At 72.6% G+C, this 55,473-nt stretch carries 54 protein-coding genes, 1 tRNA gene and 1 riboswitch (1 of these 56 only partly in view); of the genes, 26 read left to right on the top strand and 29 right to left on the bottom strand.

The genetic code is table 11. The features are described from left to right. Positions 1–1,689 carry the end of a ricin-type beta-trefoil lectin domain protein gene (locus AB0M16_RS27975; protein WP_365347649.1) on the top strand. Its footprint begins 3,237 nt before the window's first position, so 1,689 of the gene's 4,926 nt are visible here — the last part of the coding sequence; the start codon falls outside the window, past its left edge; its stop codon occupies positions 1,687–1,689. An 18-nt stretch (positions 1,690–1,707) separates the two neighbouring features. After that, positions 1,708–2,367: a hypothetical protein gene (locus tag AB0M16_RS27970; RefSeq protein ID WP_365347647.1), complete on the top strand. Its 660-nt coding sequence runs from the start codon at positions 1,708–1,710 to the stop codon at positions 2,365–2,367. A gap of 21 nt (positions 2,368–2,388) precedes the next feature. On the opposite strand, the gene AB0M16_RS27965 is transcribed toward AB0M16_RS27970, so the two are convergent. The 5 genes from AB0M16_RS27965 to thrC form a co-directional block, all read right to left on the bottom strand. Further along, entirely contained in the window at positions 2,389–2,871 is a 483-nt protein-coding gene (locus AB0M16_RS27965) for an SRPBCC family protein (protein ID WP_365347645.1), read from the bottom strand. Between the two features lie 184 nt (positions 2,872–3,055). Next, the gene (gene groL, locus AB0M16_RS27960; protein WP_365347643.1) at positions 3,056–4,678 is read right to left on the bottom strand and encodes a chaperonin GroEL; all 1,623 of its coding nucleotides are present in this window, start codon (positions 4,676–4,678) and stop codon (positions 3,056–3,058) included. 345 nt (positions 4,679–5,023) lie between these two features. After that, a complete protein-coding gene (locus AB0M16_RS27955; RefSeq protein WP_005315736.1) occupies positions 5,024–5,227 on the bottom strand; it encodes a cold-shock protein in 204 nt (67 codons plus the stop codon). A 414-nt stretch (positions 5,228–5,641) separates the two neighbouring features. Next, positions 5,642–5,920 carry a MoaD/ThiS family protein gene (locus AB0M16_RS27950; RefSeq protein ID WP_351843997.1) on the bottom strand — a complete coding sequence of 93 codons (279 nt, stop codon included), beginning with the start codon at positions 5,918–5,920 and terminating at the stop codon, positions 5,642–5,644. Positions 5,921–5,943: 23 nt separating this feature from the next. Next, entirely contained in the window at positions 5,944–7,254 is a 1,311-nt protein-coding gene (gene thrC / locus AB0M16_RS27945) for a threonine synthase (protein ID WP_365347641.1), read from the bottom strand. Further along, positions 7,248–7,392, bottom strand: a riboswitch (SAM riboswitch). Its footprint overlaps the gene before it by 7 nt. A gap of 121 nt (positions 7,393–7,513) precedes the next feature. Between thrC and AB0M16_RS27940 the strand changes: the two genes are divergently transcribed. The 4 genes from AB0M16_RS27940 (at position 7,514) to AB0M16_RS27925 (ending at position 13,059) form a co-directional block, all read left to right on the top strand. Next, complete coding sequence (locus AB0M16_RS27940) at positions 7,514–8,458, top strand: glucosyl-3-phosphoglycerate synthase (RefSeq protein ID WP_365347714.1); 945 nt, start codon at positions 7,514–7,516, stop codon at positions 8,456–8,458. Positions 8,459–8,496: 38 nt separating this feature from the next. Further along, positions 8,497–8,946 (top strand): hypothetical protein, encoded by a 450-nt coding sequence (locus tag AB0M16_RS27935; protein WP_365347639.1) that lies wholly within the window; start codon positions 8,497–8,499, stop codon positions 8,944–8,946. A gap of 139 nt (positions 8,947–9,085) precedes the next feature. Continuing rightward, complete coding sequence (locus AB0M16_RS27930) at positions 9,086–10,465, top strand: trehalose-6-phosphate synthase (protein ID WP_365347637.1); 1,380 nt, start codon at positions 9,086–9,088, stop codon at positions 10,463–10,465. 311 nt (positions 10,466–10,776) lie between these two features. Next, a complete protein-coding gene (locus AB0M16_RS27925; protein ID WP_365347635.1) occupies positions 10,777–13,059 on the top strand; it encodes an immune inhibitor A domain-containing protein in 2,283 nt (760 codons plus the stop codon). 100 nt (positions 13,060–13,159) lie between these two features. On the opposite strand, the gene otsB is transcribed toward AB0M16_RS27925, so the two are convergent. From otsB to AB0M16_RS27910, 3 genes are all read right to left on the bottom strand, one after another. Further along, on the bottom strand, positions 13,160–14,011 hold the full coding sequence (otsB, locus tag AB0M16_RS27920; protein WP_365347633.1) for a trehalose-phosphatase: 852 nt from the start codon (positions 14,009–14,011) through the stop codon (positions 13,160–13,162). A gap of 167 nt (positions 14,012–14,178) precedes the next feature. After that, positions 14,179–14,418 carry a DUF3263 domain-containing protein gene (locus AB0M16_RS27915; RefSeq protein WP_365347631.1) on the bottom strand — a complete coding sequence of 80 codons (240 nt, stop codon included), beginning with the start codon at positions 14,416–14,418 and terminating at the stop codon, positions 14,179–14,181. Positions 14,419–14,428: 10 nt separating this feature from the next. Beyond that, positions 14,429–15,703, bottom strand: a complete 1,275-nt coding sequence (locus tag AB0M16_RS27910) for an extracellular solute-binding protein (protein ID WP_365347629.1) — start codon at positions 15,701–15,703, stop codon at positions 14,429–14,431. A 348-nt stretch (positions 15,704–16,051) separates the two neighbouring features. Between AB0M16_RS27910 and AB0M16_RS27905 the strand changes: the two genes are divergently transcribed. The 3 genes from AB0M16_RS27905 (at position 16,052) to AB0M16_RS27895 (ending at position 19,238) form a co-directional block, all read left to right on the top strand. Continuing rightward, entirely contained in the window at positions 16,052–17,041 is a 990-nt protein-coding gene (locus AB0M16_RS27905) for an ROK family protein (RefSeq protein WP_365347627.1), read from the top strand. Beyond that, positions 17,041–18,186: an N-acetylglucosamine-6-phosphate deacetylase gene (gene nagA, locus AB0M16_RS27900; RefSeq protein WP_365347625.1), complete on the top strand. Its 1,146-nt coding sequence runs from the start codon at positions 17,041–17,043 to the stop codon at positions 18,184–18,186. The genes AB0M16_RS27905 and nagA overlap by 1 nt, the downstream gene beginning before the upstream one ends. Positions 18,187–18,299: 113 nt before the next feature. After that, entirely contained in the window at positions 18,300–19,238 is a 939-nt protein-coding gene (locus AB0M16_RS27895; protein WP_365347623.1) for a 1-phosphofructokinase family hexose kinase, read from the top strand. A gap of 125 nt (positions 19,239–19,363) precedes the next feature. Here the strand turns inward: AB0M16_RS27895 and AB0M16_RS27890 are convergent, their stop codons facing one another. Beyond that, positions 19,364–20,323 (bottom strand): CBM35 domain-containing protein, encoded by a 960-nt coding sequence (locus AB0M16_RS27890; RefSeq protein ID WP_365347621.1) that lies wholly within the window; start codon positions 20,321–20,323, stop codon positions 19,364–19,366. Between the two features lie 123 nt (positions 20,324–20,446). Continuing rightward, positions 20,447–22,153, bottom strand: coding sequence for a diguanylate cyclase CdgB (gene cdgB, locus AB0M16_RS27885; protein WP_365347619.1), 1,707 nt, complete (start codon positions 22,151–22,153; stop codon positions 20,447–20,449). A gap of 292 nt (positions 22,154–22,445) precedes the next feature. On the opposite strand from cdgB, the gene AB0M16_RS27880 reads away from it, so the two are divergent. Next, positions 22,446–23,018, top strand: a complete 573-nt coding sequence (locus AB0M16_RS27880) for a flavin reductase family protein (protein ID WP_365347712.1) — start codon at positions 22,446–22,448, stop codon at positions 23,016–23,018. Positions 23,019–23,094: 76 nt separating this feature from the next. Here AB0M16_RS27880 and arfB read toward each other — a convergent pair whose 3' ends face one another. After that, entirely contained in the window at positions 23,095–23,532 is a 438-nt protein-coding gene (gene arfB / locus AB0M16_RS27875) for an alternative ribosome rescue aminoacyl-tRNA hydrolase ArfB (RefSeq protein ID WP_365347617.1), read from the bottom strand. Between the two features lie 126 nt (positions 23,533–23,658). Between arfB and AB0M16_RS27870 the strand changes: the two genes are divergently transcribed. After that, complete coding sequence (locus AB0M16_RS27870; protein WP_365347616.1) at positions 23,659–24,234, top strand: TerD family protein; 576 nt, start codon at positions 23,659–23,661, stop codon at positions 24,232–24,234. Between the two features lie 59 nt (positions 24,235–24,293). Further along, on the top strand, positions 24,294–24,806 hold the full coding sequence (locus tag AB0M16_RS27865) for a GNAT family N-acetyltransferase (RefSeq protein WP_365347614.1): 513 nt from the start codon (positions 24,294–24,296) through the stop codon (positions 24,804–24,806). Positions 24,807–24,854: 48 nt separating this feature from the next. On the opposite strand, the gene AB0M16_RS27860 is transcribed toward AB0M16_RS27865, so the two are convergent. Further along, positions 24,855–27,653, bottom strand: coding sequence for a LuxR C-terminal-related transcriptional regulator (locus tag AB0M16_RS27860; RefSeq protein ID WP_365347612.1), 2,799 nt, complete (start codon positions 27,651–27,653; stop codon positions 24,855–24,857). 135 nt (positions 27,654–27,788) lie between these two features. Here AB0M16_RS27860 and AB0M16_RS27855 point away from each other — a divergent pair, with 135 nt between their 5' ends. From AB0M16_RS27855 to AB0M16_RS27845, 3 genes are read left to right on the top strand one after another with little or no spacing between them, the layout of a single operon-like run. Further along, a complete protein-coding gene (locus AB0M16_RS27855) occupies positions 27,789–28,145 on the top strand; it encodes a VOC family protein (protein ID WP_365347610.1) in 357 nt (118 codons plus the stop codon). Then, positions 28,142–28,606 carry a pyridoxamine 5'-phosphate oxidase family protein gene (locus AB0M16_RS27850; RefSeq protein WP_365347608.1) on the top strand — a complete coding sequence of 155 codons (465 nt, stop codon included), beginning with the start codon at positions 28,142–28,144 and terminating at the stop codon, positions 28,604–28,606. Before AB0M16_RS27855 ends, AB0M16_RS27850 begins: the two co-directional genes overlap by 4 nt. A 58-nt stretch (positions 28,607–28,664) precedes the next feature. After that, positions 28,665–29,120: a DUF1801 domain-containing protein gene (locus AB0M16_RS27845; RefSeq protein WP_365347606.1), complete on the top strand. Its 456-nt coding sequence runs from the start codon at positions 28,665–28,667 to the stop codon at positions 29,118–29,120. A gap of 119 nt (positions 29,121–29,239) precedes the next feature. Here AB0M16_RS27845 and AB0M16_RS27840 read toward each other — a convergent pair whose 3' ends face one another. Further along, a complete protein-coding gene (locus AB0M16_RS27840) occupies positions 29,240–30,649 on the bottom strand; it encodes a M1 family metallopeptidase (protein WP_365347604.1) in 1,410 nt (469 codons plus the stop codon). 111 nt (positions 30,650–30,760) lie between these two features. Continuing rightward, complete coding sequence (locus AB0M16_RS27835) at positions 30,761–31,309, bottom strand: heme-binding protein (RefSeq protein WP_365347603.1); 549 nt, start codon at positions 31,307–31,309, stop codon at positions 30,761–30,763. Positions 31,310–31,526: 217 nt separating this feature from the next. Between AB0M16_RS27835 and AB0M16_RS27830 the strand changes: the two genes are divergently transcribed. The 4 genes from AB0M16_RS27830 to AB0M16_RS27815 all read left to right on the top strand — a co-directional run bounded on the left by AB0M16_RS27830 (position 31,527) and on the right by AB0M16_RS27815 (position 35,218). Further along, a complete protein-coding gene (locus tag AB0M16_RS27830; protein WP_365347601.1) occupies positions 31,527–32,684 on the top strand; it encodes a sensor histidine kinase in 1,158 nt (385 codons plus the stop codon). After that, positions 32,681–33,319, top strand: coding sequence for a response regulator transcription factor (locus AB0M16_RS27825; RefSeq protein WP_365347599.1), 639 nt, complete (start codon positions 32,681–32,683; stop codon positions 33,317–33,319). Before AB0M16_RS27830 ends, AB0M16_RS27825 begins: the two co-directional genes overlap by 4 nt. Before the next feature lie 58 nt (positions 33,320–33,377). Then, positions 33,378–34,589, top strand: a complete 1,212-nt coding sequence (locus AB0M16_RS27820; protein WP_365347597.1) for an FAD-dependent monooxygenase — start codon at positions 33,378–33,380, stop codon at positions 34,587–34,589. A 128-nt stretch (positions 34,590–34,717) separates the two neighbouring features. Further along, positions 34,718–35,218: a hypothetical protein gene (locus AB0M16_RS27815; RefSeq protein WP_365347595.1), complete on the top strand. Its 501-nt coding sequence runs from the start codon at positions 34,718–34,720 to the stop codon at positions 35,216–35,218. A gap of 43 nt (positions 35,219–35,261) precedes the next feature. Here the strand turns inward: AB0M16_RS27815 and AB0M16_RS27810 are convergent, their stop codons facing one another. Further along, a complete protein-coding gene (locus tag AB0M16_RS27810) occupies positions 35,262–35,930 on the bottom strand; it encodes a pentapeptide repeat-containing protein (RefSeq protein ID WP_365347593.1) in 669 nt (222 codons plus the stop codon). A gap of 121 nt (positions 35,931–36,051) precedes the next feature. Here AB0M16_RS27810 and AB0M16_RS27805 point away from each other — a divergent pair, with 121 nt between their 5' ends. Beyond that, on the top strand, positions 36,052–37,230 hold the full coding sequence (locus AB0M16_RS27805) for an NAD(P)-binding protein (RefSeq protein ID WP_365347591.1): 1,179 nt from the start codon (positions 36,052–36,054) through the stop codon (positions 37,228–37,230). A 79-nt stretch (positions 37,231–37,309) separates the two neighbouring features. After that, entirely contained in the window at positions 37,310–38,308 is a 999-nt protein-coding gene (locus tag AB0M16_RS27800; RefSeq protein WP_365347589.1) for a zinc-binding dehydrogenase, read from the top strand. Positions 38,309–38,341: 33 nt separating this feature from the next. On the opposite strand, the gene AB0M16_RS27795 is transcribed toward AB0M16_RS27800, so the two are convergent. The 4 genes from AB0M16_RS27795 to AB0M16_RS27780 form a co-directional block, all read right to left on the bottom strand. Continuing rightward, a complete protein-coding gene (locus AB0M16_RS27795) occupies positions 38,342–38,677 on the bottom strand; it encodes a hypothetical protein (RefSeq protein WP_365347587.1) in 336 nt (111 codons plus the stop codon). Positions 38,678–38,739: 62 nt separating this feature from the next. Continuing rightward, a complete protein-coding gene (locus AB0M16_RS27790) occupies positions 38,740–39,216 on the bottom strand; it encodes a GNAT family N-acetyltransferase (protein WP_365347585.1) in 477 nt (158 codons plus the stop codon). Positions 39,217–39,235: 19 nt separating this feature from the next. Continuing rightward, positions 39,236–40,132 carry an aminoglycoside phosphotransferase family protein gene (locus AB0M16_RS27785; protein WP_365347583.1) on the bottom strand — a complete coding sequence of 299 codons (897 nt, stop codon included), beginning with the start codon at positions 40,130–40,132 and terminating at the stop codon, positions 39,236–39,238. A 10-nt stretch (positions 40,133–40,142) separates the two neighbouring features. Continuing rightward, positions 40,143–40,397, bottom strand: a complete 255-nt coding sequence (locus tag AB0M16_RS27780) for a hypothetical protein (RefSeq protein ID WP_365347581.1) — start codon at positions 40,395–40,397, stop codon at positions 40,143–40,145. Positions 40,398–40,651: 254 nt separating this feature from the next. Between AB0M16_RS27780 and AB0M16_RS27775 the strand changes: the two genes are divergently transcribed. After that, a complete protein-coding gene (locus AB0M16_RS27775; protein WP_365347579.1) occupies positions 40,652–42,040 on the top strand; it encodes an FAD-dependent oxidoreductase in 1,389 nt (462 codons plus the stop codon). A 76-nt stretch (positions 42,041–42,116) separates the two neighbouring features. On the opposite strand, the gene AB0M16_RS27770 is transcribed toward AB0M16_RS27775, so the two are convergent. From AB0M16_RS27770 to AB0M16_RS27760, 3 genes are all read right to left on the bottom strand, one after another. Beyond that, positions 42,117–42,563 carry a hypothetical protein gene (locus tag AB0M16_RS27770; protein WP_365347577.1) on the bottom strand — a complete coding sequence of 149 codons (447 nt, stop codon included), beginning with the start codon at positions 42,561–42,563 and terminating at the stop codon, positions 42,117–42,119. Continuing rightward, on the bottom strand, positions 42,556–44,268 hold the full coding sequence (locus tag AB0M16_RS27765) for a right-handed parallel beta-helix repeat-containing protein (protein WP_365347575.1): 1,713 nt from the start codon (positions 44,266–44,268) through the stop codon (positions 42,556–42,558). Before AB0M16_RS27765 ends, AB0M16_RS27770 begins: the two co-directional genes overlap by 8 nt. A 95-nt stretch (positions 44,269–44,363) precedes the next feature. Continuing rightward, positions 44,364–44,437: transfer RNA gene (locus AB0M16_RS27760), tRNA-Thr, on the bottom strand. Positions 44,438–44,619: 182 nt separating this feature from the next. Here AB0M16_RS27760 and ugpC point away from each other — a divergent pair. From ugpC to AB0M16_RS27745, 3 genes are all read left to right on the top strand, one after another. Then, positions 44,620–45,717, top strand: coding sequence for a sn-glycerol-3-phosphate ABC transporter ATP-binding protein UgpC (gene ugpC, locus AB0M16_RS27755; protein ID WP_365347573.1), 1,098 nt, complete (start codon positions 44,620–44,622; stop codon positions 45,715–45,717). 275 nt (positions 45,718–45,992) lie between these two features. After that, positions 45,993–46,406: a hypothetical protein gene (locus AB0M16_RS27750; RefSeq protein ID WP_365347571.1), complete on the top strand. Its 414-nt coding sequence runs from the start codon at positions 45,993–45,995 to the stop codon at positions 46,404–46,406. Between the two features lie 44 nt (positions 46,407–46,450). Beyond that, the gene (locus AB0M16_RS27745) at positions 46,451–47,164 is read left to right on the top strand and encodes a nucleotidyltransferase family protein (RefSeq protein WP_365347569.1); all 714 of its coding nucleotides are present in this window, start codon (positions 46,451–46,453) and stop codon (positions 47,162–47,164) included. Between the two features lie 105 nt (positions 47,165–47,269). Here AB0M16_RS27745 and AB0M16_RS27740 read toward each other — a convergent pair whose 3' ends face one another. The 7 genes from AB0M16_RS27740 to AB0M16_RS27710 all read right to left on the bottom strand — a co-directional run bounded on the left by AB0M16_RS27740 (position 47,270) and on the right by AB0M16_RS27710 (position 53,858). Next, positions 47,270–47,395, bottom strand: a complete 126-nt coding sequence (locus AB0M16_RS27740; protein WP_365347566.1) for a hypothetical protein — start codon at positions 47,393–47,395, stop codon at positions 47,270–47,272. Between the two features lie 228 nt (positions 47,396–47,623). Then, complete coding sequence (locus tag AB0M16_RS27735; RefSeq protein WP_365347564.1) at positions 47,624–49,183, bottom strand: DoxX family membrane protein; 1,560 nt, start codon at positions 49,181–49,183, stop codon at positions 47,624–47,626. A 118-nt stretch (positions 49,184–49,301) separates the two neighbouring features. After that, the gene (gene rlmB / locus AB0M16_RS27730; protein WP_265867366.1) at positions 49,302–50,258 is read right to left on the bottom strand and encodes a 23S rRNA (guanosine(2251)-2'-O)-methyltransferase RlmB; all 957 of its coding nucleotides are present in this window, start codon (positions 50,256–50,258) and stop codon (positions 49,302–49,304) included. A 91-nt stretch (positions 50,259–50,349) separates the two neighbouring features. Then, positions 50,350–51,750: a cysteine--tRNA ligase gene (gene cysS, locus AB0M16_RS27725; RefSeq protein ID WP_365347561.1), complete on the bottom strand. Its 1,401-nt coding sequence runs from the start codon at positions 51,748–51,750 to the stop codon at positions 50,350–50,352. A 79-nt stretch (positions 51,751–51,829) separates the two neighbouring features. Next, a complete protein-coding gene (gene ispF, locus AB0M16_RS27720; protein WP_365347559.1) occupies positions 51,830–52,351 on the bottom strand; it encodes a 2-C-methyl-D-erythritol 2,4-cyclodiphosphate synthase in 522 nt (173 codons plus the stop codon). After that, positions 52,341–53,090, bottom strand: a complete 750-nt coding sequence (ispD, locus tag AB0M16_RS27715; protein ID WP_365347557.1) for a 2-C-methyl-D-erythritol 4-phosphate cytidylyltransferase — start codon at positions 53,088–53,090, stop codon at positions 52,341–52,343. Before ispD ends, ispF begins: the two co-directional genes overlap by 11 nt. 285 nt (positions 53,091–53,375) lie before the next feature. Further along, the gene (locus AB0M16_RS27710) at positions 53,376–53,858 is read right to left on the bottom strand and encodes a CarD family transcriptional regulator (protein WP_003953493.1); all 483 of its coding nucleotides are present in this window, start codon (positions 53,856–53,858) and stop codon (positions 53,376–53,378) included. 623 nt (positions 53,859–54,481) lie between these two features. Here AB0M16_RS27710 and AB0M16_RS27705 point away from each other — a divergent pair. Beyond that, the gene (locus AB0M16_RS27705) at positions 54,482–55,132 is read left to right on the top strand and encodes a DUF461 domain-containing protein (RefSeq protein ID WP_365347555.1); all 651 of its coding nucleotides are present in this window, start codon (positions 54,482–54,484) and stop codon (positions 55,130–55,132) included. The last annotated feature ends 341 nt before the right edge of the window (positions 55,133–55,473 follow it).

Genomic DNA, 55,473 nt, shown 5'->3' with positions numbered 1-55,473 from the left:
GACCAGGCCGCCCTCGACGCCCAGGCCGCACGCCAGGCCGCTGCCGCGGCCGAACAGTCGGCCAAGGACGCCCGCGCGGCCGCCGACCGCGCCGCCACCGCCGCGACCGAGGCCGAGCAAGCGGCCAAGGACGCCCTGAAGTACGCCAAGGAGGCGGAGAAGGCAGCCGAGGAAGCGGCACGCAAGGCCGCGAACAAGCAGGTCTCGACCGGTGCGGGCACCGGCTTCGGCGGCACCTGGTACGTCGTCGACGAGGACTCCGTCGAGATCACCGACGCCAAGCAGCACGAGCCGTGCGAGATCAAGATCGGCTTCGAGGGCTGCACGGTGACGTTCACGGTCACCTTCAGCGCCGTCGTCGACTTCTTCCTCTGCACCGACGCCGACTCGGTCGCCGGTGGCGAGCGCTGCGCGCCCGAGGACACGCTGCTCATCGAGAGCAAGCGCATCCCGGGCCTGAAGCAGGACGTCACCCGCTACTTCACCAAGCTGGAGCTCATCCAGGAGACCCTGACCTACAAGATCCTCAAGGCGGTCCTGGTCCAGGACTTCGTCGACTGCTGGCACGGCAGCGTCAGCGGCTGCGCCTGGGCGGCGAGCAACTTCATCCCCGGCAAGGCCTTCGGCAAGGTCTTCGAGGCGCTCAACGCCCTCGACGCCGCGATGAAGACCGGCATCGGCGTCGCCGACGCCTTCAAGGCCCTCAAGGCCCTCGACCTGGATCCGGCGACCCTTGCCAAGATCTCGCAGCAGGTCAACATCTATGAGAACGCCTTCACCGCCTGTGTGCGCAACAGCTTCCCGGGGCACACCCAGGTGCTGATGGCGGACGGATCCCACCGGGCCATCAGCCGGGTGCGGACCGGGGACCTGGTGAAGGCCGCGGACCCCGCCACCGGGGAACTGCGGACCCAGCAGGTCACCGCCACCTTCCGGCACGACACCGAGCGCCTGATCGACATCACGGTCGCCGGCGGAGGCACCCTGGCCAGCACCGCCGGCCACAAGTTCTTCGTGGCGGACCGCGGCTGGCGCACGGTCTCCGAGCTGCGCGTCGGCGACCGCCTGCGCACCCCGGACGGCCCGGTCCGTGCGGTGACGGCGCTCCGCGACCGCGCCGGCCTGAAGCCGAACACGGTGTACGACCTCACGGTCGACGGGCCGCACACCTTCTTCGTGCGCACGACGGGCGGGCGGCCCCAGGACGTACTCGTCCACAACTGCCTGAACATCGTGGCCGACGAGGGCAAGAACGGCGCCCACACCCTGGGCGAGCACGTCAACCTCAACAATCAGGAGGCCATGGCCAAGGCCACCCGGGACGGCATCGCGACGGTGTGGAACGATCAGGACACCGCCGTGCGCTGCATCAACGAGGCCTTCCAGCAGTGGCTGGCGCGCAGCCCGAAGAACGGGAAGAAGCTCGCGGACTGGATCAAGGAACAGCGCAAGAAGCCGGGTACGGAGCGCTTCGATCCCCGCTACGACCTGTTCCCCATCGAATGGGAGCTGCGGGGCGAGGGATCGCTCGGCAAGGTCTGGCACTCGGGAGCCCGGACGCCGGTGAACGCGGGCAACAAGGTGGTCATCAACATCAAGGCGGTACGGGGCAAGGGGAACGCCCACCCCGGTGACCCGGTGACGGACGTACCGGACAACTTCGTGATCTACACCGCCTACCCGAAGTAGGAGAGGGGAGAGGGGAACATGGCGCAGCCGCACCGGCACCTCGGTGTCGACATCGGGCTCACCGGGCTGATCAAGTGGATCCAGTACCCGCCGGTCGACGGTGAGGCCGCCGGTCTGGAGGTCGTGGCGAGCAGTGCGGACCGGTTCGAAGGCCGGTTCGCCCACCAGCTGCTGAGGGACTGTCTCGTGCTCCTGGACTCACCGCTGTCCAGCCGTGACATCGAGGTCCTGTGGCTGGCGGGGACGTTCCGGGCGTTCGACCTGGAGCGGCTCGGGATCGACGGCCGGGTGTGGCTGCGCCGGATCGCGGAGGTCTGCACCGACCGGATCCACCGCGACGACCCCTCCCGTACGCCCGCCGCCGCCGCGACGGTGGTGGACGTGGCCGTGCGGGAGGCGGTCGTCGCCGAGATCGGGTCGGTCGGCCCCGCCCTGGCACAGGCCACGGCCCACCACGCCTACCACCCGCTCGACGGTGTCGTACCGGCGCTGTACCGGGCCGCCGAGGTCGATCCGGACCTCGGGTTCCGGCTGTTGCTCCGGGCGCTGAAGGGGTACTTCGTGCCGATCAGCGAGGCCCGGTACGAGCGCTACCTCGCGCTCGGGGACGAGCTCGGTCTCGGTGAGGACGTGGTGGACGACCGGGACTTCAACATCTGGTCCGACCTGGAGGACTGACGGAGACGGGGCGCGGACGGGTCATCCCGTCCGCGCCATCGTCTTCAGGTACGCCGCCAGGCGGTCGTACTGCTCCCGTACCCCCGCCTCCATCCCCGCCGCCAGGGCCTGGTCGCGGATCTCCGTCGTCGGCCAGAAGGACGTGCTGGTGAGGGCCGTGCCGCCGTCGGGGGTGGCGTCGAAGGCGAGGATCACGCGGACCGGATCGGCGCCCGGCATCTGCTCGAAGTTCTCGGTGTAGACGAGGCGCTCGGCCGGGACGATCTCCTCGTACGCGCCGGAGAAGACGATCTCCTGTCCCTCCGGGGTCCGCTGGCCCCAGCGCCAGGCGCCGCCGGGGCGCAGGTCGATGTCGCAGACCGACATGGTCAGGGAGTCGGGGCCGTACCACAAGCGCACGTGCTCGGGGCGCGTCCACGCCTCCCACACGCGTCGGACGGGGGCGTCGAAGGTGCGGGTGATGACCAGCTCGCGGTCCGCCGGTGTGGTCAGCAGGGTGATCATGACGTGCTCCGCCTCCCGCTTCCGTTCCGGGACTCCGGTCCGGGGGATTGCGTTCCGGGCTCTCCCACCAGCATCGCCCCTCCGCATGTCGCCCGCACGCCTCACGGGAAAGCCCGAGGGCGGCACCCCCGGTGGGGGTGCCGCCCTCGGTCGCGTTCAGCGATGAACGTCCGATCCCTGGGGATCAGAAGTCCATGTCACCGCCCGGCATGCCGCCGCCGGCCGGCGCGGCGGCCTTCTCCGGCTTGTCGGCGATGACGGCCTCGGTGGTGAGGAACAGGGCCGCGATGGAGGCGGCGTTCTGCAGCGCGGAGCGCGTCACCTTGGCCGGGTCGATGATGCCCTCGGCGATCATGTCGACGTACTCACCGGTCGCGGCGTTCAGGCCGTGACCGACGGGGAGGTTGCGCACCTTCTCCACGACGACGCCGCCCTCGAGACCACCGTTGACGGCGATCTGCTTCAGCGGGGCCTCCAGGGCCAGCTTGACGGCGTTGGCACCGGTGGCCTCGTCGCCGTCCAGCTCCAGCTTCTCGAAGACCGCGGAGGCCTGCAGCAGGGCCACGCCACCACCGGCGACGATGCCCTCCTCGACGGCCGCCTTCGCGTTGCGAACGGCGTCCTCGATGCGGTGCTTGCGCTCCTTGAGCTCGACCTCGGTCGCGGCACCGGCCTTGATGACGGCGACGCCACCGGCGAGCTTCGCCAGGCGCTCCTGGAGCTTCTCGCGGTCGTAGTCCGAGTCGGAGTTCTCGATCTCGGCGCGGATCTGGTTCACGCGACCGGCGACCTGCTCGCTGTCACCGGCACCGTCGACGATGGTGGTCTCGTCCTTGGTGATGACGACCTTGCGGGCGCGGCCCAGCAGGTCCAGGCCGGCGTTCTCGAGCTTGAGACCGACCTCCTCGGAGATGACCGTGCCGCCGGTGAGGATGGCGATGTCGTTCAGCATGGCCTTGCGGCGGTCGCCGAAGCCCGGGGCCTTGACGGCGACGGACTTGAAGGTGCCACGGATCTTGTTGACGACCAGGGTCGACAGGGCCTCGCCCTCGACGTCCTCGGCGATGATCAGCAGCGGCTTGCCCGACTGCATGACCTTCTCGAGGAGCGGGAGCAGGTCCTTCACCGAGGAGACCTTGGAGTTGACGATGAGGATGTACGGGTCCTCGAGCGCGGCCTCCATGCGCTCCATGTCGGTCGCGAAGTACGCCGAGATGTAGCCCTTGTCGAAGCGCATACCCTCGGTGAGCTCCAGCTCCAGACCGAAGGTCTGGGACTCCTCGACGGTGATGACGCCTTCCTTGCCGACCTTGTCCATGGCCTCGGCGATGAGCTCGCCGATCTGGGTGTCGGCGGCGGAGATGGAGGCGGTGGAGGCGATCTGCTCCTTCGTCTCGACCTCCTTCGCCTGGTCGAGCAGCGCACCGGAGACGGCCTCGACGGCCTTCTCGATGCCGCGCTTGAGGGCCATCGGGTTGGCGCCGGCGGCGACGTTGCGCAGGCCCTCACGGACCAGCGCCTGGGCGAGAACGGTGGCGGTGGTCGTACCGTCGCCGGCGACGTCGTCCGTCTTCTTGGCGACTTCCTTGACCAGCTCGGCGCCGATCTTCTCGTACGGGTCCTCGAGCTCGATCTCCTTGGCGATGGAGACACCATCGTTGGTGATCGTGGGGGCGCCCCACTTCTTCTCGAGGACGACGTTGCGACCCTTGGGGCCGAGGGTGACCTTGACGGCGTCAGCGAGCTGGTTCATGCCGCGCTCGAGACCGCGCCGGGCCTCCTCGTCGAACGCGATGATCTTGGCCATGTGAAGTGGTCCTCCCGGACATGGGGTGGATAACGCTCCAGGACCGCGCCGACGCCCGCGACGGACGGCCTCCGTGCTCCTCGTGGTTCCTTGCCCCACTCGGTCGGCGACCTCGTCTGCCCGATCCTCGTAGCACTCTCACCTTCAGAGTGCTAACGCCAATGATTAGCACTCGCCCTAGGAGAGTGCAAGCGACTCAGGGGGATCCGCCACCCTCCGGCCATCTGTCGGCGCACGCGCGCCACACGCGCGGGCGCACGCGCCCGAGCACGCGCGAGGGGCCCGCATCCCCACCGGGATGCGGGCCCCTCGACGGAAGTGCGTCGGTGGCCGATCGCGCCGCGCTCAGACGGCGAGCTTGACCATGTCCGCCTGCGGACCCTTCTGGCCCTGCGAGATCTCGAACTCGACCCGCTGACCCTCTTCGAGGGTGCGGTATCCGTCCATCTGGATCGCGCTGTAGTGGACGAAAACATCCGCACCACCGTCGACCGCGATGAAGCCGTAGCCCTTCTCCGCGTTGAACCACTTGACGGTGCCCTGAGCCATGCCTAACTCCCCTATTACTGGCCCTTGCGCGGGGCCGCACTTCGCGGACCCGGGTCAGACCCTGCGCCGGAACGCGTCGACCGCGGCTGAATGTATCTGCCCAACTGCCCTCTGCAACAGGTCAATCGGACGAGAATTCTGGGCACGGCCGAAAGGGGAATTGGGGAGAATCCCCGGAATTCCGGGGCAAGTCGGGCCCGGCAAAACGCGCAGAAGGTACACAAGGCGCGGGCACATTGGCTACTTCTTGCCGTGCGGAGACGCATTCTCATATGCGCCTGGCATGAGCAGCGGAGGGGACTTCCCCAACTCTACCGCGCTCAACCATGCAGAATTGCCCCTTCCGCTTCTTCTTGCGGAAGGGGCAATTCAGGTACTGCGGGTACTCGTGGGTACGGCTCGGCCGCGCTCGGCTCAGCAGCCGCCGGCGACGGCCGGGATGATGGAGACGCCCGCGCCGTCCGGCGTCGCGGTCTCCAGGCCCTGCTCGAAGCGCACGTCGTCGTCGTTCACGTACACGTTGACGAAGCGGCGCAGCTTGCCCTGGTCGTCGAGGACGCGGGCCGCGATGCCCGTGTGGTTCTTCTCCAGGTCGGCGATGACCTCGGCGAGGGTCGCACCCTCGGCGGGCACCTCGGACTGACCGCCGGTGTAGGTGCGGAGGATGGTGGGGATGCGGACGTTCACGGCCATGGCTGTCTTCGTACCTCTCGGATTCAGTGGGCCAGGCCCGCGTCGCGGAACGCGTCCAGGCTCGGGCGGATGGTGGCGGTCGCCTGCGAGCTCTCGGCCACGGCGTCCAGGGTCTTGAGGCCGTCGCCGGTGTTGAGGACCACCGTCGTCAGCGTGGGGTCGATGAGGCCGTTCTCGACGAGCTTCCGCGTCACGCCGACGGTCACGCCGCCCGCGGTCTCGGCGAAGATGCCCTCGGTGCGGGCGAGGACCTTGATGGCGTCGACGACCTGCTCGTCGTTCACGTCCTCCACGGCACCGCCCGTGCGGCGGGCGATGTCGAGCACGTACGGGCCGTCGGCCGGGTTGCCGATGGCCAGCGACTTGGCGATGGTGTTCGGCTTCTGCGGGCGGACCACGTCGTGACCGGCCTTGAAGGCGGCGGAGACCGGGGAGCAGCCCTCGGCCTGGGCGCCGAAGATCTTGTACGGCTTGTCCTCGACCAGGCCCAGCTTGACGAGCTCCTGCAGCCCCTTGTCGATCTTGGTGAGCTGGGAGCCGGAGGCGATCGGGATGACCAGCTGGTCCGGGATGACCCAGCCGAGCTGCTCGCAGATCTCGTACGCGAGCGTCTTCGAGCCCTCGCCGTAGTACGGGCGGAGGTTGACGTTCACGAAGCCCCAGCCCTCGCCGAGCGGGTCGCCGATGAGCTCCGAGCAGAAGCGGTTGACGTCGTCGTAGTTGCCCTCGATGGCGACCAGGTCGCCGCCGTAGACACCGGCCATGACGACCTTGCCCTGCTCCAGGTCGTGCGGGATGAACACGCAGGAGCGGAAGCCGGCCCGGGCGGCGGCGGCGCCGACGGCGCCGGCCAGGTTGCCGGTGGAGGAGCAGGAGAGGGTGGTGAAGCCGAAGGCGCGGGCGGCCTCGATGGCCTGGGCGACGACCCGGTCCTTGAAGGAGTGGGTCGGGTTGCCGGAGTCGTCCTTGACGAAGAGCTTGCCGGGCTCGACGCCGATCTCGCGGGCGAGGTTGTCGGCCTGGACGAGCTTGGTCCAGCCCGGGTTCAGGTTCGGCTTCTCGGCGACGTCGGCGGGGACGGGCAGCAGCGGGGCGTAGCGCCAGATGTTGGCGGGGCCGGCCTCGATCTGCTTGCGCAGGGCCTCGGGGTCACCGGTGGGCAGGTCGTACGCGACCTCGAGGGGGCCGAAACACAGCTCACAGGCGAAGATCGGGCCGAGCGGGAAGGATTCGCCGCATTCGCGACAGGAGAGTCCGGAAGCGGGACCGAGATCGACGGTGGTTCCGGGTGCGACGGTCTGTACAGCCATGGAGGCGAGGCCCTTTCTCCTCATCTTCCTCATGACGCATTTCGCCATGAGACGGATTTGGCACCTTCCCTAGCCGGGGGCCTCGCTGGAGGACGAGACAAACCGACTGGAGGGTTGCCGGGGCTTCAACGGGCCGTTTCCCTCTGCCCCTCTGGATGAGCGGTATTCGATTGTGGGACGCGGCCGGCACCCCGACATGCATCGGGCGTCCGCGTTGTTCAAGACTGTAACCGAAGGCCTCGACAGGGGAGACGGACGTCCGATCCGCGAGATGGAGATCACGTTGCTGGAAGAAGTGGAGCGCTGGCTGGCCCGGCGGTCCTGGTCCGTGGCCGACCGTCCGCTGGAGCGGGTCCTCGCCGCCAAGCGGGGGACGACGGTCAGCGTGGTGCTGCCCGCGCTGAACGAGGAGGCGACCGTCGGCGCGATCGTCTCCGTGATCCGCCGCGAACTGATGACGCCGGCGGTGCCGCTGGTGGACGAGCTGGTGGTGATCGACTCGGGCTCGACCGACCGTACGGCCGAGGTCGCCGCGGCCGCCGGCGCGCGGGTGGTGGCGCGCGACGCGATCCTGCCCCGGATACCGGCGGTGCCGGGCAAGGGCGAGGTCCTGTGGCGGTCACTGATGGTGACCAGCGGGGACGTCGTCTGCTTCGTCGACGCGGACCTGCGGGACTTCTCGGCGGACTTCGTCACGGGGATCGTCGGCCCGCTGCTCACCGATCCGGACGTGGACTTCGTGAAGGCGATGTACGACCGCCCGCTCGGCGACACCCCAGGTCAGGGCGGTCGTGTGACGGAGCTGGTGGCCCGGCCGCTGCTCAACCTGCACTGGCCGAGGCTCGCCGGTTTCGTCCAGCCGCTGGGCGGCGAGTACGCGGCGCGGCGCTCCCTGCTGGAGCGGCTCCCGTTCCCGGTCGGTTACGGAGTGGAGCTGGGCCTCCTCGTGGACGCGCTGCACACGGTCGGCCTGGACGCACTCGCACAGGTGGACGTGGGGGTGCGCAAGCACCGGCACCAGGACGGCCGGGCGCTCGGCCGGATGGCGGCGGCGATCTACCGGACGGCCCAGCTGCGTCTCTCGCGCGGGCACCTGGTGCGACCGCTGCTCACCCAGTTCGAGCGCGGCGAGGACGGATTCACGCCGCACACGTACGCGGTGGACACGGAGGAGCGGCCGCCGATGACGGAGATCGCGGAGTACGCGGAGCGCCGCCGCGTGGCGTGACAGCGAATAATGATCATTTCTGCCTACATTTCCGTTTCATGCGGCTCAGATTCACACGGTTCAGAACGGCAACGGGAATCCTGCTGGCCGCCCTCGGCATGGCGGCCGGGACACTGACGATCCCCTCGGCCGCCCCCGCCGCGGCCGACCGGGGCAGGGTCGCGCACGGCGCTCCGAGGACCGCGCACCCGGGTGACCTTTCTGCGGCGAGGAAGGCCGCCGGCGCCCACCCGGGGCTCGACGGGCCGGCCACGGGCCCCGAGCCGGCACCGCCGGACCGGTCCCCGTCGTCCCCCGCACCGACGACCCCGCGCCCCGCGCCGCCCTCCCCGGACCCCGGCCCGCGCGCCGGCGCCCACGGCGGCGCCCAGGGCGGCACGACGACGCGGACCGGCGAGCGCCTGTGGCTGCTCGGCGCGCTGGGCCTCGCGCTGGCGGCGACGGGCGCGGTGGCCATGGCGGCGGCCAGGGCCCGCGGGCCGCGCTGAGTCGCGGGGGCGGGCCGGGGGCAGCGGTGCGGGCCGGCTCGGCGACGGACCCTCCGGACCCGTCGAGCCCTGCCGGCCCGAATCCGTACGTCTCGAATCCGTACGTTTGAGCGTTTACCGGACGGGCTAGGTTCGCCGTATGGCTTCTGTCCTCGTGGCATCGAACCGTGGCCCGGTCTCGTACACCGTGCGGGACGACGGCGCCCTGGACACCCGGCGGGGCGGCGGCGGGCTCGTGTCGGGCCTGAGCGCCGTCTCGTCGGAGGGCGCGGCGGAGGACGGCCTCTGGGTGTGCGCGGCGCTGAGCGACGGCGACCGCGAGGCGGTGCGGCGCGGCGTGGCCGAGCCCGGGGTGCGCATGCTGGACATCGACCCGGACGTGTACGCCGACGCGTACAACGGCATCGCGAACTCGGTGCTGTGGTTCCTGCACCACCATCTGTACGACATCCCGCGCGAGCCCGTCTTCGACGCGGCCTTCCGCCGCCGCTGGGAGTCCTACCGCGCTTACAACCGCGCCTTCGCCGAGGCCCTCGCCGAGGCCGCCGACGAGGGCGCGGCGGTGCTCGTCCAGGACTACCACCTGGCGCTGGTGCCGGGGCAGCTGCGCGCGCTGCGCCCCGACCTGCGGATCGCGCACTTCACGCACACGCCGTGGGCCTCGCCGCAGTACCTGGGCATGCTCCCGGACGACGTCCACCACGAGCTGGTCGAGGGCATGCTCGGCGCCGACGAGGTCGGCTTCCACACCCGGGCCTGGGCGTCCGCCTTCCTCGCCGACCCCCTGGTCGAGCGCGCGGCCGACGGCACGCGGGTCGCCGTGCACCCCCTCGGCGTGGACGCCGGGGAACTGCGCGGCCTCGCCCACCGGCCCGAGGTCGACGAACGGCTCGCCGCGCTGCGCGCCGAGGTCGGCGACCGCAGGACCATCGTCCGCGTCGACCGCACGGAGCTGTCCAAGAACATCCTGCGCGGCCTGCTCGCCTACCGGGAACTCCTGACCACCCGCCCCGAGTGGCGCGGCCGCGTCGTCCACCTGGCCTCCGCCTACCCCTCGCGGCAGGACCTGGAGGTCTACCGGGCGTACACGGCCTCGGTCGGCGAGCTCGCGGCGCGGATCAACGAGGAGTTCGGCACGCCGGACTGGCAGCCCGTCCTGGTGTCCGTCCAGGACGACTTCACCCGCTCCCTCGCCGCCTACCGGATGGCCGACGTCGCCCTGGTCAACCCGGTCCGCGACGGCATGAACCTGGTCGCCAAGGAGATCCCGGTGGTCTCCGACGCGGGCTGCGCCTTGGTGCTCTCCCGGGAGGCGGGCGCGTACGAGGAGCTGCGCGCCGACGCCCTCACGGTCAACCCGTACGACGTGACGGGCACCGCCGAGGCGCTGCACGAGGCCCTTTCCATGCCCGCCCCGGAGCGCGCCGACCGCACGAAGCGCCTCGCTGCGGCGGCGACGGCGCTGCCGCCGCAGCGCTGGTTCCTGGACCAGTTGGAGGCGCTGCGGGCGCTCCCGTAGGGCCTCCCGCGCTCTGGCACCGCCGTCGTCGTCGCCGTCGCACCGCCGTCGTCGCCTTCGCCGTCGCACCGGCGTCGCCGTCGTCGATCACGGCGGCGACAGGGCAGACCCTGCCCCTCCCCTACTGCTCCCCTGCATCCGGCGGGAAATTCTTCGGGGTCTCCCCCTCCTCCTGACCGGTCCTTCCGTGCCAGACTCTGCGCCGATCGTTCCCCCAGGCGATCCGTTCACCCTCAACGGAACCACGCGCACCATGCGTCCTACGCATGCGAGCGAAGGGATCGCACGACGTGAAAAAGATTGTCGTGGGCATGACCCTAGGGTCGGCGCTCACCGCACTCCTCGCCGCAGGCCTCACCCCGGCCGCCGCGCAGGAAGCCCGGGACGGCAGCACGGGCGCCAGCACGGCGCCCCGCGCGGACAACCGCCCCGGACCGCTCACCAAGCAGCGCACCGAACTGCGCGAGAAGGCGATCGACCTGGTCGCCAAGGGCAAGGCGAAGGCGAACGCCCGCGGCGTCGTCGAGGTCGCGCCCGGCAAGTTCGCCGAGACGACGACCACGACCGCCGTACGCCAGGAGAAGATCCTCACGATCCTCTCCGAGTTCGGCGACCAGAGCCTCGGCAAGTACGGCAGCGTCGCCGGGCCGCTGCACAACCAGATCCCGCAGCCGGACCGGAGCGTGGACAACTCCAACGCCTGGACCGCCGACTTCTCCAAGGCCCACTACGAGGACCTGTTCAACGGCTCCGGCGAGTCGATGCGGACGTTCTACGAGAAGCTGTCCGGCGGCCGCTACTCGGTGAGCAACACCGTCGAGAACTGGGTCAAGGTCCCCTACAACGCGTCCCGTTACGGCGACAACGCCGTCGAGGACACCGGCGGCTCCTGGGCCTTCATCCAGGACACCGGCGACGCCTGGTGGAACGCGCAGATCGCGGCCGGGAAGACGCCCGCCGAGATCGACGCGTACCTCGCGCAGTTCGACGTCTGGGACCGCAACGACTGGGACCACGACGGCAACTTCGACGAGGCCGACGGCTACATCGACCACTTCCAGGCCGTCCACGCCGGCATGGGCGAGGACGCCGGCGGCGGCGCGCAGGGCGAGGACGCCATCTGGTCGCACCGCTGGTACGTCAACGGCGACGACTTCGGCCTCACCGGCCCCGACGTCTCCGGCACCCAGAACAAGGCGGGCGGCGCCCGCATCGGCCAGTCGAAGTACTGGCTCGGCGACTACACCACCGAGGGCGAGAACGGCGGACTCGGCGTCTTCTGCCACGAGTTCGGTCACGACCTCGGCCTGCCGGACTACTACGACACCGACGGCGGCGAGAACTCCACCGCCTTCTGGACCCTGATGAGCTCCGGTTCCTGGCTCGGCCACGGGGCCGCCGCCGGCGAGGGCATCGGCACCCACCCCGGCCTGATGGGCGCCGAGGAGAAGCTCTTCCTCGGCTGGCTCGACGTCGCCGACGCGCCGCTCGGCGCCAACGGCTCGTACACCCTGAGCCCGGCCGCGCTCCAGGTCGCCGGCAAGGCGCAGGCCGTCCGCGTGGCGCTCCCGGACAAGACCAGCAGCACCACGTACGCGACGCCCACCTCGGGCACGCACGCCTGGTGGACGGGCTCGGCGGACGGTCTCAACCAGTCCCTGACCCGCTCCGTGCCCGCCGCCTCGCGCATCACGGTCAAGGCGAGCGCCTGGTACGAGATCGAGGCCGACTTCGACTACCTCTTCGCCGAGTACTCCCTCGACAACGGCGCCACCTGGGCCCGCGCCGGCGCGGCCGTCTCCGGCTCCTCCGCCGGCAAGTGGACGACGCTGCGCTACTCGTACGACTCCGCGGGCAAGCCGTCCCTCTTCCGCTTCCGCTACCAGTCGGACGGCGGCGTGCACTTCGCGGGCGCCTTCCTCGACGACGTCACCATCGGCTCCGGCGGCACCTCGCTGCTGACCGACAACGTCGAGCAGGGCACGAACGGCTGGACGGCGCAGGGCCGCTGGAAGATCTCCACCGGCACCGAGACGGCCACCGCCCCGCGCTACTACCTGCTGGAGAACCGCGAGTACGTCGGCGCCGACGCGCTGCTCGCCGAAGGGCCGTACCAGTTCAGCAAGGGCCTCACCGCCCCTGACTGGGTCGAGTTCTTCCGCTTCCAGAACGGCATGCTGGTCTGGTACGTGGACCGCTCCTACGACGACAACAACGTCAGCGCCCACCCGGGTGGCGGCTCGGCGATGGCGGTCGACGCCCGCCCGACCCCGTTCCGCTACCCCGACGGCACGGCCCCGAGCAACCGGCGCCAGCCCTTCGACGCCACCTTCGGCCTGGAGGCCACGGACGCGACCTGCCTCCACAAGGAGGTCCTGGTCGGCAAGGGCGGCAGCAAGACCGTCGAGACGCAGGCGGCCTGCGCCCCCTCCGTCCCGGGCATCCCGGTCTTCGACGACACCGACCCGAACGCCTACTACGACTCCACGGCCCCCCAGGCCAGCGTGAAGGTCGCGGGCCACGGCGTGAAGGTCACCGTCACCGGCGACGCGGGCGACGACCTGACGATCAACGTGGTCAACCCGGCCTCGTAGACCGGCACCGCACCACCGACCCCGTCGCAGAAGAGGGGCGCCCCGGCCGACCGGGGCGCCCCTCGCCGCCGTACAGGGGCACGGAGCCCCGGGAACGGTGTTACGCCCCCTGGTCCAGGGCCTCCGCCAGACCCGCGAGGAAGTCCACGACCGCCGCCGGCCCCGGGACCGTGAGGTCGGAGCGGTCGGCGAGGTCGGGGACGGCCTCGGAGGCGGCGGCGGAGCAGACGAGGAGGCCGGGGGTGCCGTCGGAGCGGAGCTTCTCGACGGCCGCGAAGGCGGCGAGGTCGCCCAGGTCGTCGCCGGCGTAGAGGACGGAGCCGGCGTCGATCTCGCGGACGTAGTCGGCGAGGGCGACGCCCTTGTCCATGCCAGGGGGCCGGAGCTCCAGGACCATGCGGCCGGGTTCGAGGACCAGGCCGTGGTGGGTGGCCAGGTCGCCGAGGGGGCCCTTCAGGGCCTCGAAGGCGCCCTGGGGGTCCTCCGCGCGGCGGGTGTGGACGGCGACCGCCCGGCCCTTCTCCTCGATCCAGGTGCCGGGCCAGGCCCCGACGCGGTCCAGGAAGCCGGGCAGCTCGGCGCGGACCGAGGCGACGCCCGGGTGCGGGGCGGCGGCGTGCACGGCGCCGGAGACGGCGTCCCAGCGCTCGGCGCCGTAGTGGCCGAGGACGACCAGGTGCTCCAGGCCCGGGACGCCGGCGAAGCCCCCGTAGCGGACCGCGACCCCGGCGGGGCGGCCGGTGATCACGGCGACGGAGGCCACGTGCGGGGCGAGGGCGGCCAGGGCGGGTACGGCGCCGGGGTGGGCGCGGGCCTGCTCCGGGTCGGGGACGATCTCGGCGAGCGTCCCGTCGAAGTCGAGGGCGACGACGGCCTTCTCCGGGCGCGCGAGCAGCGCGGCCAGACCGTCGCGGCCGGCGGTGGTGGTCGGGTGCGGAAGGCGGCTGACCATGCCACGACCCTACCGACGGATCCCGTCCGCGTCAGCGCCACCGCCTCCGCCGTCCGCTCGCGACACCGCTCCTGCGACACCGTTCCGGCCGCACCGCTCCTGCGACACGGTTCCGGCCGCACCGCTCCAGCGGGGGGTTCCGGCGGCACGGTTCCGGCGGCGCGGTCTCAGCGGCGCGATTCCCTTTCCGCCCTGACCCGGCGCAGGCGGTTGACCGTGACCGGGTCGTGGACGAGCGCCCTCGGGTCGTCGAGGAGGGCGTTGAGCAGCTGGTAGTAGCGGGTGGCGGAGAGGCCGAGCTGTTCGCGTACGGCCCGCTCCTTCGCGCCGGGGCCGGGCCAGGAGCGCCGCTCCATGGCCAGCACGGCCCGCTCGCGCTCGCCCAGCTCGCCGGATTCGGTGGTCATACAGACCAACTTATTCCGCGCTCTCCGCCGCCGTCGCCTCCCGGGCGATCCGGCCGAGGACCTCGGACGGCTTGGCGTCGGGCCGGACCGCGCTGCCGATGTCCTTCTTCACCCGGCCGCTGACCTGCGCCCAGGAGGTCTTGCCGACGGGCGGCAGCTGGGAGTCGGGCAGCGCCTCCAGGAACTCGCGGAGGCCCACGTGCTCCGGGGCGGACTGCATGGCGGTGGAGGCGGTGACGGTGGCGGGCAGCAGGTCGTTGTCGCCGGCGAACTTCAGCACGTTCTCGTCGCTGAAGACGAAGTCGAGGAAGGCGCCGACCTCCTTGCGGTGCCCGTTCTGCTTGAAGGCCATGATCCAGTCGGCGACGCCCATGGTGGCCCTGGCCTTGCCGTCGGCACCGGGCAGGGCGATCTTGCCGACCTTGACGCCCTTCTTCTCGGCCTCCTGCATCAGGGACGGGTGTCCGTTGAGCATGCCGACCTCGCCGCGCGTGAAGGCGGCGAAGGCCTCCTTGCGGTCGAGCTTGCCGGGGGCGACCGGGCCGGTGAGGCCGGGGGCGACGAGGTTCTGCCGCAGCCAGTCGAGGGTCCGGATGTTCGCCTCGGAGTCGATCTTGTAGTGGCCGGTGTCGTCGGTGTAGCCGCCCCCGCCGCTGAGCAGCCACATCATCGTCTCGGCCTGGGCCTCCTCGGGGCCGAGCGGCAGCGCGAAGGGGTAGGTGACGCCCTTCTTCTTCAGCTTCTCGGCGGCGGCCGCGAGCTCGGCCCAGGTGGCCGGGGGCTCGTCGACACCGGCCCGGTCGAACAGTTCCTCGTTGAAGAAGAGCAGCCGGGTGGAGGCGACGAAGGGCAGGCCGTACTGGGTGTTCTTGTACTCGCCGGCGTCGACGAGCGGGGCGAGGAAGTTGGCCTGGACGGGGATGGAGAGCAGCTCGTCGGCGGAGTAGAGCTGGCCGGCCGCCGCGTAGTCGGCGTAGGCGCCGATCTGGGCGACGTCGGGGGCCTGGCCGGCCTTGACGAGCTCGGCGACCTTGCGGTCGACGTCGTTCCACGACTCGATCTGGACCTGGACCTTCACGCCGGGGTTCTTCGCCTCGAAGGCGGCGACGAGGCCGGCCCAGTACTTCTTCGTGGAGTCGCCGCCCGTGAGGTCGTAGTCGGCGGCCACCAGCTTGAGGGTGACGTCACCGCCGTCGCCGCTCAGCGTGCCGCAGCCGGAGAGGCCGGCGGTCAGGCCGAGAGCGGTGGCCGCCGCGGCCAGTCCAAGGAATCGTCGCCGCTGCACAGCCGTAACCCACCCTTTGCTCGTCGTCGAGGTTTTGGTCGGCCGCAAGTTTCCCCCGCCTGGTCACCGGAGGTCTACACCACTCGCATATCGCTTCTGCAACGCATTGCCGTGCGACAGCGTGCTTTCCTGGGCGCGATCTGGCAGTAGCTTCCGGATTTCCCGGCCGGTCTGGACCACGAGGAAGTCGTCCCGCATGCCCCGCACCTCCGCCCGCCGACCCACCGCACGGCGACGCGCAGCCGGCCCTCCGGAACCCGCAGCCACCCCCACGGGATTTGTATCCGACCGCAACAATCCTCCGCAGTGGACTAGACCTTTCGGGGGATCTCGCGCGAGACTGTCCCCGTGAGACACGTCATCGCCCTCGATGTGGGCGGCACCGGCATGAAGGCCGCCCTCGTCGGGACGGACGGCACCCTGCTCCACGAGGCCCGCCGGGCCACCGGGCGCGACCGGGGGCCCGAGGCCGTCGTCGAGACGATCCTCGGATTCGCCGAGGACCTGCGCGCCCTCGGCCAGGAGCGGTACGGCGAACCCGCCGCGGCCGCCGGAGTCGCCGTGCCCGGAATCGTCGACGCCGAGAACGGCATCGCCGTCTACGCCGCCAACCTCGGCTGGCGCGACGTCCCGATGCGCGCCCTGCTCAGCGAGCGGCTCGGCGGCATCCCCGTCGCCCTCGGGCACGACGTGCGCACCGGCGGCCTCGCCGAGGGCAGGATCGGCGCCGGAAACGGCGCCGACCGCTTCCTCTTCGTGCCGCTCGGCACCGGCATCGCCGGCGCCATCGGCATCGGCTCCGCGATCGAGGCCGGCGCCCACGGCTACGCCGGCGAGATCGGCCACATCGTCGTCCGCCCCGGCGGCACCGAGTGCGGCTGCGGCCAGCGCGGCTGCCTGGAGCGGTACGCCTCCGCCTCCGCCGTCTCGCTCGCCTGGGCCGAGGCCTCCGGCGCCCCCGAGGCCGACGCCGCCGACTGCGCCAAGGCCGTCGAGTCCGGCGACCTGAGGGCCGTACGGGTCTGGCAGGAGGCCGTCGACGCCCTCGCCGACGGCCTGGTCACCGCGCTCACCCTGCTGGACCCCCGCACGCTCATCATCGGTGGCGGTCTCGCCGAGGCGGGGGAAACCTTGTTCACACCCCTTCGGGCCGCCGTGGAGGAGCGCGTCACGTTCCAGAAGCTGCCCGCCATCGTCCCGGCGGCCCTCGGGGACACCGCCGGATGCCTGGGCGCGGGCCTCCTCGCCTGGGACCTGCTCGCCGACGGGCAGCCGACCGACGAGCCGCCGACCGCACGCCCCACCGACCGCCCCACCGACTCGGAGGTATCCGCCTGATGGCCGTTTCCACAGTTCTCGCCGGGGCCCGCGTGGTGCTGCCGACCGGGATCGTCGAGAACGGGCGAGTGATCGTCGAGAACGGCCGTATCGCCGGCTCCGCCGCGGAGGACGCTCCCGCGCTCGATCTCTCCGGCCACTGGCTCGTGCCCGGCTTCGTCGACATGCACAACCACGGCGGCGGCGGCGCCTCCTTCACCTCGGGCACCGTCGACGAGATCCTCACCGGCGTCCACACCCACCGGCTGCACGGCGCGACCACCGTCGTCGCCTCCTTCGTCACCGGCGACATGGACTTCCTCACCCGCCGCGCGGGCCTGGTCTCCGAGCTCGCCGAGCAGGGCGAGATCGCCGGCATCCACTTCGAGGGCCCCTTCATCTCCCCCTGCCGCAAGGGCGCCCACGACGAGACGCTGCTGCGCGACCCCGACCCGGCCGACGTGCGCAAGCTGCTCGACGCGGCGCGCGGGCAGGCCCGCATGGTCACCCTCGCCACCGAGCTGCCCGGCGGCATCGACTCCGTACGGCTGCTCGCCGAGCACGGCGTCATCGCCGCGATCGGGCACACGGACGCCACGTACGAGCAGACCCGGGCCGCCATCGACGCCGGCGCCACCGTCGCCACCCACCTCTACAACGCGATGCCCGGCCTCGGGCACCGCGCGCCCGGTCCGATCGCCGCGCTCCTGGAGGACGAGCGGATCACCGTCGAGCTCATCAACGACGGCACCCACCTGCACCCGGCCGCACTGGAGCTGGCGTTCCATCACGCGGGCCCGGAGCGGGTCGCCTTCATCACCGACGCGATGGACGCGGCCGGCTTCGGCGACGGGCGCTACATGCTCGGCCCGCTGGAGGTCGAGGTGAAGGACAGCGTGGCGCGGCTCGTCGAGGGCGGCTCGATCGCCGGCTCGACGCTCACCCTCGACCGCGCGTTCAAGCGCGCGGCCACCGTCGACGAGCTGCCGGTGGAGTCCATCGTCCAGGCCATCTCCGCCAACCCGGCCAAGCTGCTCGGCGTGTACGACCGGGTCGGTTCGCTGGAGCCCGGCAAGGACGCCGACCTCGTCGTCCTCGACGCGGACTTCGAGCTCAAGGGCGTGATGCGCCGGGGCGCCTGGGTGGTTGAACCCCAAGTGGGATGATTTCGACGCACGTTGCCTCACGGCGGTTGGCCCCGGGGTCTGGGCCAACCGCCCTCTCTTTGGCATGATCGGGGCGCCGACAGCCGGTGACAGAGACGACGGGGGTGGACCTGGTGATCCTCACAGTCACCCTCAACACGGCGCTGGACCTCACGTATCGCGTCCCCGCGCTCGTCCCGCACGCCTCCCACCGGGTCACCCAGGTCATCGAGCGCCCCGGCGGCAAGGGCCTCAACGTCTCCCGCGTGCTCGGCGCCCTCGGTCACGAGACGGTCGTCACCGGCTTCGTCGGCGGCGCCACCGGCGAGACCCTGCGCGCGCTGCTCGCCCGTACGACCGCCGGACAGCCGGTCCACGACGCCCTGGTCCCGACCGCGGGTGCCACTCGCCGCACCGTCGCCGTCGTCGACGCCGCGAGCGGCGACACCACCCAGCTCAACGAGCCGGGACCCGCCATCACCCCCGCCGAATGGGCCGCGTTCACCGGCCGCTTCGCCGAACTCCTCGACGGGGCGCGGGCCGTGGCCCTGTGCGGCAGCCTGCCGCCCGGCATCCACGTCGGCGCGTACGCGGAACTCGTCCGGCTCGCCCGGGCCGCCGGCGTCCCCACCCTCCTGGACACCAGCGGCGAGCCGCTGCGCCGCGGCATCGCCGCCCGCCCCGACCTGGTCAAGCCGAACGCGGAGGAGCTCGCCCAGCTCACCGGCTCCCGCGAACCCCACCGCGCCACCCGCGACGCCCGCCGCCGCGGCGCCCACGCGGTCGTCACCTCCCTCGGCCCCGACGGCCTCCTCGCCGCCACACCGGACGGCCTCTGGCAGGCCGCCCCGCCCGCCCCCGTGAAGGGCAACCCGACCGGCGCCGGCGACTCCGCCGTCGCCGCGCTGCTCGCCGGCCTCGTCGACGGCGCCGACTGGCCCACCCGCCTCACCCACGCCGTCGCCCTCTCGGCCGCGACGGTGCTCTCCCCGGTCGCCGGCGAGTTCGACGCGACGGCCTACGAGGCCCTGCTCCCGCGCGTCACGGTCCACGAACCGGCGACGGCGGCGTAGCCAGCGGTCGGCCGCAGCCGGCACGTCCCCGCCCCCCACACGCATGCCGAAGGCCCCGGAGGCGGACGCCTCCGGGGCCTTCGGCAAGGCTCACGGCCCGGGCCGCCGGTGTCTCCGGCCCCCGGTCAGGCACCTCCGGTGCGGATCTCCAGCCAGTCGAAGATCGCGTTGCACTGGTTGCCCTGCTCGCACGACAGCTTGATCGTGTTCATGCCCTGCTTGAGGGTGACCGGCGCCCAGGTGGTCTGCCAGTTCTTCTCCAGGTTCGGGTCCGACGAGCCGATGAAGTTCTTCAGGCCTATCGGGTTGCTGTTGGCCGTGTCGTTGACCGTCAGCGTGGCGTTCGCGTCCGCCGCCGGGATCGCGTAGCGCACGTACAGCCGGTACTTGCCGGCCTGCGCCACGTCCGCCTGCCAGGTCACCGAGGACCCGATCGCGTTGAACCCGGTCACGTACGCGCCGTCCGCGCCCTCCGCGCCCTTGATGTCCTTGGCGAGCGCCGCCGACCCGCCCAGCTTGAGCGTGGCCGCGTCCTGCTTCGGCAGCTCCTGCGGGGCCTGCGACTGCGTGGGGTCGGTCGACGGGGACTCGGAGACCTGGGTGGGCGTGCCCGTCGGGCCGCCGCCGCCCGCCTTGTCGTCCTCGCCGCCGCTGTTGTTGATCACCGCCGCCGTGATGCCGATCACCACCACCGCGACGACCGCGACGGCGCCGATGAGGAGGCCCTTGGTGTTGGGGCCGCCGCGGGGGGCGGCCTGCATCGGGGGCACCGGTCGGGTGGGGGCGCCGCCGTTGTAGGTCTCGGGGGCCGCGTACTGGGGGTGCGGCTGGCCGCCGTACGCCTGCTGGTGCGGGACCTTGCCCTGGGGGTGGCCCTGCGCGGCGTGGCCGCCGTACTGCCGCTCGCCGACCGTGCGGACCTGGTTGTACGACGTGCGGGGAACGCCCGGCTGCGCCGCCGGACCCGGGTAGCCGTAGCCGCCGCCCTGGGGCGGCTGGGCACCTGCCGCCTGTCCGTCCGCGTACAGGTAGCCGAACGGATCGTCGTCCTCGGGCGTCTTCGCGCCGTCGTTACCGGCAGCCATCCGGGTCACTCCTCTTTGCCTGCTCGCCAGCCGTCGCCGACCGGCCGAGCCTACCTCGAACGGCCCTGTCGCCGGTTACGGCGATGTGTGTACGACCGGTGAACGAAGCCACCCCCCGTCCGGCTACCCGGCCCGGCGGTGCACCTTCGAACGGGACCGCTTCTCGATGTACATCCGCTGGTCCGCGCTGTTCAGGACCTCTTCGACGGTCATGCCGCACTCGGCCCAGCCGATGCCGAAACTGGCCCCCACGCGCACCGCCCGTCCGTCGACCCGGATCGGCGGAATGATCGCGTTCCGCAGCCGGACGGCGAGGTCGGCGGCGTCGGCCGCGCCCAGGCCGTCGGCGAGGACCACGAACTCGTCGCCGCCGAGCCGGGCGACCGTGTCCCCGTCCCGTACGCCCGTGGTGAGGCGGCGGGCGACCTCGATGAGCACGGCGTCGCCGGTGTGGTGCCCGAAGCGGTCGTTGATCGACTTGAAGCCGTCGAGGTCGCAGAAGAGGACCGCGAGGCCCTTCGTGCCGTCGTCGATCTCACCGCCGGTGGGGGCCACGGTGTGCACATGGTGGTCGTACGGCCCGGCGCCGCCGCCGACCGGTGTGAAGCCGAAGCCGTGCTCGTGCTCGTAGTCGTACTCGTACGGGGACTCGGACCCGGGCCCGTAGCCGTCCGTCGAGGCGGCGACCGGGTCCCCGGCGGTGGCGGCGAAGGGGCGCTCGCAGAGCCGGGCGGAGAGCCGGGAGCGGAGTTCGGCGCTGTTGGGCAGTCCGGTCAGCGCGTCGTGCGAGGCGCGGTGGGCGAGCTGGAGCTCGTGCCGCTTCCGCTCCTCGATGTCCTCGACGTGGGTGAGGAGGAAGCGGGGGCCGTCGGCGGTGTCGGCGACGACCGAATTGCGCAGGGAGACCCAGACGTACGTGCCGTCGCGGCGGCCGAGGCGCAGCTCGGCGCGGCCGCCCTCGGCGGACGTGCGCAGCAGGGTGCCTATGTCCTCGGGGTGGACGAGGTCGGCGAAGGAGTACCGGCGCATCACGGACGCGGGGCGGCCGAGCAGCCGGCACAGGGCGTCGTTCGTACGGAGCAGCCGGCCGTGCTGGTCGCCGCCCATCTCGGCGATGGCCATGCCGGACGGCGCGTACTCGAAGGCCTGCCGGAACGACTCCTCGCTGGCCCGCAGCGCCTGCTGCTCGCGCTCCAGGCGGACCAGGGCGCGCTGCATGTTGGAGCGGAGACGGGCGTTGCTGATCGCGATGGCGGACTGCGAGGCGTACATCTGGAGCGCCTCGCGGCCCCACGGGCCGGGGTGCCGGCCGTTGCGCGGACGGTCGACGGAGATCACACCGAGCAGCTCGCGGCCGGAGCCGGACGGGGCTCCCCCGGGGCGGGCGGAGCCGAGCCTGGGCGAGTACATGGGCGCGTAGAGCCGGTCGTGGGGGTGCCACTCGTCCTCGAAGCGGGGGGCCGGGCCCTCGGTGTGCCACTGCGGGACGTCGTCCTCGATGAGCACCCAGCCCTCGGTGTGCGGGATGAACCGCAGGTCGCCCCAGGACTCGCCCATGGAGAGCCGGCGGTCCCAGGAGGCGCGGGAGCCGACCCGGCCGGTGATCAGGGCCTCGGCGGCGGGGCTGCCGGCGAAGGCGGCGACGACCAGATCGCCGTCGGGGCGCACGAGATTGACGCAGGCCAGCTCATAGTTGAGCCCCGCGACAATGCCGTCGGCGACGGCCTGCAGGGTGTCCGCAAGGCTTCGGGCGGTGTTGAGGTCCGCCACGACCTGATGCAGCTGCCGCAGGGTCGCAAGACGGACGTACGGCTCCGACTCGGTCTCCATCGCTCGCTCTCCCCGAGACCTCGACAGCTGACTCCTGGGTTCTCATCGGCTTCATCGGCTTCGTGGTGCACTGTCCCCGCCACTGAATCACAGCGAGCTGTGCACCCGGTACACAGGGTCAACAAATACTGCACTCTGTGACTCAAGTCACAAAATGGCGTGAGGCTTTCCGAACGGCACGTGAACGGCGCGGGATGGGCGGGCGAAAGGGGTCCTAGGACCGGCGGGGGAAGCCTGACTGGTCCCGGCGCCCGATGTAGGGGGTCCGCGACCGGACTAGCGTGCGAGCGTGCTGCAGAAGACCCTCACCCAGCCCGCCGCCCGGCCCGGCTCCCACGACCTGGCGATCCCTCATGCTGAGGGAGTGAGCAACGACGAGTTCAAGGCCGCGATGTCCCGCCTGGCGGCGGGCGTGGTCCTGGTGACGGCGCACGACCCGGACGACGGCCCGCACGGCGAGGACGTCGGCATGACGGCCACCGCCTTCCTGTCGGTCTCCCTCGACCCCCCGCTCGTCCTCGTCAGCCTCCGCAACGACTCCCGCATGGACGACCTCCTCGCCGAGGTCCCCGTCTGGGCCGTCTCCCTGCTCTCCGAGAGCCAGCGCCACATCGCCGGCCGCTTCGCGATGAAGGGCCGCGTCAGCGACCGCCTGCTCTTCGCCGACGTGCCGTACACCCGCGGCCCGCACAGCAACGCGCCGCTGATGGGCGGCGCGCTCGCCACCCTCGAATGCCGCACCGAGAGCCGCGTCGTCGCCGGCGACCACACCCTCGTCATCGGCCGCGTCCTGGCCACGACCCTCCCCTCCCCGGAACCGGGCCCCCTCACCTACTTCCGCGGCCGCTACCGCACCCTGAACTGACACCCGGTGAACCACACCCGGGCGCATGCCCCCGCCCACCCCTCGGCGGGCAGTCGTCCGGCAGGGCGGGTGGGGCTCAGCCCCAGTCGCGGCCCTGGCGGCCGCGCTTCGTCTCCGCGCGCGCCTTCTTCTCCCGCAGCCGCCGCTCGTTGATGCCGCGGGGGATCTTCGTCGCGCGCCGCGGCTTCGGCGGCGGCGCCGTCGCCTCGGCCAGCAGGGCGGCGAGGCGCACGGCGGCCGTCTCCCGGTTGCGCCACTGGGAGCGGTGCTCCGAGGCGCGGACGGTGACGACGCCGTTCACCAGGCGTGCGGCCAGGCGTTCCAGGGCGCGCGCCTTCCACACCTCCGGCAGGGCCTCCGTCGCCGCCAGGTCGAATCGCAGCTCCACCTGCGAGTCGCTGGTGTTGACGTGCTGCCCGCCCGGCCCGGACGACCGCGAGAAACGCCACTGGAGCTCGGCCTCGGGAAGCGAGACGGAGCCGCGGATGGGATACGGACCGGACATGTCATCCATGTTCCCCGGACCCCGGTCGATGCGTCACCCTGTTTTCGCCCGGGAACCACCGGGCCTCCGTTCGCGTTCTTCCAGACACGATCACCGGCACGACACCGCGTGGAACCACGAGGAAAGGGACTTCCCATGGCTGTAAGCCTCTCCAAGGGCGGCAACGTCTCGCTGACCAAGGAGGCTCCGGGCCTCACGGCCGTCACCGTGGGCCTCGGCTGGGACGTCCGTACGACCACGGGCACCGACTTCGACCTCGACGCCTCCGCCATCGGCGTCGACGCCACGGGCAAGGTCGTCTCCGACGGGCACTTCGTCTTCTTCAACAACAAGTCCACCCCGGACCAGACCATCGTCCACACCGGTGACAACCGCACCGGCGAGGGCGGCGGCGACGACGAGCAGATCAACGTCAACCTGGCCGGTCTCCCGGCCGGCGTCGACAAGATCGTCTTCCCGGTCTCCATCTACGACGCGGTCAACCGCTCGCAGAACTTCGGCCAGGTCCGCAACGCCTACATCCGCATCGTGAACCAGGCCGGCGGAGCCGAGATCGCCCGCTACGACCTGTCGGAGGACGCCGCCGTCGAGACCGCCATGGTCTTCGGCGAGCTCTACCGCAACGGCGCCGAGTGGAAGTTCCGCGCCGTCGGCCAGGGTTACGCCTCCGGCCTGGAGGGCATCGCCCGCGACTTCGGCGTCAACATCTGAGCGCTCCACGCGTGACCGCAGAGCCCCGGCGCCGCACGCCGGGGCTCTACGCTTGCCGGGTGATCGTCGAACCGCTGACGCCCAAGGACCCGTACGACCTCCCCGGCCCGCTGCTCACCGAACTCACCGAGCTGTACGCCTCGAACGAGGACTTCCAGCAGCTCAGCGGCGACTTCCCGGACCCCGCCCGGATCCGTCCGGAGCAGGTCGCCGCCGCCCTCGCCGACGAGCTCGCCCAGCCCACCGCCGAGGTGCTGCTCGCCCGTTCCGAAGGGCGCCTGGTCGCGATCGCCCTCACCCTCGCCCGCCACCCGGACCCGGCCGAACCCGACCCGTGGCTGGGCCTGCTGATGGTCCACGCCGGTGCGCACCGCGCGGGCCACGGGCGCCGCCTCGCCGCGTACGTCGAGGCGGGCTTCCGCTCCCAGGGCCGCACGGGACTGCGCCTCGCGGTCCTGGAGAACAACCCGCGGGCGCTCGCCTTCTGGACGTCGCTCGGCTACGAGGAGACCGCGCGCCGGCCCGACCTGGCGCACGGCCGACCGTGCGTCGTCCTGCGCAAGGGCCTCTAGCGGGCAGCACCGGGCGGTACCCGGCGCTGTCCGCCGCCCACGGTGCGGCTACCGAGGGGCCATGGGCGCGAGTCCGAGGTCGGCCAGTGCGGACGCGCCGGTCGCGGCGTGCGCGCCCCCGGCGAGCAGGAGCGTGCGCGCCCACTGGTAGCGGCAGCCGGCCGCCTCGAACGCCGGCGCGGTGGCGAGCAGCTGCGGCAGATCGCCGCCGAGCAGTGCCTCCGCCCGGTCCACCAGGGCGCCGGCGACCGCGTTCCCCGCGACCACGGCCCGTGCGGCGGCGATCCTGGCCCGGGCGTCCGGGTGCCCGGCGAGCACCGCCGCCTCGGCCCGGAGCGCCGTGTACCAGTGCAGCCAGACCCAGCAGACCCACTTCCACACCTGCTCCGGCTCGGGCGCGACGCGCTCCAGGGCCGCGTGCGCGTCCCCGTGGTGGAGCAGGACCATCGCGTCGAGGACGGCGCCGTGGCCGTAGTGGTGGTCCTCCCTGCTGCCCGTCCGGTCGGTGATCGTGAGCCAGGTCGCCCGGGCCTCGTGGTCGCCCCGCAGGCCGTGGATCATCGCGACGGACGCCGCGGCCGGACCGAGGGAGAACGACCGCTGCCGGCCGGCCTGCTCCCACGCGTCGAGGAAGCGCACGCTGCTGGTGAGCACCGCGTCGGCACGGCCCGCGAACGCGTCCGCGACCAGCAGCCAGGACGTGGCGTGGTCGCCCACCTCGGCCAGCTGCGGCTGGCCCGCGAGCTCGCCGCCCCACCGGCGGGCCGCCGACAGCTCGCCCGTGCCGACCGCGGTCGCGGCGGCCATGGCGAGGGCGTCGATCAGCTCGTGCGTCCGGGCGGGGGCGTCCGGTGCCGAGGTCAGGATGTCGATGCGGGCCCGGGCGGCGGCCGCGGCGGCGAAACTCTCACCGGCCCAGCTCTGCGCACCGGAGAGCGCGTCGAGAGCGGCGGACCGTGCCACCGGGTCGCCCGCGCGCCGGGCGAGTGCGACGGCCCGTTCGGCGCACGCGACGGTGTCCGGTGCGGTGTTGTCGGGGGCTCCCTGGACCGCGCCGAACGCGTCCGCGACCACCGCGGCCTCGGCCAGCGCGAGGGCCGCCTCGGCGGCCGGGTCGCCGTCACCGGTCAGCTCGCGCGCCGCCGCGAGCAGGCCGGTCACCTCGTCCGCGGGCGGGACCCGGCCGACGAACGTGCTGGAGAAGCGGTAGGCCGCGGTGGCGGCGGCCGCCAGGTCGCGGGCGGCCCCGGCGGCGTCCCCGGCCCGGCGGGCGGCTTCGGCGGCGGCCCGGTGCAGGCGGTACATGTCGTCGCCCAGCCTGCGGCACCCCGCCACCCCGGCGGCCTGGCGCAACGCGGCGGCGGCGTCGGCGCCGGCGGCGAGCGAGGCCGCCTGCTCGTAGCGCTGCTGGGCCTCGCCCAGCAGATTGCGGGTGAAGGCCAGCTCGGCCATGGACAGGGCGAGACGGCACGCGTCCGCGCGCTGCTCCGGCCGTCCCGCGGCCCAGGCCAAGGCGGCCCGCAGGTCCTCCGCGACGGCGTCGAACCGGGCTCGCCAGTCCGAGCCGCCGCCTTCCCGGAGACCGGTCGCGCCGGCCAGGCACCAGGCCAGGTGGCGCGACCGGACGTCGTCGAGCTCACCGGCGTCGGCGAGCCGCTCCGTGCCGTACTGACGGAGGGTCTCCAGCGCCTGGTAGCGGGTGCCGGTGTCGGTCGGTGTCACGGCGAGCAGGCTCTGCTCGGCGAGCCTGCCGAGCCCGTCGGCGACCGCGGCCGGGTCCAGCGCGGCGAACCCGGCCACCTCGGCGGCCGCCTCGGCGGTGAACGGGGCGACGAACGCCGACACCCGGCGCAGCAGTGCCCGGTCCTGCGGTTCGAGCAGGTCGTGGCTCCAGTCGAGGACGGCCCGCACCGACCGGTGCCTGCCGTCGGCGCGGGGGCCGCCGGAGAGGATCCGGAGCTGGTCGCCGAGACCGGCCGCCAGGCCGTCCAGTCCGAGCGTGGACCACCGCGCCGCCGCCAGTTCGATGGCCAGAGCCATGCCGTCGAGCCGTTCGCACAGCGCCGCGATCCGGTCGTGCTCCGCCGGCGCCGGGGCCCCGCCGACCGCCGCCGCCCGCTCCAGGAACAAGGCCACCGCCTCCGACCCGCCGCCGCCGACGCGCGACAGCGGCGGAACCGGGAAGACCCACTCGAAGGGCACCATCAGCCTGGCCCGGCTGGTCGCCAGCACCCGTATCCCCGGGCAGGCCACGAGCAGCCGCTCCAGGAACGGCGCCACCCCGTCGCGCACCTGCTCGCAGTTGTCCAGCACCAGGAGCGCCCGACGGTCCGCCAACGCGGCCACCAGCGCGTCGTCGATGCCGCGCCCGGGCTGTTCGCCCACGCCCATGGCCGCCGCGACGGCCGCGCCCACCCGCCCGGGATCGGTGACCGGGACCAGGTCGACGAAGCACACCCCGTCGGGGAAGTCGCCGGCCACGTCGGCCGCCACCGCCAGCGCGAGCCGCGTCTTGCCCACCCCGCCCAGACCGACCGCGGTCACCAGCCGCCGTGCCGTCACCGCCGCGGCCAGCTCCCCGCGTTCCCGGCTCCGGCCGACGAACGCCGTCAGCGGTGCCGGCAGCGCGAGTACCGGCCGGGCCTGCTCGGTGCGCGTCGGTCCGGGCGCGTGACGGGACAGTGCCCGGCGGTCCGGCACCTCCAACTTCCGCAACAGCGAGGAGACGTGCGACTCGACCGTCCGTACGGAGATGAACAGCCGCGCGGCTATCTCCGCGTTGCTCAGGTGCTCCCCGAGCAGCCCGAGCACGTCGGCCTCGCGGGCCGAGATCACTGGAGTGGACACCGGGTCATTATCCGTAGTGCTTTCCGTGCTCACCACGGAGGCGCCCCCAACTCCCCCCGGGGGAAGCTGTGATCACCGGGAACGAGCCCGGCGGGCCGCACCGGACCGACCGGTTCCGCGACGACAGGAGTGACCGTGCCCAGCTCTTCCACCCAGGGGATGAAGACCGTGCTGCATCCCGTGTCCGACCTCGCCCAGGCCAAGGCGGTGTACACCGCGCTGCTCGGTGTCGCTCCGCAGACCGACGGCCCCCACTACGTCGGCTTCGACGTGGCCGGCCAGCACGTCGGCCTCCTCCCGGGCGGCGGACCGCAGGGTCTGACCTCGTCGCTGGCCTACTGGCACGTGGCGGACATCGAGGCGAAGCTCGCCGAACTGACCGCCGCGGGCGCCACCGTCAAGGAATCCCCGCGCGACGTCGGTGGCGGCCGCCTGGTGGCCACCGTCATCGACCCCGACGGCAACCTCCTCGGGCTGGTGCAGGACTCGTGAGCACCCGGACGAGTGCCCGACCCCGCTCCCGCGCCGAGCGCCGTCGCGACACCGAGCACCGGCTCGGCCACGACATCGACGTCTGGGTGGCCAGCGCCTCGGCGGACGGCGGCCCGCACCTGGTACCGCTGTCCTTCGACTGGGACGGCGAGGCGCTCCTGGCGGCCACCCCGGCAGGAAGCCCCACCGGCCGGAACCTGGCCGCCACCCGGACCGCTCGGCTCGCCCTCGGCCACACCCGCGACGTCGCCATGATCGAGGGCCACGTCGAGGTCCTCGCCATCGACGCCCTGCCGCCGCACCTGGGCGACCGGTTCGCCGCGCGCACCGGCTTCGACCCGCGCGCCCTGGCCACTCCGTACCGCTGGTTCCGCATCACTCCTCACCGCATCCAGGCCTGGCGGGAGGAGAACGAGCTGGCCGGCCGCGAGCTGATGCGCGACGGGCGCTGGCTGGTCTGACGCCCCGCCCATCCCTTCCCACGATCCACATACCAGAGCCCCACGAAGGAGACCCACCATGAGCAGCACCGACGTCAGCACGCGCCAGGGATTCACGGCCGAGGAGCGTGCCGCGATGAAGGACCACGCGCAGGAACTCAAGAAGGCGGCGGCGCGCCGCGGCTCGAAGGCGGACAAGGCGGCCCAGGAGGCGCAGGACGTGCTCGAGAAGATCGCCGAGATGCAGGACTCGGACCGGACCATGGCCGAGCGCGTCCACGCCGTCGTCACCGCCACCGCCCCGGTCCTCGCGCCGAAGCTCTGGTACGGGATGCCGTCCTACGCGCTGGACGGCAAGGTCGTCTGCTTCTTCCAGAGCGCGGAGAAGTTCAAGGCGCGCTACGCGACGCTCGGGTTCAGCGACCAGGCGAAGCTGGACGACGGCCCGATGTGGGCGGCCGGCTTCGCCCTGACCGAGGTGACGGCCGAGGTGGAGGCGCGGATCGCCGCACTCGTGAAGCGGGCGGTGAGCTGAGGCGCACCCCGGCAGACCCCGCCCGACGCGGCCGGGACCTGTGGTCGGACTCCCGCCCGCCTTTCGGGCGACGACGGGGGTCCGACCACCTGTCCTGGTCCGCGGGCGCGTCGTGCTTCCTAGTCCGTGGGCTCGTCGGGCTTCTCGTCGCCGTACAGCCACACGTTCCACAGTCCGCTCAGGTCCCGGCCGGCCACCGACTCCACGTACTCCGTGAAGTCCTTCGTCGAGGCGTTGCCGTGCCGGTGCTCCGCCGGCCAGCCCGCGAGGATCTCGTAGAAGGTGTCGTCGCCGACCTCCTGGCGGATCCGGTGCAGCACCATCGCGCCGCGCTGGTACACGGGCACGCCGAACAGGTCCTCGGAGGTGGGCGGTTCGGCGGGCGGGAAGGCCCAGGCGGCGTCGTTCGCGAAGGCCTTCTCGAAGTTCTTCTGCGCCGGGGTGTGCGCGAAGTCCTCCGCGTAGAGCCACTCCGCGTACGTCGCGAAGCTCTCGTTCAGCCACATGTCCTTCCAGGTGGCGGGCGTGACGGAGTCGCCGTACCACTGGTGGGCCATCTCGTGGACGAGCGTGGAGGTGTCGAAGGAGCCGCTGGGGAGGACGGGCCGGGTCTGGGTCTCCAGGGCGTAGCCGGCGTCGCCGTCCCGCTCGACGATCGCCCCGGCCGCGGCGAAGGGGTAGGGGCCGAAGTTCTCCGTCTCCCACTGCAGCAGCTCGGGGATCCGGGCCCGCAGCGCGGCGGTCTCGGCCGCGACGACGGGGTCGGCGGCGGTGAGCACCGGGACCTTGCCGCCGAGCGCGGTCGTGTTCGTGGTGTCGAACCGCCCGATCGCGAGCATGGCGAGGTAGCTCGCCATCGGCTCGGCGACGTGCCACACGGAGGTGGTGCGCCCGTCGGCGGTCTTCCTCTCGGCGGCGAGCACGCCGTTGGAGAGGGCCTTCACCCCGGCCGGGACGGTGACCGTGATGTCGTACGCGGCCTTGTCGGAGGGGTGGTGGTTGCCGGGGAACCAGGCCGTGGAGCCGGTCGGCTCGCCGAGCGCGAGGGCCCCGTCGGCGGTCTTCAGCCAGCCCTCCTCGGCGCCGTCCGAGTCGGTGATCTTCTCGGGCACGCCGTCGTAGGTGACGGTGGCGCGGAACTCGGCCCCGTCGTCGATGTCGTCGCGCGGGCGCAGGGTCAGCTCCGTGCCGGCCCGGTTGACCGCGGCGGGCGCCCCGTCGACCGTCGCCCCGCGGACGGTGAGCCCGGCGAGGTCGAGGTTGAAGGCGCTGAGGTCCTGGGTGGCCTTCGCGGTGATCTCGGTACGCCCGTCGAGGCGGCCGGTGGCGGGGTCGTAGGAAAGGGTGAGCGCGTAGTGGCTCACGTCGTAGCCGCCGTTGCCGAGCTTGGGGAAGTACGGGTCGCGCAGCCCCGCGGCGCCCGGCGTGCCCTTCACGCCACCCCCGGAGCCCGAACCGGTGCAGCCGGCCGCGAGCAGGGCGAAGGCGACGGCCACGGCTCCGGCACGGACTCGGCTGCGTGTGTTCACGAACCGATCCTAAGCAGGCGTACGCAGACGGGCGCGCGCCCGTGACCGGGTACGCATCAGCGGCGCGCGGTGGGGGGACCGGGCGCCGCCGACGTGCGTGGGGCCGGGTGATCAGTCGTCGAGGGACGCCACGCCGGCCTGGGCGAACTTCTCGTCGAGGTCGCCGGAGGGCGCGCCGGCCACGCCGATGCCGGCGATCGGGCCGCCGTTCGCGGTCACCGGGGCGCCGCCGGCCAGGAAGAGGGTGCCGGGGATGTCCTTGAGGTTGGGGGCCTGGGCGAGGCGGCCCGCGAGGACGGAGGTCGGGGCGTTCCAGGAGACGGCGGTGAACGCCTTGCGCACGGCCGACTCGTAGGACTGCGGGCCGGCACCGTCGCCGCGCAGGGTGACGAGGGTGTTGCCGTTGCGGTCGACGACGGCGACGGAGACGCGCTGGTTCTCCTTCTCGGCGGCCTTCAGGGTGGCCTGGGCGGCCTTCGTCGCGGCCTCGATCGTCAGGTGGGTGGTCTGACGCAGGTTGTCGTTGTCCGCGTCGGCCTTCTTGGCGACGGCCGCGGCCGGGGCGGCCTGCGGGGCGGAGGCGTTCGCGGAGACGGCGCCGAAGGTGCCGGCGGCGAGGACGACGGCGGCGGTGGTGCCGAGGAGGAACTTCTTCTTCAAGGCGGGCTCCTGAGGTGAGGGAGGAAGGGAGGCTGTTCCGTTCGCTCTGCATCGATCCTCCGCCCGGGAACCGGGCCCGACGGTCCACGATCCGGCTGCCCTCGCCGCGCATGATGGGGGACACGGGGGTCAGCCGTTCGGTTGATGCCGGGCTGGTCCCCCTGGGCCAGGATGGATACGTATCCCCAGGTCAGACGCGCGGCGAAGAAGGTGGACGATGGACCGTGACCCGGACGCACGCTGGCTCGCGCGGGTCATGCACGTCGCCTTCTTCCTCCTCCTCGGCGCCTCCCTCGCCCGGTTCCTGCTGCGCCACCCCTGGGAGGACCGCAGCCCGTGGATCGTGGCGCTGTCCGGCGCGCTGGCCTCCCTCTACCTCCTCGGGCCGGTCCTCGGCACCCGGGCCACTCCCCGCCGGATCGCCTGGCTCTGCACGGTCGTCGCCGTGTGGATGGTCCTGGTGGTCCTCGCCCCGAGCTTCGCCTGGTGCGCGGTGCCGCTCTTCTACACGGGTCTGCGCACCCTCCCGCCGCGCGCCGCGCTCGGCCTGGTCGCGCTGCTCACCGTCTTCGTCGTGACCGCGCAGGTGCAGCTCTCGCACGGCGGCTTCGACCCCAACCTGGTCATCGCCCCACCGGCCGTCGCCGCCATCGCGACCGCCGTCTTCGTGCACGCCGAGCGGCAGGCCGACCGTCAGCGGGCGCTCATCGAGGACCTGATCCGCACCCGCCGGGAACTGGCCGCGACCGAACGCCGCGAGGGCACCCTCGCCGAACGGCAGCGCCTGTCCATGGAGATCCACGACACCCTGGCGCAGGGCCTGTCCAGCCAGCAGATGCTGCTGCAGGCCGCCGACCGCACCTGGGACGCCGATCCGGCGACCGCCCGCCGGCACGTCCGCACGGCCGAGTCGATCGCCGAGCGGAACCTCGCGGAGGCGCGCCGCTTCGTCCACGACCTGGCCCCCGCCGACCTCGCCGAGGGCGGCGGTCTGGAGCAGGCGCTGCGCGGGCTCGCCACCCGCGAGTCTGCGGCCTTCCGGGTCGACGGGGCGGCCGTGCCGCTGCCGGACCGGGTGCAGTCGGCGCTGCTGCGGATCGCGCAGGGCGCCCTCGCGAACATCCGCGAGCACGCCGGGGCCACCTCGGCCGCGATCACCCTGACCTACCTGGACGACCAGGTGGTCCTCGACGTCGCCGACGACGGGCGCGGCTTCGACCCGGCGGCGCAGCGCGCCGACACGGGGGTGCGGGGCCACGGGCTGCCCGCGATGCGGGTGCGCGCCCAGCAGCTGGGCGGCACCCTGACGATCGAGTCCACCCCGGGCGAGGGCACCGTGCTCTCGGCCGCGATCCCGCTGGAGGTACGCCCGTGAACGCGCCGGCCCGCGAGCCCGTCCGCATCCTGCTCTGCGACGACCACGCCGTCGTCCGCGCCGGGCTGCTCGCCCTGCTCGGCAGCGCCCCCGACATCGAGGTGGTCGGCGAGGCGGGCAGCGGCGAGGAGGCCGTCGCGATGGCCTCCCACCTGCGGCCGGACGTGGTGCTGATGGACCTCCAGCTCGGCGCGGGCATCGACGGCGTCGAGGCCACCCGCCGGATCGCGCCGACCGGCGTCCACGTCCTCGTCCTCACCACGTACGACACCGACGCGGACATCACCCGGGCCATCGAGGCGGGCGCCACCGGCTATCTCCTGAAGGCCGAGCGGCCCGAGGAGCTGTTCGCCGCGATCCACTCCGCCGCCCAGGGCCGTACGACGCTGTCGGCGCCGGTCGCCAGCCGGGTCATGGACCGCATGCGGGGCGCGGCGGCGCCGAGCCTCACCGACCGGGAGCGCGACATCCTCGGGCAGCTCGCGCACGGCCTCGGCAACCGCGAGATCGCCCGTGCGCTGTTCATCAGCGAGGCGACGGTCAAGACGCACCTGGGCCGGATCTACGCGAAGCTCGGCGTCGACACGCGCGCGGGCGCCGTGGCGGTGGCGAAGGAGCAGCGGCTGCTGCCGTAGGGCTGCTACTCTGCGTTGCCACTCAGGCGCATTGTGTCATGTCCCCGTGGGAGCGCACGTGAAGATCACCATCGTCGGCGGCGGGCCCGGCGGCCTGTACTTCTCGATCCTGATGAAGCGCCAGGACCCCTCCCACGACATCACGGTGTACGAGCGGAACCCGGCGGGCTCCACCTACGGCTGGGGCGTCACGTACTGGGCGGGGCTGCTCGACAAGCTGCGCGCGGGCGACCCGGAGTCCGCGGAGGCCATCGCCGCCGCCTCCGTCACGTGGACCGACGGCGTGGCGATCGTCCGCGACGAGCGGACCGTGCACCGGGGGGACGCCGGCTTCGGCATCGGACGCCGCCGGATGCTCAACCTGCTCGCCGACCGGGCCCAGGAGCTCGGCGTACGGGTCGTGTACGAGCACGCCGTCAGCGGACCCGACGCGCCCGAACTCGCCGACGCCGACCTCGTCGTGGCCGCGGACGGGGTGAACAGCGCACTGCGCGAGGCCCACCCGGACCGCTTCGGCCCGGGGGTGACCGGCGGCCGCAACCCGTACATCTGGCTCGGCACGACGAAGGTCTTCGACTCCTTCAGCTTCGCCTTCAAGGAGACCGAACACGGCTGGATCTGGTGCTACGCGTACGGCTTCAGCGGCGAACGGTCGACCTGCGTGGTGGAGTGCGGCCCCGACACGTGGACGGGCCTGGGGCTCGACCGCATGAACGAGGCCGACAGCCTGCGTCTGCTGGAGAAGCTGTTCGCCGACCTCCTCGACGGCGAGCCGCTCATCGGCCGCGAGCACGCCGACGGCAGCGCCCAGTGGCTCACCTTCCGCACCCTGACCAACCGGACCTGGCACCACGACAGGCTGGTCCTGCTCGGCGACGCGGCCCACACCACCCACTACTCGATCGGGGCGGGCACCACCCTGGCCCTGGAGGACGCGCTCGTGCTCGCCGCCGCGCTGCGGTCCTCGCCCGCGGGCGAGGCGCTGGACGCGGCGCTGACCGCGTACGGGAGGCGCCGCCGCGCCGAGCTGGTCTCGGCGCAGAGCGCGGCCCGCTACAGCGCGCAGTGGTACGAGAACCTCCCCCGCTACATGCGCCTGGAGCCGGCCCAGATGTTCGCCCTGCTCGGCCAGCGCCACTCGCCGCTGCTCCCGCACATCCCACCCCAGCTCTACTACCGCCTGGACCGCGCGGCCTCGCGGCTGGCGGCCCTGCGCCGGCTGAAGCGCTGGTTGGGGCCGAGGCTGGCGCGGGCGGCGCACGGACGGTGAGGGGCGGGGCCCGTCCGGCGCGGGCGACCGCGCGCGAGGCCCCACGCGGGCGACCACCCCGCGAGGTCCCACGCGGGCGACCGCACCGCGGGCGCGGGTGCCGGCGCCCGGCATGGGACCATCGGTCCGTGCTCGACATCGGCTACTCGCTCTCCCGCCGCTTCCCCGACCCCCCGCAGACCGACTACCGCCACGCGGACGTCCACGCGCTGCGCCACGACCTCTTCTGCGGCGACGTGTACCTCGCGGACACGGAGAAGGACGAAGAGCTGTCCACAGCCTGGGGATGGGTGCCGGTGCTCGACTTCGCGTGGGCGCTGTGCGACATCGTCGAGCGGATCGACCGCGACCCGCGCGGCAGCCGGGCGTCGCAGCCCCAGTACGCGGAACTCGACTTCACCGAGTCCTCCGACGTCATGATCTTCGAGCGCCGCTTCGGCTGGGTGGATGTCGAGGCCGACTGGATGCCGGGCGACCAGCCACCGCTCACCTTCAACCACGCGGAACTGCGGCGCGAGGCACGTGACTTCCTGCACGACCTGATCGCCGACCTGACCGACATGCACGAGGGCCTGGCGGACAACCCGGTGGTGTGGGACCTGCAGGCACGCTTCCCCCGCGTGCGCTGAGCGCATCGACCCGCGGCGTTGTCGACGCGGCGGGTCCGTACACCTATGCGGGGTCCTCCACCCGCACCCCCAGCTGCGCCGCGAACACCGGCGCCAGGTCGAGCAGCTGAGCCGTGGAGATCACGGCGCCGGCCAGGGAGTCCACTCCCCGGGCGATCTCGACGCGCTGGGCGGTGCGCAGGTCGACGTCCTTCAGCTTCGCCCGGCCGAAGTCGGCGCCCGTCACCACACAGTCCCGGAACTCCACGCGCTCCAGGGTCGCGCCGCCGAAGTCCGGCTCGCTCAGCACGCACCCCTCGAACAGGACGTCCCGCAACTCCGCCATCCGCAGGTTCAGGTAATCGATCTTCCCGCCCCGGACCCACACCCGCTCCAGCACGGCCCCGTGCAACTGCACGCCGCCGAGCCGCGCGTCCGCGACCTCGACGTCCCGCAGCTGCGCCCCCGCCAGGTCGGTCCCCACCCCCTGGACCCCCTCCAGGACCGAGTCGAGGAAGCGCGCCGCCGTCAGCCGCGTCTCGTCGAGCCCGCAGCCGCGCACGGCACACTCCAGGAACCGTGCCCCGGACCCGTTCTGCCCGGCCAGGTCGAGGCCGTCGAGCTCCCGCCCGTCGTAGTCCCCGTCGGGCTCCAGACCCCCCTCGTACGCCTCCAGCGGTGGCAGCCGCACCTCCGGCTTCCGTACCTTCGCGACCGTCTTCCGCTTGCTCATCCCCCCATCGTGACGCACGCCACTGACAACGTCCCGGGCCCGATGTCACGAAGGCGGCAGGGCCGTTCGTCCCCTCCGTGAACCCCGACACGAGACCGGGCCACACGAGGGAGCCAGAGAGATGCGGAAGATCACGATCGTCGGCGGCGGTTTCGCGGGACTCACGGCCGCCGTCACCGCCGCCGAGTCGGGCGCGCGGGTGACCCTGTACGAGTCGCACCACACCCTCGGCGGCCGGGCCCGTACGGCCGAGGGCCCGTACCTCACCAACGAGGGCCCGCACGCGATCTACTGCGGCGGCCCGCACTGGACCTGGCTCGAGCAGCGCGGCCTGCTCGGCGAACTGGCGCCGCTCCCCGCCCTGGAGGCGACCAGGCTGCGCTTCCACCACAAGGGCGCGCTGCGCCGCGTCCCGCCGTTCGGCCTCCTGCGCCAGTCCTTCCGCAAGGCGGACCGGGCACCGGTGGACGTCGACTTCCGCACCTGGGCGACAGGGCTCGTGGGACGGGAGGCGGCGGAGGCCGCGGCCGCCTACAGCGGGGTGGCGCTGTTCCACCACGACCCGGGCGCGCTGTCGGCCCGCTTCGTGCAGGAGCGGCTGCACCGGGCCGCCTCGGTCCCGGCGGAGGCGCACTTCGTCAAGGGCGGCTGGGGCCGGCTCATCGAACGGATGGCGGCACGCGCGTGGGAGCTGGGCGTCCGCCTGGAGACCTCGTCGCGCGTCGACACCCTGCCGGTCGGCGACGGCCCGGTCATCGTGGCGACGGCACTGCCGGCCGCGGCGAGGCTGCTCGGCGACTCCTCCCTGACCTGGGAGTCCGGCCGCACGGTCCTCGTCGACCTGGCCCTGCGGACCCGGAAGGGCGACCCGTTCGCGATCTCGGACCTGGACGCGCCGGGCTGGATCGAGCGCTTCACCACACAGGACCCGAGCCTCGCACCGGCGGGCGAGCAGCTGATCCAGATGCAGCTGCCGATCGGGCCGGGCGCCTCGAAGGCGGACGGCGTCGCGCACGCGGAGCGGCTGCTCGACCTGGGCTTCGCCGACTGGCGGGAGCGGGCGGTGTGGCGGCGCGAGGCGGTGTCCCGAGGGCGTACGGGTGCCGTCGACCGGCCCGGCACCACCTGGCGCGACCGGCCGGCCGTCGACCGGGGCGACGGGGTGTACCTGGCGGGCGACCAGGTGGCGGCGCCGGGCGTGCTGGCGGAGGTCTCGTTCAACAGCGCGGTGGAGGCGGTGTCGTTGGCGATGCGGGCGGAGATCCGTCACCTGGCACCCCTTGACCTCAAGCGGGCTTGAGGTCAGAGGCTGTGTCCCGGCCCGCGAGAACCACGGGAACCGCACCACCACGGGAACCGCACGACCAGGGGAGCTGACCATGCACGCCATCCGCCTCCACGCCTTCGGCCCGGCCGACAACCTGACGTACGAGGAGACCGAGGCCCCGGCCCCGGCCCCCGGCCAGGTCCGCATCAAGGTGGCGGCGGCCGGCGTCCACCTCCTGGACACTGCCCTGCGGGAGGGCATGACGGGCCCGTTCCCCGCCCCCGCCGAACTGCCGACCGTCCCCGGCCGCGAGGTCGCGGGCACGGTGGACGCGCTGGGCGAGGGCACGGACCCGTCCTGGCTGGGCAAGCGGGTCGTCGCGCACCTCGGCATGGCGCCCGGCGGCTACGCCGAACTGGCCGTCACGGACGCCGCACGCCTCCACGAACTCCCCGACCACCTCGGGGAGGCGGAGGCGGTCGCCATGATCGGCACGGGCCGCACCACCCTCGGCATCCTGCAGTTCACGGACCTGGGCCCCGACTCGATCGCGATCGTCCCGGCCGCGGCGGGCGGCATCGGCACGCTCCTGGTGCAGTACGCGAAGAACGCGGGCGCGACGGTGATCGGCCTGGCGGGCGGCCCGGAGAAGGTGGCGCGGGTGCGGGAGAACGGCGCCGACCTGGCGGTCGACTACAAGGAGCCCACCTGGCCGGAGGAGGTCCGCGCCTTCCTGGGCACCCGCGGGGCGACGGTGGTCTTCGACTCCGTGGGCGGAGACACCGCCCTGGCCGCGGTCGACCTGCTCGCCGAGGGCGGACAGCACCTCGTCTTCGGCTGGTCGGGCGCGGGCCTGCACGACGGCGAACCGCTCACGTTCACGGAGGAGGAACTCGCGGCGCGGGGCATCACGTCCGAGGGTGTCCTCGGCCCGGTCATGATCCAGAAGGCCGGGGGCGACGTCCGCAACCTCGAACTCGCCGCCCTGTCCGCGGCCTCCGCCGGCACGCTCCGCCCCGCGGTCCACCGCTTCCCCCTGTCCGAGGCGGCGAAGGCCCACCGCGCCCTGGAGACCCGGGGCACGATGGGCAAGGTGGTCCTGGTCCCGTAAGGGGGGCAGCCGGACGCCCGGACCGTCGGAGGATCAGACCCCCAGCACGTCCCAGGAGTGCCCCTTGAACTCCTTCAGGAACTCGGGGTGGTCCTCCCACATCCGGGCGATGGAGCGCAGCACGTCCCAGTTGTGCTCCAGCGCCTGGTCCACCACCTGCCGCAGCTCCGGCGCGGACTCCCGCTTCTCCACGAGCCCGTTCACGGCCGAAGCCGCCTGCACGGTGTACCGCAACGCCCGCAGCGCCCGCGAGGTGTCGTCCATCCCGAAACCGTGATCGCTCCCGTTCTCGGGGTCGAAGAGCGGCGTGAGCCGCGCCTCGATGAAAGCGGTGATCCGCTCGAACCGCTGCTGAATGTCGTTGTCCATGCCCCTTTCCTACACGAGGCGCGGACCCGGGCCGACTTCAGCCGTGCGGCCCCGGGGCCTGCCTAGGCTCCCGACCCCAGCTCCCGCAGCGCCTCGTCCGTCAGCCGGTACACCGTCCACTCGTCCTGCGGACGCGCGCCCAGGGACTTGTAGAAGGCGATGGACGGCTCGTTCCAGTCGAGGACCGACCACTCCAGGCGTTCGTAGCCGCGTTCCACGCAGAGCCGGGCCAGTTCGGTGAGGAGCGCCTTGCCGTGGCCGCCGCCACGGAGGTCCGGGCGGACGTAGAGGTCTTCCAGGTAGATGCCGTGGACGCCGCGCCAGGTCGAGAAGTTGAGGAACCAGAGGGCGAAGCCGGCGACCTCACCGGTGTCGGTCTCGGCGATGTGGGCGTAGGCGGCGGGGTGGGGGCCGAAGAGGGCCTCGTGCAGCTGCTCGGGGGTCGCCCTGGCTTCGTCCAGGGCCTTCTCGTACTCCGCCAGGTCGCGGATGAGCTGGTGGATCACGGGGACGTCGGCGGGCGTGGCGGTACGGATCATGGGGCCAGGGTGCACCCCGTCAGGGGTGCATGGCCAGCAGATTCCGCGCGATGGACACCTGGTCGGGGTCGAGGGCCGGTTCGCCGTCCTCGACGTCCCACAGGGCGTTCTGCAGCACCCGGGCCAGGGTCCAGGTGCGGGCACGGGCGCGGTCCAGGCCGAGGCGCTCCGTCAGGAGGTCGAAGCGCCACCGGGTCTCCGCCGGGTCCGGGTCCCACAGGTCCGTCAGGGCCGGGAGCAGGTCGAAGCCCGGGTCGCCGGCGAGCGGCTTCGGGTCGATCGCCAGCCACGGCTCGCGCTCGGACGCCAGGATGTTGTCGTAGTGCAGGTCCCAGTGCAGCAGGCGGTCGCCGGGGTCGGCCATGACCTCCCGTACCGCCGCCGCGCAGGTCCGCAGGAGCGCCGCCTCGTCCGGGTCGGCGAGCCGCTCGGCCGCCTGCGGGGTCTCCGCCACCATCCGCGCCGCGATGTCACCGAGCGAGCGGAGGCCCGGTGGCGCCGGGTTGGCCACCAGGCGGGCCAGGAGGTCCGCCAGGATCCCCACCGCCTCGCGCGCGTCCCCCAGGCGGGACAGGTGGCGGGTCTCGTCCGCCCGCTCCAGGAGCATCGTGCCCGTGGCCCGGTCGTGCTCCAGGAGGCGTACCGCCCCGTCCCCCGCCCACACCCGGAGCGCCACCGGCTCGCCCTCGCTCTCCTCGTCGAGGAGCTGGAGCTTCAGGGCCGCCCGTGTGCCGTCCGCCCGGACGACCGGCAGCACCAGTGACGCCACGCCGTACATCGACGGGCCGGTCAGGCGCAGACCCCACCGGGCCGTGAAGTCCTCCGCCCGGGCCGGCAGCTCCGCGATGAACGCCCGCCCCGCCTCGCCGTTGTACTTCGCCTGCGACGCCGCCAGTTCCGCCGGGATCTCGATCACCCGACCGACCCTAGACGCGCGCGTCGCGCGGCGCCTCCGAGAATCGCGTCGCGTCGTACCGGCCGCTTCCCGCCGCCGCACGCTCCGCCTGCACCGTGCCCGAGCCCGCCTCGGACCTCGCGCGGCGCCCGCACCGCGGATCGACGAGAACCGTCACCGTGTGCGGCGCCTCCGGGTCCCCGACCACGGTCCTCGCGCCGTCCACCGCCGCCGGCAGCTCGGCGAGCACGTCCGCGTGCTCCGCCGCGGCCACCGTCAGCGCCACGTCCGACGCCCCGCTCCCCTGCGAACAGCCCACCGCCGCACGCCCGGTGACACCGGCGACGACACCCTCGGGAGCCGCCCGACCGCTGCTGCGTACGCGCGGGGAAGGGTCCTCCCGGAACGCGGCACGTGCAACGAAATCCGTACCCCCGCAGCCAGGCGCGCCGTCCTCGCCGCATCCGCGCCGAGGGACCCGTATCCACAGGACCGAGGCCCCCGGTAACCTCCCGCGCACGACCCGGAAGAGGGATAGACATGAGCACGATCAACGGCGGCATCTCGTTCTGGTACGCCCAGGAGGGCGCCTCCGCCCCCCGCGAACCGCTGCCCGGCGACACGACCGCCGACGTCTGCATCGTCGGCGGCGGCTACACCGGCCTGTGGACCGCCTACTACCTCAAGAAGGCCGTCCCCTTCCTCAACATCACCGTCCTCGAAGCGGCCTTCTGCGGCTACGGCGCCTCCGGCCGCAACGGCGGCTGGCTCTACAACGGCATCGCCGGCCGCGACCGTCACGCCAAGCTGCACGGCCACGAGGCCGCCGTACGCCTCCAGCACGCCATGAACGACACCGTCGCCGAGGTCATCGACGTCTGCGCCACCGAGGGCATCGACGCCGACATCCACCGCGGCGGCGTCCTGGAGGTCGCCACCTCCCCCGCCCAGCTCGCCCGCCTCAAGGACTTCCACGCCGCCGAGCTCGCCTTCGGCGAGAAGGACCGCGAGCTGTACGGCGCCCGCGAGACCGCCGAACGCCTCCGCGTCGCCGGCGCCGTCGGCTCCTCCTGGACCCCGCACGGCGCCCGTCTCCACCCGGTCAAGCTCGTCAAGGGCCTCGCGGACGCCGTCGAGGCGCTCGGCGTCACCCTCCACGAGTCCACCCCGGTGACGGAGATCCGGCCGAAGCACGCCGTCACCCCGTACGGCACGGTCCGCGCCCCGTACATCCTGCGCTGCACCGAGGGCTTCACCGCCTCCCTCGCCGGGCAGCGCCGCACATGGCTCCCGATGAACTCCTCCATGATCGCCACCGAGCCGCTCACCGACGCCCAGTGGGAGTCCATCGGCTGGAACGGCCTGGAGACCCTCGGCGACATGGCCCACGCCTACATGTACGCCCAGCGCACCGCCGACGGGCGCATCGCGCTCGGCGGCCGCGGCGTGCCCTACCGCTTCGGCTCGAAGACCGACAACGACGGCCGCACCCAGCCGCAGACGGTCGAGGCGCTCCGCGACATCCTGGTCCGCTTCTTCCCGCAGCTCGCCGGCGTCGGCATCGCCCACGCCTGGTCCGGCGTCCTCGGCGTCCCCCGCGACTGGTGCGCCACCGTCACCCTCGACCGCTCCACCGGACTCGGCTGGGCCGGCGGCTACGTCGGCTCCGGCGTCGCCACCACCAACCTCGCCGCGCGCACCCTGCGCGACCTCATCCAGCAGGACTCCGGCCAGTCCGGTCCCACGGACCTGACCGCCCTGCCCTGGGTGAACCACCGGGTCCGCAAGTGGGAGCCGGAACCGCTGCGCTGGCTCGGCGTCCAGACCATGTACGCCGCCTTCCGCGGCGCCGACCGCCGCGAGGCCGCCGCCCGCACCGCCACCACCGACCGCGTCGCCGTCCTCGCCAACCGGCTCAGCGGCCGCTGAGCGGCAGCTGCGGGCACACGGCAGACGCAGCGGCCGTCGCACGGCACGGCAGGCCGTCAGCCCGACGCGGAAGTCGTCAGACGGCGCCGGTCAGGCCCTCGATCGCGGCCACGGCCCACTGCTGCGCGCCCACCGTCGCACCGGCGGCCACGCCGGTCGCGACCGGGGCGAGGGCGCCCCTGAGCAAGGCGACGGCGCGGCGGAGCCGGCTCGGCTCCGGGGCGTCCGGCCCGGCGATCTGCTCGAGCACCTCCTCGGCCGCGACCTGCGCGTCCGCCGTGTCCTGGGCGCCGAGTCCGGCCGCGGGCAGTTGCCGGAGCACGTCCCTGACGAGAGCGGCGAGCTCCTCGTACCCCGGGGCGACCGAGTCGCCGTTGTTCTGCTGGTTCAGGGTGACCGACTCGTTCCCCCAGGCGAACTGGGAGCGGGAGACGGGGCCGTTGATCACCGGGCCGTCGTAGTGGTGCACGGTCTGCGCACCGCGGTGCGGGTCGTCCTGCGGGTCGTTCCGTGGGTCATTCATCGCTGGCACCCTCCTCGTTGATCTGCCGCTGGTTGACGTGGCCGTTGCCCCAGATGAACTGGGTACGCGAGACCGGGCCGTTGATCACCGGTCCGTGCTGGTGGTGGTGGACGATCGTCGGCTGCGGCTCCGGTTCGGGCTCCTGCTTCACGATCCGCAGCGACGTGCGCAGGGACGTCAGCTCGACCAGACCGTTGTGCAGCACGCCCAGGCCCCGGGTCCCTGTCACGGCGCAGTCCGCGAACCGGCCGGCCGACATGCCCTGGAAGGCCGCGCCCGCGGTCTCGCAGTCGGCGAACTCGCTGTCCGCCACGTCCACTCGGGCCGATTCCCGGGTCAGGAGACCGATCCCTTCCGAATCGGTCACGGTGAGGTTGCGCGCCACGAGCCTCCCCTTGCCCATGGCCGCCGCCCCACCCACGCTGACCGCCCTGACGTCGCAGTCGTACACGAAGAGCTGTGACTCCTCGGCGGCGGCGAAGCCCACCATGCCGCGCTCCGCCGACACGCCGCGCAACGTCACCCGGGACCTGCCGAGGGTCTCGACGGCCGACATGCTGAAGTCGCGCAGCACCGCGCCGGTGACCTCGGCCGTCGTGCCGCCGTCGCCCTGGGTCTCCAGATGCGTCGGGCAGCGCTCGACCGTGACCTGCTCGAAGACGGCCTTGCCGCCGCCCGTCACCCGCAGGGCCACGCTGGTCAGGTCCTCGATCCGGAGCCGGCCGAACCGGCCCCGGGCGGCTTCGACGACGGCCACGCCCACGTTGCCCCGCGTCACCCGGCAGTCGAGGACCTCCGGCGCGCCGGCCTCGGTCACGTGCACGGCGACGTTGCCCGCCTCGACGACCTCGCAGTGCTCGAACCGGCCACGGCCCGCGGTCCGGACGTTGATCCCGGTGTCCCGGCAACCGACGAACGCGCAGCCGCGCACCACCGGGTCGGCGCCGCTCGTGACCGCGATCCCGTGCTCGGCGCCGTCCACACGGGTACGGTCCACGGAGCCGCCGGACCGTTCGACGTAGGCGATCCCGTCCGTCCGTACGTCGCTGATCACGCAGTCCGCCACCATGAGCCGTGCCTGCGTGTCCGCCATGACGGCCGCGAGGCCGGTGCCGGTCAGCTCGCAGCCGGTGACCTCGGCCCAGGCCCCGCTGACCCGTACGCCGTGCACCTCGGCACCCTCGAACCGGCTGTCCCGGACGGACAACCGGGCGCCTGCGAGCGCGACGAGGCCGTTGTTGTCGGCGTCGGTGAACCGGCACCGCTCGACCAGGCCCCCGGCCCCCTCGAAGAGGACCCGGCCGTTCAGGAACGTGCTGTCCCGCAGCGTGACCGTGGTGCCGGTCCTGGCGTACAAGCAGACGGCGCCGGGCGCCCGCACTTCGGTGCGTTCCAGCGTGAGCGCGCCCGCCGTGCAGCCGACCACGTCCGTGTCACGGCCGACCAGCACCAGACCGTGCACGCGCACCGAACCGCCGACGGCCTCCAGGGCGGGCCCGCTCGCCCGGCCCACCACGACGGAGCCCGGACCGCCCTTCGCGACCAGCTGCACGTCGCCCCGGACGGTGAGCTGCTCGTCGTAACGGCCCGCCTCGATCTCGATCAGCGCCGGCCGGCCCCGTCGGGCCGCTGCGGCGAGGGCTGACGTGATGTCGGGATGCGCCCGGCGCCCGCCGTAGGGCGCGACGAGGTACCTCGCGACCATGCCCACCTCCCCCGTGTGCCGGTGCCCGCGCCCCGCCAGACCGAAGGCCCCGCCGCCCGCACGGACGACAGGGCCTCGGACCTGGTGCTCAAGAGAGCCCCCTGTCGGGTTCGAACCGACGACCCCCGCTTTACAAGAGCGGTGCTCTGGCCAGCTGAGCTAAGGAGGCAGCGAGTGCAGTGTAACGAACGCCCGCGCGCCGACGGTCGGAAATCTCACGCTCCCCGGACTGCTGACAGATCGGGCGGCGCCAGGTACCGTCACCGGAAGTTCACCCAGGTGGACTACACCACATCCTTCCTTTACTCGGATCGTCCGGCACGTTCCTGCCGGTGAAGGGACCGCATCACCATGGCTTCCGTCACGTACGACAAGGCGACCCTGGTCTACCCCGGCGCCGAAAAGCCCTCCGTCAACGAGCTGGAGATCGAGATCGCCGACGGCGAGTTCCTCGTTCTCGTCGGCCCCTCCGGCTGTGGCAAGTCGACCTCGCTGCGCATGCTCGCCGGCCTGGAGGACGTCACCTCCGGCGCCATCCGCATCGGCGACCGCGACGTCACGCACCTGCCGCCGAAGGACCGGGACATCGCGATGGTGTTCCAGAACTACGCGCTCTACCCGCACATGACCGTCGCCGACAACATGGGCTTCGCGCTCAAGATCGCCGGCGTCAACAAGAGCGAGATCCGCGCCAAGGTCGAAGAGGCCGCGAAGATCCTCGACCTCACCGAGTACCTGGACCGCAAGCCGAAGGCGCTCTCCGGTGGTCAGCGCCAGCGCGTCGCCATGGGCCGGGCCATCGTGCGCGAGCCGCAGGTCTTCCTCATGGACGAGCCGCTGTCGAACCTCGACGCCAAGCTCCGCGTCTCGACCCGTACGCAGATCGCCAGCCTGCAGCGCCGGCTCGGCATCACCACCGTGTACGTGACGCACGACCAGACCGAGGCCCTCACCATGGGCGACCGGGTCGCCGTCCTCAAGGACGGTCTGCTGCAGCAGGTCGACACCCCGCGCAACATGTACGACCGGCCCGCCAACCTCTTCGTCGCCGGCTTCATCGGCTCCCCCGCGATGAACCTGATCGAGGTCCCGATCACCGACGGTGGCGTCCGGTTCGGCGAGAGCGTCGTCCCGGTCTCCCGCGAGGCCATCGCCGCCGCGGCCGCGAAGGGCGACACCACGGTGACGGTCGGCGTCCGCCCCGAGCACTTCGACGTGTCCGGCCCGACGGGCAAGGACGGCCTGGCCGTGACCGTGAACGTGGTCGAGGAGCTCGGCTCCGACGGCTTCGTGTACGGCTCCACCCGCGTCGGCGGCGAGGACAAGGACATCGTCGTCCGCGTCGGCGGCCGCGAGGTCCCGGCCAAGGGCTCCACGCTGCACGTCGTGCCGCGCTCGGCCGAGCTGCACGTCTTCTCGACCTCCACCGGCGAGCGCCTCTCCGACTGACGGTCCGAGGGCCCGACGGCCCGACGTCCGCGCCAGTGCTCGTGCTCGTGCTCGTGCTCGTGCCGAACGGTCCCGGCCCCGCTTGCGGGGGGCGGGGCCGTTCGCGTACGGGAGGGCATGAATCGCCGACTCGGCGAAAACCCCGGCAGAACTGGGCATTCAACCCCGCGGCCACCTACCCGCGTCAACACGAGATTCGAAAAGCCGCCTCGAACCATCCCCCGCGAGAGTGACTAAATGTCGCCATATCACTACCGGCCGCTACGCTCGCCTGCGTGACGCACACTGCCCGCCGAATCGGCCGCTCTCTCGCCCTCGTCCTGCCCGTCGTCCTGGTGCTCTCCGGAACGCTCGCGGTGTCCGCCGTTCCGTGGGCCGGCCAGGGCTCCGGGACCCAGATGCTGACCGCGTCGTCCACGGACGTCTCCACCCGGGCCAAGTCCCGTGCCCCGCAGGATATTCTCCGCGACCAGCTCCTCGCAGAGCTTCAGGAGAAGGACCCCGGCGTCGCCCTCACGCACCTCCAGCGCGAGGTGGAGAACCGGCCGTCGCTCGCCAAGCACTGCATGTCGATCGCCCGGGCCCTCGGCGCCGCCGCCGTCGACCGCTTCGGCCCGACGCGCGCCCAGTCCTTCTCGCGCCCGGTCTGCGACACCTCGTTCGCCTACGGCGTCATGCACGCCAGCTGAGTCCCGCCCGGTCGGCCTGCCGCGCACCGCATATCGTTCCCGGTATGCACACCTCCCCGACGCAGGCCGTGGTCCTGGCGGGCGGCCAGGGCACGCGGCTCCGCCCGTACACCGACGACCGCCCCAAGCCGATGGTCGAGATCCCGGGCACCGGGACCCCGATCATCGGCCATCAGCTGGCGTGGCTCGCCGCCGAGGGAGTCACGGACGTCGTCATCTCCTGCGGCCACCTCGCCGAGGTGCTCCAGGAGTGGCTGGGGGCGGCGGACCTGCCGCTCAAGGTGACCACGGTCGTCGAAGCCGAGCCGCTCGGCCGCGGCGGCGGCCTCAAGTACGCGGCCGCGCACCTGCCCGAACCCGAGCAGCCCTGGTACGCGACGAACGGCGACATCTGGACCCGTTTCTCGCTGCGCGAGATGGCCGAGTTCCACACCGAGCGGGACGCGACGGCCACGCTGGCGCTCGCCCGGCCGCGCATCCCCTGGGGCGCCGTCGAGACCGACACCTTCGGGCACATCACCGACTTCATCGAGGCGCCGCCGTCCCCGTACCTCATCAACGCGGGCGTGTACGTCTTCTCCCCGGCCTTCACCGAGCTGCTGCCGGACCGCGGCGACCACGAGCGGACCACCTTCCCCCGGCTCGCCCGGGAGCGGCAACTGGCGGGCTTCCCGCTGCCGCAGGGAGCGTACTGGCGGGCCATCGACACGGCGAAGGACCTGACCGAGGCGGCCAAGGAGCTCGCCTCCCAGGCCTGAGGGAACACCGGCCCTCCGTGCGCCCGAGGGGCGGCACCACGATCGACGTGGTGCCGCCCCTCAGGCGTACGTACGGGAGGTCCTGACGTCCGTGCCGAGCTCGTGTCAGATCAGCGCGGCGGCCGTCAGGGCCGCGGCCGAGCCGGCGAAGACCACGGCGTGACGGACGTTCTGGAGGGTGCGGGTCCAGGCGGGGAAGGCACCCTCGGCGGCCTTGAGGAAGGCGGGCACGTCGATGCGGAGGAGCTCGGCGTCGCCCCGCCCTTGCGACGGAAGGCGGCCCGGACGGACCCCCCGGGCCCGTCCCCCGTCCCCGTGGCGCCCGGGACGGGTGCCACGGGGACGGGTGCCGCGGGGACGGGTGCCGCGGGGACGGGTGCCGCGGGGACGGAGAGGGGCCCCGGGTGTCCGCTGACACCCGGGGCCCCTCCGCCCGGTCTCCGCCCGGTCGCCGCCCGCTCAGCCCAGCAGGCCGCCGATCGGGTTGCGCGCGCCGCCCGACGACGAGCCGCCGTCCGACGAGCCGCCGCCGCTCCCGCTCGTCGGGGTGCCGCTGGTGCCGCCCGAGGTGGAGTCGGAGGTGGACGAGGACGGCGACGACGTACGCGACTGGCTCGGGCTGCTGCTGCCGCTGCCCGACGTCGCCGTCGGGCTCCGCCGCTCGCTGCGGCGCGTCTCCTTCGCCGACTCCGTCGGCGCGGCCTCGTCCTTCTCCCGCTCACCGCTCGCGCCGGTCGTCGCCGAGGGCTTCGGGGTCTTCGAGACCTTGCGGGACGGGCCGGTCGCGCCCGGCTCCTTCGGCAGCGGCTCGCCCGGCAGGTGGTTGACCGGGTCGTCGTTCGGCCCGGGCACCGTGACCATCTCCGTGGAACGCACCGCACCGCCGAGGATCGAACCGATGAGCAGCGTGAGTCCGACGACCACCGTCGCGACGACCGTGCCGCGGCGCAGCACCCGGCGGCGCAGCTCCCACAGCTCCGAGCGCGGGCCGAGGGTGCGCCAGGCCTCGCCGGCCAGCCGCCCGTCGATCGAGTACACCGGGGCGCCCGCGATGATCAGCGGCGACCAGGCGGCCAGGAAGATGAAGTCGGGCGCGTCGTAGACCGGCACGGTCTTCCAGCTGACCGTCAGGATCAGCGCGGCCGAGAGCAGCGCGCCGACGACGGCCGCGACCCGCTGCCACAGGCCGAGGACGGTGAGCACGCCGACGACGACCTGCAGGAAGGCGACCGTGAGACCGGCGCCCACCGGGTGCTGGAGGGCGAAGTCGCGCAGCGGCTCGGCGAGCCCCCACGGGTGCAGCGAATGCAGCCACTTCACCATGGAGCCGCGCTCACCGCCGTCGAAGTAGACGGGGTCGCAGAGCTTGCCCATGCCCGCGTAGATGGAGATGAAGCCGAGGAACACCCGCAGGGGCAGCAGCACCACGCCGAGGTTCATCCGGCGACCCGGGTAGTAGGCGTGCCGGACCCCCGCCGCGGCGGCGGCCGACGTCCACTCGGCACCGTGCCGGTGCGGCGCGCGGTCCCGTGCGCCGGCGCCCCGGTCGTGGGCCTCGGGTTCGAGCGCGTACAGCTCGTCGTACGCGCCCTCGGCGCGCCGCATCGGCGGCAGCAGCGGGGCGGACGGCCCGGCGGGCACCACGGGGGTGGGCATCGTGTCGTCGATGCGCGGGATGGTCTGGGTGGTCGGCTCCAGGGTGGAGACGCCGCCCGGGGCGGACGACTCTCGGACCGCCTGGAGAAGACCGGTGGCGCCCGGCGAGGACTTCCCGGTCCACACGACGGGCCTGCGGCGGGCCGCGCCGACGGCGCCGGCCGCGCCCGCACCGGCAGCGGCTCCGGAGAGCGCGGCGATCCGCGGGTTCGCGGCGAACTTCGGCTTCTGGGCCGGCGCGAGCCGCACACGGAAGCTGGCGTGGTTCACGATCACCTGGGCGGGATCGGAATCCACCTTGACCATGCTCAGCGCGGGCTGATCGTCGAACCCCGGCCGGGGCGTTCTGGTGTCCACACTCATCTAACCGAGTGATGCACGGTTAGGACACTGCCTTGACGGGCCCCAAATGTCCGAGGCCCGTCAAGATCACGGCCGGAGTGCGTCCCCCGTACGGGTCAGGCCGTACGGGGGAGGCGGGTCAGCCCATCCGGCGGCGGGCCGCCTCGTACAGCACCACGCCGGCCGCGACACCGGCGTTCAGCGACTCGGCGCCGCCCGGCATCGGGATGCGGACGAGGAAGTCGCAGGTCTCACCGACCAGGCGGGACAGACCCTTGCCCTCGGAGCCGACGACGATGACGACCGGGCCGGAGAGCGCCTCCAGCTCGTGCACCTCGGTGTCGCCGTCCGCCGACAGACCGACGACCGTCAGACCGGCCTTCTGGTACTGCTCCAGACAGCGGGTGAGGTTGGTGGCGCGGGCCACCGGGGTGCGGGCGGCGGTGCCGGCCGAGGTCTTCCAGGCGCCGGCGGTCATGCCGGCGGCGCGCCGCTCGGGCACGACCACGCCGTGGCCGCCGAAGGCGGAGACGGAGCGGACGACGGCGCCCAGGTTGCGCGGGTCGGTGACGCCGTCGAGGGCCACGATCAGCGGGTCCTCGTGGTCGTCGTAGGCGGCCTCGGCGAGGTCCTCGGGGTGCGCGTACTCGTACGGCGGGACCTGGAGGACGAGACCCTGGTGGTTGAGCCCGTTGGTCATCCGGTCCAGCTCGGGGCGCGGCGCCTCCATGATGTTGATGTTGCCGCGGCCGGTGGCGAGGTTCAGGGCCTCGCGCACGCGCTCGTCGTTGTCGATGAACTGCTGGACGTAGAGCGTGGTGGCGGGCACGCCGTCGCGCAGCGCCTCGAAGACCGGGTTGCGGCCGACGACCATCTCGGACTGGCCCTTGCCGCCGCGGCGGGCGACGGGCTTGCGCTTGGCCGCGTTCCGGGCCATCGCGTTGGAGACGCGGTACGCCTTGTGTCCCTTGCGGTTCTCGGCCTTGGGCGTCGGGCCCTTGCCTTCGAGGCCCTTGCGTCGCTGGCCACCGCTGCCGACCGTCGCGCCCTTCTTGTTGGACGTACGACGTCCCCTGCGCTGGCTGTTCCCGGCCATGACTACTACCTGTTTCCCTCTGCCTGCTGCGTACGAAGTCCGTAAGTGAAGTGTGCCGCCCGGAGGCCCGGACGGCACACTCATCAGTTCTCTAGCGGTTGCCCAGCGTCCAGCGGGGGCCGTCGGGGCTGTCCTCGATGGCGAGGCCCGACCGGTTCAGCTGGTCGCGGATGGCGTCCGCGGTCGCCCAGTCCTTGCGCTCGCGGGCGGACTCGCGCTGCTGGAGCACGAGCCGTACGAGGGTGTCGACGACGCCGTGGAGCTCTTCGCCGCGGTCCGTCTCCTCGGCCCAGTGCGGGTCGAGGGGGTCCAGACCGAGGACGCCGAGCATGGCGCGCACCTCGGCGAGGCGGGCGATCGCCTCGTCCTTGTCGTCGGCGGCCAGGGCGCTGTTGCCCTGGCGGACCGTGGTGTGGATGATCGCCAGCGCGTGCGGCACGCCCAGGTCGTCGTCCATGGCCTCGGCGAAGGCCGGCGGCACCTCGGCGGCGGGGGCGACGGGCGCCCCCGCCTTCTCGGTGGCGCGCTGCACGAAGCCCTCGATGCGGCCGAACGCCGCCTCGGCCTCGCGCAGGGACTCCTCGCTGTACTCGATCATCGAGCGGTAGTGCGGGGTGCCCAGGTAGTAACGCAGCACGATGGGGCGCCAGTTCTTCACCATCTCGGAGACGAGCACCGAGTTGCCGAGCGACTTCGACATCTTCTCGCCGCTCATGGTGACCCAGGCGTTGTGCACCCAGTAGTGGGCGAACTCGTCGCCGAAGGCCTTGGCCTGGGCGATCTCGTTCTCGTGGTGCGGGAAGATCAGGTCGAGGCCGCCGCCGTGGATGTCGAAGGCGGAGCCCAGGTACTTGTGCGCCATCGCCGAGCACTCCAGGTGCCAGCCGGGGCGGCCGCGGCCCCACGGGGTCTCCCAGTCGGGCTCGCCCGGCTTGGTGGCCTTCCACATCGCGAAGTCGCGCGGGTCCCGCTTGCCGGTGATGCCCTCTTCGGTCGGCTGGCGCAGGTCGTCGATGTCCTGGTTGGACAGCTCCAGGTAGCCCGGGAAGGAGCGCACGTCGAAGTAGACGCTGCCGTCGGCCTCGTAGGCGTGGCCGCGCTCGATGAGGCCGCGCATCATCTCGACCATCTCGGTGACGTGGCCGGTGGCGCGCGGCTCGTACGTGGGCGGCAGGCAACCGAGGGCGTCGTAGCCGTCGTTGAAGGCGCGCTCGTTCTCGTAGCCGATGGACCACCAGGGGCGGCCCTGTTCGGCGCCCTTCTTGATGATCTTGTCGTCGATGTCGGTGACGTTGCGGATGAACGTGACGTCGTAGCCGCGGTATTCGAACCAGCGGCGCATGATGTCGAAGTTCAGGCCCGAGCGGATGTGCCCGATGTGCGGGGCGGCCTGCACGGTCGCGCCACAGAGGTAGATCGAGACACAGCCCGGCTTGATCGGGGTGAAGTCACGGATCTGCCGGGCGCTGGTGTCGTACAGGCGAATGGTCACCACTCCAGGGTAGTGGGCGGGGGGTAGTGCCCCGCGACCTGTTCGCGGTCACGGGGCGACTTTTTCGGGGGTTACGCCCCTAAGAGGCCGTTACGGGATAGAGGAGCGCGGTCGCGAGCGCGGCCAGTCCCTCGGCCCGACCGGTCAGCCCGAGCCCGTCGGTGGTGGTGCCGGAGACGGAGACGGGAGCGCCCGCCGCCGCGCCGAGCGCCTTCTGCGCCTCGTCGCGGCGCTTGCCGATCTTGGGGCGGACACCGATGACCTGGACGGCGATGTTGCCGATCTCGTAGCCCTCGGCGCGCACGATCCGGGCGGCCTCGGCGAGCAGGGTGACGCCGGAGGCGCCGGACCACTCGGGGCGCGAGGTGCCGAAGTGGGCGCCGAGGTCGCCGATGCCGGCGGCGGAGAAGAGCGCGTCGCAGGCGGCGTGGGCGGCGACGTCACCGTCGGAGTGCCCGGCGAGCCCGTACCCGTCGCTGTCGGAGTCCTCCCAGAGGAGGCCGGCGCACCACAGCTCGCGCCCCTTCTCGAAGGCGTGGACGTCGGTGCCGATGCCGGTACGGGGAAGCACGGGGAGCTGGGGGCGGCTGTCAGAAGCCATCGTTGGCCCTCCTGCGGGCGAGCACGGCCTCGGCGAGCACGAGGTCGAGGGGGCGGGTCACCTTGAAGGCCTCTTCGTGGCCGGGCACGACGACGACGGGCGCACCGAGCTTCTCGACCATGCCGGCGTCGTCCGTGGCGCCCTCACCGGTGAGGGCGACGGTCGCATGGGCGTTGACGAGCGTGTCGCGGTCGAAGCCCTGCGGGGTCTGCACGGCGCGCAGGCGGGCGCGGACCGGGGTGGCGACGACCTGCTCGGGGGCGCCGGGCTTCTCGGCCGGCTCGACTTCCTTGACGGTGTCGGCGACGGGCAGCGCGGGGACGACGGCGACGGCCCCGTCCCGGACGGCCTCGATGACGGCGTCGACGGTGTCGACGGGCACGAGGGGGCGGGCGGCGTCGTGGACGAGGACCGTCGTGACCTCCTCCGGGACGGCCTCCAGACCGAGCCGCACGGACTCCTGGCGCGTGTCGCCGCCGGGGACGACGACGTAGTCGGTCCGCTCGGGCAGGGCGTGGGCGTCCAGGAGGTTCTTCACCTCGGCGGCCCCGTCGGGGGGTGCGACCACGACGACGAGGGAGACGGCGCGGGAGGCGGCCATCGCCCGGACGGCGTGGACGAGCATGGGGGTGCCGTTCAGCGCGCGCAGCGCCTTGGGGGCGCCCGGACCGAGGCGTACGCCCCGGCCGGCCGCGGGGATCACCACGGCGGTTCGTGTGAGACGCGCTTCGTCTGTCATCGGTTGCACTCCGGCAGGTTTGTTTCCGCGGGCGACGTGGGTATGGCGTCAGCAAGCTGCTGGCGACGCCTCGACCGGACCCTTCCGTGACGACGGTCGAGGCGTCGCCGTGCGAGGAACGGCAGGGGGTCGAGAAAGAGAGACGAACATGCCGCAGTGCCCGGCGACGGCGCTGGGGAATCCAGAAGATTCACAGCGTGTCAGCGGGCACCGCGGCATGTGCTTGGCCGGGGATCCCCCCGGACCAAGTCTGGGGGAGTGCAGCCAGGCGTCAGGCGGCAGGCGTCAGGACGCGAGCACCTCGTCGAGGAGGGCCTCGGCCTTGTCCTCGTTCGTGTTCTCCGCGAGGGCCAGCTCGCTCACCAGGATCTGGCGGGCCTTGGCGAGCATGCGCTTCTCACCGGCGGAGAGTCCACGCTCGCGCTCGCGGCGCCACAGGTCGCGCACCACTTCGGCGACCTTGATGACGTCGCCCGAGGCGAGCTTTTCCAGATTTGCCTTGTAGCGACGAGACCAGTTCGTCGGCTCCTCTGCGTACGGTGCGCGAAGCACCTCGAAGACCCGGTCCAGCCCATCCTGACCGACCACGTCGCGAACACCGACGAACTCCGCATTGTCCGCCGGCACACGAACCGTCAGGTCGCCCTGCGCGACCTTGAGCACCAAGTAGGTCTTGTCCACGCCTTTGATCTGGCGAGTTTCGATGGCCTCGATCAGCGCGGCCCCGTGATGGGGATAGACCACGGTGTCGCCAACCTTGAACGTCATGTGACAGGTACCCCTTCCGTGGCTATCCAGGGTAACACGGATACGGCTTCTTCTGAATGGCGTTTTCGCAGGTCAGGGCATATCTCGGGGCTTGACAACAGCGACGCGGACGTGCTGCGGAGGACTTCCGGAAGGCGGTATTCGCAGGTCGGAGCCGCTGCGTGGACGCAGAGAAACACCCACGTTACAGCTGCCACGAGGGGTGCGCGAGGTGCCCGATGTCCCGTTTTGCCCGGTTCGGCGTGACCTTCTTCACGTACTCCGTTCGAGGATCGACCGTCCGTCCGGGCGGATTCGAGAATTGATCACCGGGGATTCTCGAATGGCGCGGACGGCGGAATGCAGGGGCGGCACCCGAATTGATCACGACGCTTATGTGAACGGCGGGTCAATGGGTCGTGATCCGGCCATGACGGCGAGTTCTCGGCGCCCGCCCGCGGATCGACCGGGAGACCGACGGGGAGACCGACCGGGGGACCGACCGGGGAGCCGCCCGCGTGGCGGGCGCGCGCAGAGGGGCGGGTCGGGTGCGGGACGGAGAGTGCGGCTCGGTAACCTAAGCGCGCTGACACACCTTTAGTCCGTCCTTAGCCTGCCCGTACGTCCTAGGAGTTGCCGCCGCCGTGAGCCGCAGCCTTCGACGCGGCGCCCTCGCCGCCACCGCCGTCGTGATCTCGATCGCCGCCCTGTCCGCATGTGGTGCGGGCAACGACGCGCAGACGCTCGAGATCCGTCCGGACAACGCCGCCGTCACCGTGGACGACGTCAAGATCCAGAACGCCCTCGTGATCACCCAGCCCGACCCGGGCGCGGTGGGTCCCGCCGTCGTGTCCGCCACCGTCTTCAACAACGGCTCGACGCGCCAGACCATCGACTCGATCACCCTGCCGGGCACCGTCGGGGCCGTGAAGCTCAAGGCGGCCGAGGGCAACGGCCCGATCGTCGTCCCCGCCGGCGGCTCCGTCGTCATCGGCGGCAAGGGCAACGCCTCCGCCACGATCGAGGGCGGCCTGCGCGAGGCCAAGAACGGTGACTCCCAGAGGGTCGTCTTCAAGCTGAGCAAGACCGGGGACGTGGAGCTGGGCGCGTTCGTCGTCCCGGCGACGAGCTACTTCAAGGAGTACGGCCCCTCCGAGCTCCCGAAGCCCCCGGCCACCGCGCCGACGGCCACCGCCACGACCACCCCGTCGGGCACCGCGACCCCGACGGGCACGGCCACCCCGTCCGGCACGGCCAGCCCCACGGGCGAGGCCGGCCACGCGGCCGGTCACTGAGCCACACGAAGAAAGGGGCGCCCCGAGGGGCGCCCCTTTTTCATGCCGTGCGGCTCACGACCGGGCCTCCGGACTCCGCCCGGCGGTCGCGGGCCCGACCGCGGCCTACGGCTCGAACTTGTACCCCAGACCACGCACCGTCACCAGATAGCGCGGCGCACCGGGGTCGGGCTCGAACACCTGCCACACCGCGCCCCTCACACCACTCGGCCCCTGGGGGCCTCACGGGCTTCAGGACGCCGCGCCGGACTCCGCCCGGCGGTCGCGGGCCCGACCGCGGCCTACGGCTCGAACTTGTACCCCAGACCACGCACCGTCACCAGATAGCGCGGCGCACCGGG

The sequence above is a fragment of the Streptomyces sp. NPDC051921 genome (assembly GCF_040680975.1).
Classification (GTDB): Bacteria; Actinomycetota; Actinomycetes; order Streptomycetales; family Streptomycetaceae; genus Streptomyces.
Note: the sequence above shows the minus strand (reverse complement) of the source record. Positions and strands in the feature narration are given on the sequence as shown.

What these genes read in the sequence shown, in the direction of transcription:
- AB0M16_RS27800 (WP_365347589.1), top strand. Translation starts at nt 37,310, where the DNA reads ATGCACGCCATCCGCCTCCACGCCTTCGGCCCGGCCGACAACCTGACG.
- ugpC (WP_365347573.1), top strand. Translation starts at nt 44,620, where the DNA reads ATGGCTTCCGTCACGTACGACAAGGCGACCCTGGTCTACCCCGGCGCC.
- nagA (WP_365347625.1), top strand. Translation starts at nt 17,041, where the DNA reads ATGGCCGTTTCCACAGTTCTCGCCGGGGCCCGCGTGGTGCTGCCGACC.
- AB0M16_RS27930 (WP_365347637.1), top strand. Translation starts at nt 9,086, where the DNA reads ATGGCTTCTGTCCTCGTGGCATCGAACCGTGGCCCGGTCTCGTACACC.
- rlmB (WP_265867366.1), bottom strand. Translation starts at nt 50,258, where the DNA reads ATGGCCGGGAACAGCCAGCGCAGGGGACGTCGTACGTCCAACAAGAAG.
- AB0M16_RS27890 (WP_365347621.1), bottom strand. Translation starts at nt 20,323, where the DNA reads ATGGCTGCCGGTAACGACGGCGCGAAGACGCCCGAGGACGACGATCCG.
- AB0M16_RS27925 (WP_365347635.1), top strand. Translation starts at nt 10,777, where the DNA reads ATGACCCTAGGGTCGGCGCTCACCGCACTCCTCGCCGCAGGCCTCACC.
- arfB (WP_365347617.1), bottom strand. Translation starts at nt 23,532, where the DNA reads ATGGATGACATGTCCGGTCCGTATCCCATCCGCGGCTCCGTCTCGCTT.
- AB0M16_RS27830 (WP_365347601.1), top strand. Translation starts at nt 31,527, where the DNA reads ATGGACCGTGACCCGGACGCACGCTGGCTCGCGCGGGTCATGCACGTC.
- AB0M16_RS27935 (WP_365347639.1), top strand. Translation starts at nt 8,497, where the DNA reads ATGCGGCTCAGATTCACACGGTTCAGAACGGCAACGGGAATCCTGCTG.
- AB0M16_RS27805 (WP_365347591.1), top strand. Translation starts at nt 36,052, where the DNA reads ATGCGGAAGATCACGATCGTCGGCGGCGGTTTCGCGGGACTCACGGCC.
- AB0M16_RS27845 (WP_365347606.1), top strand. Translation starts at nt 28,665, where the DNA reads ATGAGCAGCACCGACGTCAGCACGCGCCAGGGATTCACGGCCGAGGAG.
- otsB (WP_365347633.1), bottom strand. Translation starts at nt 14,011, where the DNA reads ATGGTCAGCCGCCTTCCGCACCCGACCACCACCGCCGGCCGCGACGGT.
- AB0M16_RS27735 (WP_365347564.1), bottom strand. Translation starts at nt 49,183, where the DNA reads ATGAGTGTGGACACCAGAACGCCCCGGCCGGGGTTCGACGATCAGCCC.
- ispD (WP_365347557.1), bottom strand. Translation starts at nt 53,090, where the DNA reads ATGACAGACGAAGCGCGTCTCACACGAACCGCCGTGGTGATCCCCGCG.
- thrC (WP_365347641.1), bottom strand. Translation starts at nt 7,254, where the DNA reads ATGAGGAGAAAGGGCCTCGCCTCCATGGCTGTACAGACCGTCGCACCC.
- AB0M16_RS27970 (WP_365347647.1), top strand. Translation starts at nt 1,708, where the DNA reads ATGGCGCAGCCGCACCGGCACCTCGGTGTCGACATCGGGCTCACCGGG.
- AB0M16_RS27775 (WP_365347579.1), top strand. Translation starts at nt 40,652, where the DNA reads ATGAGCACGATCAACGGCGGCATCTCGTTCTGGTACGCCCAGGAGGGC.
- AB0M16_RS27870 (WP_365347616.1), top strand. Translation starts at nt 23,659, where the DNA reads ATGGCTGTAAGCCTCTCCAAGGGCGGCAACGTCTCGCTGACCAAGGAG.
- cdgB (WP_365347619.1), bottom strand. Translation starts at nt 22,153, where the DNA reads ATGGAGACCGAGTCGGAGCCGTACGTCCGTCTTGCGACCCTGCGGCAG.
- ispF (WP_365347559.1), bottom strand. Translation starts at nt 52,351, where the DNA reads ATGGCTTCTGACAGCCGCCCCCAGCTCCCCGTGCTTCCCCGTACCGGC.
- AB0M16_RS27745 (WP_365347569.1), top strand. Translation starts at nt 46,451, where the DNA reads ATGCACACCTCCCCGACGCAGGCCGTGGTCCTGGCGGGCGGCCAGGGC.
- groL (WP_365347643.1), bottom strand. Translation starts at nt 4,678, where the DNA reads ATGGCCAAGATCATCGCGTTCGACGAGGAGGCCCGGCGCGGTCTCGAG.
- AB0M16_RS27795 (WP_365347587.1), bottom strand. Translation starts at nt 38,677, where the DNA reads ATGGACAACGACATTCAGCAGCGGTTCGAGCGGATCACCGCTTTCATC.
- AB0M16_RS27770 (WP_365347577.1), bottom strand. Translation starts at nt 42,563, where the DNA reads ATGAATGACCCACGGAACGACCCGCAGGACGACCCGCACCGCGGTGCG.
- AB0M16_RS27790 (WP_365347585.1), bottom strand. Translation starts at nt 39,216, where the DNA reads ATGATCCGTACCGCCACGCCCGCCGACGTCCCCGTGATCCACCAGCTC.
- AB0M16_RS27955 (WP_005315736.1), bottom strand. Translation starts at nt 5,227, where the DNA reads ATGGCTCAGGGCACCGTCAAGTGGTTCAACGCGGAGAAGGGCTACGGC.
- AB0M16_RS27710 (WP_003953493.1), bottom strand. Translation starts at nt 53,858, where the DNA reads ATGACGTTCAAGGTTGGCGACACCGTGGTCTATCCCCATCACGGGGCC.
- AB0M16_RS27810 (WP_365347593.1), bottom strand. Translation starts at nt 35,930, where the DNA reads ATGAGCAAGCGGAAGACGGTCGCGAAGGTACGGAAGCCGGAGGTGCGG.
- AB0M16_RS27915 (WP_365347631.1), bottom strand. Translation starts at nt 14,418, where the DNA reads ATGACCACCGAATCCGGCGAGCTGGGCGAGCGCGAGCGGGCCGTGCTG.
- AB0M16_RS27765 (WP_365347575.1), bottom strand. Translation starts at nt 44,268, where the DNA reads ATGGTCGCGAGGTACCTCGTCGCGCCCTACGGCGGGCGCCGGGCGCAT.
- AB0M16_RS27965 (WP_365347645.1), bottom strand. Translation starts at nt 2,871, where the DNA reads ATGATCACCCTGCTGACCACACCGGCGGACCGCGAGCTGGTCATCACC.
- AB0M16_RS27950 (WP_351843997.1), bottom strand. Translation starts at nt 5,920, where the DNA reads ATGGCCGTGAACGTCCGCATCCCCACCATCCTCCGCACCTACACCGGC.